57 protein-coding genes and 1 tRNA gene (2 of these 58 cut by a window edge) are annotated in these 55,707 nt (G+C 68.1%); 20 read left to right on the top strand and 38 right to left on the bottom strand.

Features of this window, described 5'->3' with window-relative positions; translation table 11 throughout:
• From ACO6D6_RS10045 to ACO6D6_RS10000, 10 genes are all read right to left on the bottom strand, one after another.
• Positions 1-561: the 5' portion of a cytochrome P450 gene (locus ACO6D6_RS10045; RefSeq protein WP_484785126.1), read on the bottom strand. The gene continues 537 nt to the left of window position 1, outside the view; only the first 561 of its 1,098 coding nucleotides appear in the window; its start codon is at positions 559-561; its stop codon lies off the left edge, out of view.
• A 19-nt stretch (positions 562-580) separates the two neighbouring features.
• Positions 581-3,082, bottom strand: a complete 2,502-nt coding sequence (gene pheT, locus ACO6D6_RS10040) for a phenylalanine--tRNA ligase subunit beta (RefSeq protein ID WP_484785125.1) — start codon at positions 3,080-3,082, stop codon at positions 581-583.
• Positions 3,079-4,188 carry a phenylalanine--tRNA ligase subunit alpha gene (gene pheS / locus ACO6D6_RS10035; RefSeq protein WP_484785124.1) on the bottom strand — a complete coding sequence of 370 codons (1,110 nt, stop codon included), beginning with the start codon at positions 4,186-4,188 and terminating at the stop codon, positions 3,079-3,081. The genes pheT and pheS overlap by 4 nt, the downstream gene beginning before the upstream one ends.
• A gap of 266 nt (positions 4,189-4,454) precedes the next feature.
• Positions 4,455-5,129, bottom strand: coding sequence for a hypothetical protein (locus ACO6D6_RS10030; protein ID WP_484785123.1), 675 nt, complete (start codon positions 5,127-5,129; stop codon positions 4,455-4,457).
• A 220-nt stretch (positions 5,130-5,349) separates the two neighbouring features.
• Entirely contained in the window at positions 5,350-6,150 is an 801-nt protein-coding gene (locus ACO6D6_RS10025) for a TrmH family RNA methyltransferase (protein ID WP_484785122.1), read from the bottom strand.
• Between the two features lie 2 nt (positions 6,151-6,152).
• Entirely contained in the window at positions 6,153-6,521 is a 369-nt protein-coding gene (gene rplT / locus ACO6D6_RS10020; protein WP_484785121.1) for a 50S ribosomal protein L20, read from the bottom strand.
• 67 nt (positions 6,522-6,588) lie between these two features.
• Positions 6,589-6,795 (bottom strand): 50S ribosomal protein L35, encoded by a 207-nt coding sequence (gene rpmI, locus ACO6D6_RS10015; RefSeq protein WP_484785120.1) that lies wholly within the window; start codon positions 6,793-6,795, stop codon positions 6,589-6,591.
• A gap of 34 nt (positions 6,796-6,829) precedes the next feature.
• Positions 6,830-7,480: a translation initiation factor IF-3 gene (gene infC, locus ACO6D6_RS10010; protein ID WP_484785139.1), complete on the bottom strand. Its 651-nt coding sequence runs from the start codon at positions 7,478-7,480 to the stop codon at positions 6,830-6,832.
• 241 nt (positions 7,481-7,721) lie between these two features.
• A complete protein-coding gene (locus ACO6D6_RS10005; protein WP_484785119.1) occupies positions 7,722-8,828 on the bottom strand; it encodes a suppressor of fused domain protein in 1,107 nt (368 codons plus the stop codon).
• Positions 8,829-9,062: 234 nt separating this feature from the next.
• Entirely contained in the window at positions 9,063-10,436 is a 1,374-nt protein-coding gene (locus tag ACO6D6_RS10000; RefSeq protein WP_484785118.1) for an MFS transporter, read from the bottom strand.
• A gap of 245 nt (positions 10,437-10,681) precedes the next feature.
• Between ACO6D6_RS10000 and ACO6D6_RS09995 the strand changes: the two genes are divergently transcribed.
• The gene (locus ACO6D6_RS09995; RefSeq protein ID WP_484785117.1) at positions 10,682-11,191 is read left to right on the top strand and encodes a hypothetical protein; all 510 of its coding nucleotides are present in this window, start codon (positions 10,682-10,684) and stop codon (positions 11,189-11,191) included.
• Between the two features lie 24 nt (positions 11,192-11,215).
• On the opposite strand, the gene hisG is transcribed toward ACO6D6_RS09995, so the two are convergent.
• From hisG to ACO6D6_RS09975, 4 genes are all read right to left on the bottom strand, one after another.
• Entirely contained in the window at positions 11,216-12,061 is an 846-nt protein-coding gene (gene hisG / locus ACO6D6_RS09990; protein WP_484785116.1) for an ATP phosphoribosyltransferase, read from the bottom strand.
• 15 nt (positions 12,062-12,076) lie between these two features.
• Positions 12,077-12,340, bottom strand: a complete 264-nt coding sequence (locus tag ACO6D6_RS09985; RefSeq protein WP_484785115.1) for a phosphoribosyl-ATP diphosphatase — start codon at positions 12,338-12,340, stop codon at positions 12,077-12,079.
• Positions 12,341-12,359: 19 nt separating this feature from the next.
• The gene (gene mshC, locus ACO6D6_RS09980; protein ID WP_484785114.1) at positions 12,360-13,607 is read right to left on the bottom strand and encodes a cysteine--1-D-myo-inosityl 2-amino-2-deoxy-alpha-D-glucopyranoside ligase; all 1,248 of its coding nucleotides are present in this window, start codon (positions 13,605-13,607) and stop codon (positions 12,360-12,362) included.
• A gap of 67 nt (positions 13,608-13,674) precedes the next feature.
• Positions 13,675-14,187: a DUF3090 domain-containing protein gene (locus tag ACO6D6_RS09975; RefSeq protein WP_484785113.1), complete on the bottom strand. Its 513-nt coding sequence runs from the start codon at positions 14,185-14,187 to the stop codon at positions 13,675-13,677.
• A gap of 156 nt (positions 14,188-14,343) precedes the next feature.
• On the opposite strand from ACO6D6_RS09975, the gene ACO6D6_RS09970 reads away from it, so the two are divergent.
• Positions 14,344-15,312, top strand: a complete 969-nt coding sequence (locus ACO6D6_RS09970; protein ID WP_484785112.1) for an aldo/keto reductase — start codon at positions 14,344-14,346, stop codon at positions 15,310-15,312.
• A gap of 95 nt (positions 15,313-15,407) precedes the next feature.
• Positions 15,408-15,493: transfer RNA gene (locus ACO6D6_RS09965), tRNA-Leu, on the top strand.
• Positions 15,494-15,538: 45 nt separating this feature from the next.
• Here the strand turns inward: ACO6D6_RS09965 and ACO6D6_RS09960 are convergent.
• Positions 15,539-15,745, bottom strand: coding sequence for a hypothetical protein (locus tag ACO6D6_RS09960; RefSeq protein WP_484785111.1), 207 nt, complete (start codon positions 15,743-15,745; stop codon positions 15,539-15,541).
• Between the two features lie 156 nt (positions 15,746-15,901).
• On the opposite strand from ACO6D6_RS09960, the gene ACO6D6_RS09955 reads away from it, so the two are divergent.
• Positions 15,902-16,195: a hypothetical protein gene (locus ACO6D6_RS09955; protein WP_484785110.1), complete on the top strand. Its 294-nt coding sequence runs from the start codon at positions 15,902-15,904 to the stop codon at positions 16,193-16,195.
• A 9-nt stretch (positions 16,196-16,204) separates the two neighbouring features.
• Here the strand turns inward: ACO6D6_RS09955 and ACO6D6_RS09950 are convergent, their stop codons facing one another.
• The 3 genes from ACO6D6_RS09950 to ACO6D6_RS09940 all read right to left on the bottom strand — a co-directional run bounded on the left by ACO6D6_RS09950 (position 16,205) and on the right by ACO6D6_RS09940 (position 18,201).
• Entirely contained in the window at positions 16,205-16,483 is a 279-nt protein-coding gene (locus tag ACO6D6_RS09950) for a DsbA family protein (RefSeq protein ID WP_484785109.1), read from the bottom strand.
• A 129-nt stretch (positions 16,484-16,612) separates the two neighbouring features.
• Positions 16,613-17,413 carry a cytochrome c biogenesis CcdA family protein gene (locus tag ACO6D6_RS09945; RefSeq protein ID WP_484785108.1) on the bottom strand — a complete coding sequence of 267 codons (801 nt, stop codon included), beginning with the start codon at positions 17,411-17,413 and terminating at the stop codon, positions 16,613-16,615.
• Positions 17,413-18,201, bottom strand: coding sequence for a DsbA family protein (locus ACO6D6_RS09940; RefSeq protein WP_484785107.1), 789 nt, complete (start codon positions 18,199-18,201; stop codon positions 17,413-17,415). The genes ACO6D6_RS09945 and ACO6D6_RS09940 overlap by 1 nt, the downstream gene beginning before the upstream one ends.
• A 134-nt stretch (positions 18,202-18,335) precedes the next feature.
• On the opposite strand from ACO6D6_RS09940, the gene ACO6D6_RS09935 reads away from it, so the two are divergent.
• Positions 18,336-20,516: a HelD family protein gene (locus ACO6D6_RS09935; RefSeq protein ID WP_484785106.1), complete on the top strand. Its 2,181-nt coding sequence runs from the start codon at positions 18,336-18,338 to the stop codon at positions 20,514-20,516.
• Here ACO6D6_RS09935 and ACO6D6_RS09930 read toward each other — a convergent pair.
• Positions 20,509-21,396: a methylenetetrahydrofolate reductase gene (locus ACO6D6_RS09930; RefSeq protein WP_484785105.1), complete on the bottom strand. Its 888-nt coding sequence runs from the start codon at positions 21,394-21,396 to the stop codon at positions 20,509-20,511. The two genes, ACO6D6_RS09935 and ACO6D6_RS09930, sit on opposite strands and share 8 nt — an antisense overlap.
• 344 nt (positions 21,397-21,740) lie before the next feature.
• On the opposite strand from ACO6D6_RS09930, the gene ACO6D6_RS09925 reads away from it, so the two are divergent.
• Both ACO6D6_RS09925 and ACO6D6_RS09920 read left to right on the top strand, forming a co-directional pair.
• Complete coding sequence (locus ACO6D6_RS09925) at positions 21,741-22,823, top strand: polyprenyl synthetase family protein (protein ID WP_484785104.1); 1,083 nt, start codon at positions 21,741-21,743, stop codon at positions 22,821-22,823.
• Positions 22,762-25,182, top strand: a complete 2,421-nt coding sequence (locus ACO6D6_RS09920; RefSeq protein WP_484785103.1) for an HAD-IC family P-type ATPase — start codon at positions 22,762-22,764, stop codon at positions 25,180-25,182. The genes ACO6D6_RS09925 and ACO6D6_RS09920 overlap by 62 nt, the downstream gene beginning before the upstream one ends.
• On the opposite strand, the gene ACO6D6_RS09915 is transcribed toward ACO6D6_RS09920, so the two are convergent.
• From ACO6D6_RS09915 to ACO6D6_RS09890, 6 genes are all read right to left on the bottom strand, one after another.
• Positions 25,168-26,280 (bottom strand): enterochelin esterase domain-containing protein, encoded by a 1,113-nt coding sequence (locus ACO6D6_RS09915; protein ID WP_484785102.1) that lies wholly within the window; start codon positions 26,278-26,280, stop codon positions 25,168-25,170. The two genes, ACO6D6_RS09920 and ACO6D6_RS09915, sit on opposite strands and share 15 nt — an antisense overlap.
• Entirely contained in the window at positions 26,277-27,065 is a 789-nt protein-coding gene (locus tag ACO6D6_RS09910; RefSeq protein ID WP_484785101.1) for an ABC transporter ATP-binding protein, read from the bottom strand. Before ACO6D6_RS09910 ends, ACO6D6_RS09915 begins: the two co-directional genes overlap by 4 nt.
• A complete protein-coding gene (locus tag ACO6D6_RS09905) occupies positions 27,062-28,093 on the bottom strand; it encodes a FecCD family ABC transporter permease (protein ID WP_484785100.1) in 1,032 nt (343 codons plus the stop codon). The genes ACO6D6_RS09910 and ACO6D6_RS09905 overlap by 4 nt, the downstream gene beginning before the upstream one ends.
• Entirely contained in the window at positions 28,090-29,082 is a 993-nt protein-coding gene (locus ACO6D6_RS09900; RefSeq protein ID WP_484785099.1) for a FecCD family ABC transporter permease, read from the bottom strand. Before ACO6D6_RS09900 ends, ACO6D6_RS09905 begins: the two co-directional genes overlap by 4 nt.
• Entirely contained in the window at positions 29,079-30,086 is a 1,008-nt protein-coding gene (gene fepB, locus ACO6D6_RS09895) for a Fe2+-enterobactin ABC transporter substrate-binding protein (protein WP_484785098.1), read from the bottom strand. The genes ACO6D6_RS09900 and fepB overlap by 4 nt, the downstream gene beginning before the upstream one ends.
• A 76-nt stretch (positions 30,087-30,162) precedes the next feature.
• On the bottom strand, positions 30,163-30,792 hold the full coding sequence (locus ACO6D6_RS09890; protein ID WP_484785097.1) for a hypothetical protein: 630 nt from the start codon (positions 30,790-30,792) through the stop codon (positions 30,163-30,165).
• On the opposite strand from ACO6D6_RS09890, the gene ACO6D6_RS09885 reads away from it, so the two are divergent.
• The 4 genes from ACO6D6_RS09885 to ACO6D6_RS09870 all read left to right on the top strand — a co-directional run bounded on the left by ACO6D6_RS09885 (position 30,791) and on the right by ACO6D6_RS09870 (position 36,639).
• Positions 30,791-33,052 (top strand): PASTA domain-containing protein, encoded by a 2,262-nt coding sequence (locus tag ACO6D6_RS09885; protein WP_484785096.1) that lies wholly within the window; start codon positions 30,791-30,793, stop codon positions 33,050-33,052. The genes ACO6D6_RS09890 and ACO6D6_RS09885 overlap by 2 nt on opposite strands.
• A 134-nt stretch (positions 33,053-33,186) precedes the next feature.
• Positions 33,187-34,116 carry a DMT family transporter gene (locus ACO6D6_RS09880; protein ID WP_484785095.1) on the top strand — a complete coding sequence of 310 codons (930 nt, stop codon included), beginning with the start codon at positions 33,187-33,189 and terminating at the stop codon, positions 34,114-34,116.
• A gap of 27 nt (positions 34,117-34,143) precedes the next feature.
• Complete coding sequence (locus ACO6D6_RS09875) at positions 34,144-35,322, top strand: hypothetical protein (protein ID WP_484785094.1); 1,179 nt, start codon at positions 34,144-34,146, stop codon at positions 35,320-35,322.
• A 117-nt stretch (positions 35,323-35,439) separates the two neighbouring features.
• Positions 35,440-36,639: a hypothetical protein gene (locus tag ACO6D6_RS09870; protein ID WP_484785093.1), complete on the top strand. Its 1,200-nt coding sequence runs from the start codon at positions 35,440-35,442 to the stop codon at positions 36,637-36,639.
• 19 nt (positions 36,640-36,658) lie between these two features.
• Here ACO6D6_RS09870 and ACO6D6_RS09865 read toward each other — a convergent pair whose 3' ends face one another.
• The 5 genes from ACO6D6_RS09865 to ACO6D6_RS09845 are packed head-to-tail and all read right to left on the bottom strand — an operon-like array spanning position 36,659 to position 41,668.
• A complete protein-coding gene (locus tag ACO6D6_RS09865; protein WP_484785092.1) occupies positions 36,659-38,044 on the bottom strand; it encodes a class II 3-deoxy-7-phosphoheptulonate synthase in 1,386 nt (461 codons plus the stop codon).
• 20 nt (positions 38,045-38,064) lie between these two features.
• Positions 38,065-38,733, bottom strand: a complete 669-nt coding sequence (locus tag ACO6D6_RS09860) for a response regulator (protein WP_484785091.1) — start codon at positions 38,731-38,733, stop codon at positions 38,065-38,067.
• Positions 38,730-39,920, bottom strand: coding sequence for a sensor histidine kinase (locus ACO6D6_RS09855; protein ID WP_484785090.1), 1,191 nt, complete (start codon positions 39,918-39,920; stop codon positions 38,730-38,732). The genes ACO6D6_RS09860 and ACO6D6_RS09855 overlap by 4 nt, the downstream gene beginning before the upstream one ends.
• Positions 39,920-40,669, bottom strand: coding sequence for a lysophospholipid acyltransferase family protein (locus ACO6D6_RS09850; protein WP_484785089.1), 750 nt, complete (start codon positions 40,667-40,669; stop codon positions 39,920-39,922). The genes ACO6D6_RS09855 and ACO6D6_RS09850 overlap by 1 nt, the downstream gene beginning before the upstream one ends.
• Positions 40,670-40,678: 9 nt before the next feature.
• Positions 40,679-41,668, bottom strand: a complete 990-nt coding sequence (locus ACO6D6_RS09845; protein ID WP_484785088.1) for a C40 family peptidase — start codon at positions 41,666-41,668, stop codon at positions 40,679-40,681.
• Between the two features lie 200 nt (positions 41,669-41,868).
• Between ACO6D6_RS09845 and ACO6D6_RS09840 the strand changes: the two genes are divergently transcribed.
• Positions 41,869-43,554 (top strand): DEDD exonuclease domain-containing protein, encoded by a 1,686-nt coding sequence (locus tag ACO6D6_RS09840; RefSeq protein WP_484785087.1) that lies wholly within the window; start codon positions 41,869-41,871, stop codon positions 43,552-43,554.
• On the opposite strand, the gene ACO6D6_RS09835 is transcribed toward ACO6D6_RS09840, so the two are convergent.
• Positions 43,500-44,009 carry a peptidylprolyl isomerase gene (locus tag ACO6D6_RS09835; RefSeq protein ID WP_484785086.1) on the bottom strand — a complete coding sequence of 170 codons (510 nt, stop codon included), beginning with the start codon at positions 44,007-44,009 and terminating at the stop codon, positions 43,500-43,502. The two genes, ACO6D6_RS09840 and ACO6D6_RS09835, sit on opposite strands and share 55 nt — an antisense overlap.
• Positions 44,010-44,168: 159 nt before the next feature.
• Here ACO6D6_RS09835 and ACO6D6_RS09830 point away from each other — a divergent pair, with 159 nt between their 5' ends.
• On the top strand, positions 44,169-44,930 hold the full coding sequence (locus tag ACO6D6_RS09830; RefSeq protein ID WP_484785085.1) for a sunset domain-containing protein: 762 nt from the start codon (positions 44,169-44,171) through the stop codon (positions 44,928-44,930).
• A gap of 65 nt (positions 44,931-44,995) precedes the next feature.
• Complete coding sequence (locus ACO6D6_RS09825; protein ID WP_484785084.1) at positions 44,996-45,580, top strand: A24 family peptidase; 585 nt, start codon at positions 44,996-44,998, stop codon at positions 45,578-45,580.
• Positions 45,581-45,584: 4 nt separating this feature from the next.
• On the opposite strand, the gene trpD is transcribed toward ACO6D6_RS09825, so the two are convergent.
• Both trpD and ACO6D6_RS09815 read right to left on the bottom strand, forming a co-directional pair.
• Complete coding sequence (gene trpD / locus ACO6D6_RS09820; protein ID WP_484785083.1) at positions 45,585-46,619, bottom strand: anthranilate phosphoribosyltransferase; 1,035 nt, start codon at positions 46,617-46,619, stop codon at positions 45,585-45,587.
• Positions 46,616-47,014 carry a response regulator transcription factor gene (locus tag ACO6D6_RS09815; protein ID WP_484785082.1) on the bottom strand — a complete coding sequence of 133 codons (399 nt, stop codon included), beginning with the start codon at positions 47,012-47,014 and terminating at the stop codon, positions 46,616-46,618. The genes trpD and ACO6D6_RS09815 overlap by 4 nt, the downstream gene beginning before the upstream one ends.
• Positions 47,015-47,108: 94 nt before the next feature.
• On the opposite strand from ACO6D6_RS09815, the gene ACO6D6_RS09810 reads away from it, so the two are divergent.
• Complete coding sequence (locus tag ACO6D6_RS09810) at positions 47,109-48,566, top strand: GuaB1 family IMP dehydrogenase-related protein (RefSeq protein ID WP_484785081.1); 1,458 nt, start codon at positions 47,109-47,111, stop codon at positions 48,564-48,566.
• 13 nt (positions 48,567-48,579) lie between these two features.
• On the opposite strand, the gene ACO6D6_RS09805 is transcribed toward ACO6D6_RS09810, so the two are convergent.
• From ACO6D6_RS09805 to ACO6D6_RS09790, 4 genes are all read right to left on the bottom strand, one after another.
• Entirely contained in the window at positions 48,580-48,927 is a 348-nt protein-coding gene (locus ACO6D6_RS09805; protein WP_484785080.1) for a HesB/IscA family protein, read from the bottom strand.
• A 28-nt stretch (positions 48,928-48,955) separates the two neighbouring features.
• Positions 48,956-49,711 carry a glycerate kinase gene (locus ACO6D6_RS09800; RefSeq protein WP_484785079.1) on the bottom strand — a complete coding sequence of 252 codons (756 nt, stop codon included), beginning with the start codon at positions 49,709-49,711 and terminating at the stop codon, positions 48,956-48,958.
• 92 nt (positions 49,712-49,803) lie between these two features.
• Positions 49,804-50,127, bottom strand: coding sequence for a PspA-associated protein PspAA (pspAA, locus tag ACO6D6_RS09795; protein ID WP_484785078.1), 324 nt, complete (start codon positions 50,125-50,127; stop codon positions 49,804-49,806).
• The gene (locus ACO6D6_RS09790) at positions 50,124-50,927 is read right to left on the bottom strand and encodes a PspA/IM30 family protein (RefSeq protein ID WP_484785077.1); all 804 of its coding nucleotides are present in this window, start codon (positions 50,925-50,927) and stop codon (positions 50,124-50,126) included. The genes pspAA and ACO6D6_RS09790 overlap by 4 nt, the downstream gene beginning before the upstream one ends.
• A 149-nt stretch (positions 50,928-51,076) precedes the next feature.
• On the opposite strand from ACO6D6_RS09790, the gene ACO6D6_RS09785 reads away from it, so the two are divergent.
• Positions 51,077-51,814, top strand: coding sequence for a DUF3043 domain-containing protein (locus ACO6D6_RS09785; RefSeq protein WP_484785076.1), 738 nt, complete (start codon positions 51,077-51,079; stop codon positions 51,812-51,814).
• Positions 51,811-52,017 carry a hypothetical protein gene (locus tag ACO6D6_RS09780; RefSeq protein WP_484785075.1) on the top strand — a complete coding sequence of 69 codons (207 nt, stop codon included), beginning with the start codon at positions 51,811-51,813 and terminating at the stop codon, positions 52,015-52,017. The genes ACO6D6_RS09785 and ACO6D6_RS09780 overlap by 4 nt, the downstream gene beginning before the upstream one ends.
• Before the next feature lie 153 nt (positions 52,018-52,170).
• On the opposite strand, the gene rocF is transcribed toward ACO6D6_RS09780, so the two are convergent.
• A complete protein-coding gene (rocF, locus tag ACO6D6_RS09775) occupies positions 52,171-53,088 on the bottom strand; it encodes an arginase (RefSeq protein WP_484785074.1) in 918 nt (305 codons plus the stop codon).
• 127 nt (positions 53,089-53,215) lie between these two features.
• Here rocF and ACO6D6_RS09770 point away from each other — a divergent pair, with 127 nt between their 5' ends.
• The 3 genes from ACO6D6_RS09770 to ACO6D6_RS09760 all read left to right on the top strand — a co-directional run.
• A complete protein-coding gene (locus tag ACO6D6_RS09770; protein ID WP_484785073.1) occupies positions 53,216-54,709 on the top strand; it encodes a leucyl aminopeptidase in 1,494 nt (497 codons plus the stop codon).
• A 194-nt stretch (positions 54,710-54,903) separates the two neighbouring features.
• Positions 54,904-55,506: a TetR/AcrR family transcriptional regulator gene (locus ACO6D6_RS09765; protein WP_484785072.1), complete on the top strand. Its 603-nt coding sequence runs from the start codon at positions 54,904-54,906 to the stop codon at positions 55,504-55,506.
• Positions 55,503-55,707: the start of an SDR family oxidoreductase gene (locus ACO6D6_RS09760; protein WP_484785071.1), read on the top strand. 692 nt of this gene lie beyond the right edge of the window; only the first 205 of its 897 coding nucleotides appear in the window; its start codon is at positions 55,503-55,505; its stop codon lies off the right edge, out of view. The genes ACO6D6_RS09765 and ACO6D6_RS09760 overlap by 4 nt, the downstream gene beginning before the upstream one ends.

The following is a 55,707-nucleotide window of genomic DNA, read 5'->3' as shown; positions in this document are numbered from 1 at the left end:
AAGAGCGCGACCCCGCACCTGTTGGCGCAGCAGCTGGTCGGTGACATCCCGGGCGGGTTCGTCGAGACGTTCCAGGCGGGGCCGGAGCACACGAACGATGATGTCGTCGAAGTGTTCCGCGACGGCGCGGGTGCGTTCGATCTCACCGGAGCGGGTCGCGGCGGCGTTGTCGGCAACCCACCCGACGAGTTCCTCCTCCAGGTCCGGGTCCCAGCCGAGCCAGGCGAGCATCGCCTGGACCGCGTAGCGGGTGCCGATACCGCCGACGACGTCGATCACCTCCCCACGGGGAAGCTCCGCCACGAGCCGGCTGGCCACTTCCCTCAGGCGCGGTTCCAGCTCCGCCAGCGCCTCGGCGGTGAAGAACCGGTCGGTCACGGCACGGAAGGCGGCGTGCTCCTCACCGTCGAGGCCGTTCGGAACCTGCAGGAACCGGGAAACCCCGCTCGAGAAGGTCCCGGGGTCGGTCACGACCGCGACCACCTCAGGGTGCCCCACCACCCTCAGGTGTCCCGTCTCGCGCCGGACCGGGCATTCCCCCGTGGATTGCGAGGTGGTCATCTTTTCTCCTTCTGCCGGTTCAGGCCCGCTGCGTGGCGCCGAACCGTTCTGCCGCCACCGCGACCGCCGCGTCACGGGCCGCCGCGGCCTCGGCGTCGGTCAGCGTGCGGTCGGCCCGGAAACGCAGCCCGAAGGCCAGGGACTTCCTGCCCTCGGGCACCTGGTCCCCATGGTAGACGTCGAACAGGTTGACACTCTCCAGCAGCTCACCCGCCCCCTCGATGAGGGCTTTCCGCACTTCCTCCGCGGGCGTGTCCTCGTCGACGATCAGGGCGACGTCCTCCTTGGCGAGGGGGAAACCCGAGAGCAGCCCGATGCGGGGGATTCCCGTCTCGGCTCCCAGCAGGGCCCCGAGGTCGAGTTCCATCGCGCAGGTCCGGGCGGGCAGCCCGAAGGCCCGGATGACATCGGGGTGCAGCTCGCCGGCGTAGCCGACCGTTCGTTCCGCGACCAGGAGTTCGGCGCAGCGGCCGGGATGCCAGGGCGCGATCTCCGCGTTGCGGCGTTCGAGCCTGTGCCCGGTGGCGTGGGCCACGGACTCCGCGAGCGCAACGACGTGCCGCCAGTCGGCGGGCACCGCCGGGGAGTCCCAGCCGGCCGGTCGCCACGCCCCGGTCACCACGCCGGCCAGCAGCTCGGGCTGCTCCGGGAGGGCGGCCTGCAGGGCGGCGATCTCCTCCTCACCGGGACGCTCCTCCACCCCGGGGCGCGGCGCCACGGAATCGGTGGTGCCGAAGTCCAGGTAGGCCAGGCCGCGTTCGAAGAGCGCCAGGTCCGTGAGGGAACGGGAGGTGTTCCTGGTAACCGCGGCGAACAGGCCCGGGAGCAGCGTGGTGCGCAGGTAGGGGCTGGTCTCGGCGAGCGGGTTGGCCAACCGCACCATGGCCCGCCGCGGATCCTGGGCCACCAGACCCATCCTGTCCAGGTCCGATTCGGAGATGAACGGCAGGCTGAGAACCTCGGTGAAACCGGATGCGGCCGCGGCACGCATGGCAGCGCGTCGGGCTTGCTGGGCCCTGGTCAGGCCCCTGCCCGCGGGGGCGGTCGGGAGGCGGCTCCCGATGCGGTGGTAGCCGATCTTGCGTCCGACCTCCTCGACGATGTCGTAAGGGTCGCGCAGATCGGGACGCCAGGTCGGGGCCTCAATGGTCAGGGAGTCGCCGAGGGCCGTCACCCGGCAGCCACCGGCCTCCAGCACACGAAGGATCTCATCAAGCTCCACGTCGGCGCCCAGGATCGCGGAGATCAGACCGGCTCGCAGGTCGATCCGGGCCGGTGCCGGGGCCTGCCCGACGACCGTGACGTCGCCACGGACCTGACCGCCGCCATGTTCCACGAGCAGATCGGCGGCGCGACGGGCAGCGGCGTAGGAGAGACCCGGGTCGACGGTGCGCTCGAAACGTTTGGACGCCTCCGAGGGCAACCCGTGCCGCCGGAAGGTGTGGGAGACGCTGGCCGGGGCGAAGGCCGCGGCCTCCAGCACGATGGACGTGGTCCCGGCGGAGACCTCGGTGGTCTCCCCACCCATGACGCCGGCGATCCCGATCGGCCCGGAGTCGTCGGTGATCAGCAGGTCATCGGCCGTGAGAGTGCGGCGAACCCCGTCGAGGGTGGTGATCTCCTCCCCCTCGGTGGCGAGCCTCACCCGGATCGGTCCCTGCAGCTTGGCCGCGTCGTAGGCGTGCAGCGGCTGCCCGGACTCGATCATCACGTAGTTGGTGACGTCCACGGGAAGGGAGATGGAACGCACCCCGCAGGCGCGCAGCCGGTCCGCCATGACCTTCGGTGTCGGGGCGGCCGGGTCGAAACCCTCGATGGTGAAGGCGACGAACGTGGAGCAGCGGTCCGATTCCAGGATCACGGGGTAGCCGTCGGCGACCGGGGCGGGCAGCGGCAGGTCGTAGGGGTCGCTGAACGGGACCCCGGTCACCACGGCCAGTTCGCGTCCCAGTCCCCGCAGCGACAGGCCGTGGGACAGGTCCGGGGTCACGTCGATGTCCAGCACCTCGTCGCGAGTCCACAACGCGGCCAGGGCGTCGTCACCGGGGTGCAGCCCCGAGGACTCGGGGATCACGATGATCCCGGTGTGGTCCTCGCCCAGCCCGATCTCGTCCTCGGCGCAGATCATGCCGTCCGAGACGTGCCCGTAGGTCTTGCGGGCGGAGATCCGGAAGTCGCCGGGCAGCACCGCACCGGGAAGCGCAACGACCACGAGGTCGTCGACGACGAAGTTCGAGGCGCCACACACTATGCCCCGGGATGCGGGGTACTGCTCGTCGGCCGGATCATTGTGGGAACCCACGTCAACGCGGCAGTACCGGATGGTCTTGCCGTTCTTCTGCGGCTCCTCGTCGATGCTGAGGACACGACCGATCACGAGCGGTCCCGTCACCTCCGGGCCGGTCGACTTGATGTGTTCGACGGTCAGACCGAGGCGGGTGAAGGCGTCTGCGATCTCCTTGGTCCCGATTCCCTCGGGCAGGTTGACCAGTTCACGCAGCCACGAGACAGGGGCTTTCATCTGATACCTCCATTTGCCGAGAGGGAGAAACGGACATCGCCCTCGACGAAGTCACGCAGGTCCGGGGCCCCGGTGCGGAACATGACGGTGCGGTCGATCCCCATGCCGAAGGCGAAGCCCGAGTAGGTCTCGGAATCGATTCCGCAGGCCCGCAGCACCCGTGGGTTGACCACCCCGCAGCCGCACCATTCGATCCACCCCTCGGATCGGCAGGTCCGGCAGGGGCGATCGGGGTTGCCGACGGATTCGCCGTGGCAGACGAAGCACCGGAGGTCGACCTCGGCCGAAGGCTCCGTGAACGGGAAGTAATGGGGGCGCATCCGCGTGGTGACATCGCCGAACATGGCCCGGGCGAAGTGGTCGAGGACACCGCGCAGGTCGGCCATGGAGATTCCCTTGTCAACCACGAGCCCCTCGAGCTGGTGGAAGACCGGCAGGTGGGTGGCGTCGTATTCGTCGGCACGGAACACCTTGCCGGGGCTGACGATGTAGAGGGGCAGGTCGCGTTCCAGCATGGCGCGGACCTGCACCGGTGAGGTCTGGGTGCGCAGCAGCTTGCCTGCGGTCGCGGGTTCCACCCATAGGGTGTCCTGCTCACCGCGGGCGGGATGGTCCACACCCAGGTTGAGGGCGTCGAAGTTGTACCACTCGGCCTCCAGTTCGGGACCCTCGGCCACCTCCCAGCCCATGGCGACGAACACATCGCACATTTCGTCGACCAGGGTCGTGATGGGGTGCAGGGCCCCCCGGGGGGTCAGTTCCACGGGCAGGGTCATGTCGACGCGCTCGGCGACGAGAGCCTGTGCCAGCTCCTCGGCGGCCAGCTCCTCCTGCCGCGCCGCCACGGCTTGATTCACCTGACCGCGCGCCTTGCCGACACGGGAGCCGGCCTCCTTGCGCTCCGCGGGCGGCAGCGCGCCGATCCCCCGGTTCGCCAGCGCCAGCGGCGAGCGATCGCCCGCGTGGTCGATGCGCACCTGCTTCAGTTCGGCCGTCGAGGCGGCTGCGGCGATGGCGGCCAAGGCGTCGGCCACATAGCCTTCCACGGAGGCGGCGTCGAGAGCCGCCGACTGTTTTGAATCAACGTTGTCGTTCGGGCCGGGCATGGCTCCCCCTTTCGTACAGCGCCTCAGTTTATGAGCAGAGCGGGCCTGGGGACCAACTGTCCCCGGCCCAGGGTCCGGCCGAAAGGCTCCTCACCGTCCAATCACACGGTTTAAGCTTCAACCAGCGGCCGGGTGGATGACGAGAACCTCAACCCTCCCCTCAGCCTTTCCGCGCCTTCAACTCCAGTTCACGGGCCACGGCAACCCCGTGGATGAAGCGGAAACCGATTCCCGGTCGGGCGCGGCGATGAGCTGTTCGAGCCGATTCACAACCGGGCCTTCAGTTCCTTGAGATCACTCACCACGTCGTCCCGCCAGGCCGGGGGTAGGTCGTCGGGCAGCTGCCCCAGACGTGCGACGATCACCGGAGCCACGTTCTCGTCCTTCGCGATGATGACCCAGGGGATGGCGGCCCGCAGCACCGCCCGGGTGATGCCGTGGGCCTGGTCGGTGGACAGCGACTCCAAAGTCTTCACCACGGTGGGGGCCAGCTCGAGCAGACAGACGGCAGCGTTGCTGAGCACCTGCTCCAGGTCCTCGGCCTGTTCCTCCCAGTCCAGCTCATCCGCGTCGAGGGCCGCCGCGATCCGGTCCTGCGCGCCGTGGTCGAAGCTGCGGGAACGGACATCATCGAGGTACGGGTACAGCGACCACCCGACCTCCTCGATCCAGACCAGCAGGTCCGGTGCCACGGAATGTTCCTGCGCCGCTGTTGCCCACTCCGAGAGCACGGCCAGGACGAAGGCCACAGCTGGCGGGGTGGCGGGGAACATGGTGCTCTGGTGCAGGTAGGCGCTGTCGAGCACCTCGGCGACTCGCATCATGGCCTCCTCGTCCGAGCCCAGCAGCGTCTCCAGGGCCGCCACGTCGTCGGCTCCGGTGCCGTAGGCGTGGACGAGGTGGCTCCAGTCAGTGGTCTCAAGAATCTCACGAGCAGTCATGGGGATCATTCTCGACCATGCCCCTGACAAAACCGTCCGACCGTGGACGGCCGTTACCAGAACCCGGGAAGAGACGTGCACGAACTGGCGGGTTGCTTGACCCCGAGACGTTTCGCTGAGGGTCTCGGGCGAGCAGAACGGCGATTCCTGCCCAGGTGGGCCGCCCGGAGAGGTTGCTGTGAGTTGTGCGGTGAAAACTGGTGGCAGGGCCCGGCGCGGATCAGTGCCGGCGACGCTGGGCCGAGGCGGTCTGGTAGAGGCAGATGGCGGCCGCCGAGGACAGGTTGAGGCTCTCGGCCGCGCCCCACATCGGGATGGCGACCACCCGGTCGGCCAAAGCGGCGTCCCCGGCAGGCAGACCCCACGCCTCGTTGCCCATCAACCAGGCCGACGGTTTCGCCAAACCACCGGAGGTGGCTAGCAGGTCCAGCGGTTCGCCGTCGCCATCGGCCGCGAGCACCTGCATGCCCCGGGAGCGCACGCGGGAGACGGCCTCGGCGAGGTCGATTCCGGTCAGGATCGGAAGGTGGAACAGCGACCCCACCGATGAACGCACCGTCTTGGGGTTCCACACCTCCACCGATCCCGAGGTGAGGATGACGCCGTCCGCCCCGAAGGCGTCGGCGCAGCGGATCACGGTTCCCGCGTTCCCGGGGTCGCGGACCTGGGCGCAGATCACCAGCAGGCGCGCATCCGCGATGTCATCCCAGCTGAACCGGGGTTGCCGGCACACCGCGACGATGCCCTGCGGGGTGACGGTGTCGGACAGCTGCCGCATCGCGGCCTCGGAGCCCAGCCACACGGGGATGTCGAGTCCCTCGAGGAGGTCGGCGTGACGGCCGGGGTCGGCCACGACCACCCCGGTCACGAAACCCTCGGCGGAGAGCGCTTCCCGCACCGCCTGGCGTCCCTCGGCCAGGAACTCCCCCGCCAGTTCGCGACCACGCCTGTTCCTGAGCCTACGAACCGAACGCAGCACGGAGCCGGGAAGCTCACGTGCTGCGTTGCTGGATCCGGTCACGCTCAGGCGGCAGCCGGGGTCTGGTTCTCGCGGGCGACGGCGACCAGGGCGTTGAAAGCCTCGACGTCGGTGACGGCCAGGTCGGCGAGGATCTTGCGGTCCACCTGCACCCCGGCGTTCTTCAGGCCGTTGATGAAGCGGTTGTAGGTCATGCCCTCCGCACGGGCGGCGGCATTGATGCGCTGGATCCACAGGGCGCGGAAGTCGCCCTTCTTGGCGCGGCGGTCACGGTAGGCGTAGGTGGCGGAGTGGAGGATCTGCTCCTTCGCCTTGCGGTACAGGCGCGAACGCTGCCCACGATAGCCGGAGGCCAGCTCCAGCACCTCGCGACGCTTCTTCTTCGCATTCACAGAACGCTTGACGCGTGCCATGGTTACTCCTTGTTCTTCGGCCGGTCACTCCCGGCCCACGGGTGTGTACTGGGGTTTCGGATGGGGCTCAGCGGCCGGGGTGGCCGCCGAGAAGCGCCTTGGCCTGCTTGAGGTCGGCACCGGCCATCTCGGTGTTGCCCTTGAGGCGACGCAGCCGCTTTGAGGACTTGTGGGCATTGAGGTGTCCCAGGTTCGCCTGACGGTGCATCAGTTTGCCCGATCCGGTTACCTTGACACGCTTCTTGGTTCCCGAATGCGATTTCATCTTGGGCATGGTTGGCTCGCTTTCTGTTGGTGACCGGCCCGCGTCACAGGTCGATGTCGGGGTCCATGTTGTCGGCGGGGCCGCGCTTCTTCTTGGACGGCCGGGCCGCGGCCCTGAGCCGGGCCTCCTCGGCCTTCTCCGCCTCGGCGTTCGCCCTGCGCTGCTCCATGCGACGGTCCCGCTCCTCGGCCTGTTCGGCCCTGGCCTCGGTCTTCTTCTTGGTGGGCCCGAGGACCATCAGCATGTTCCGGCCGTCCTGCCTGGGCGCGGACTCGACAAAACCGTGCTCGGCGACGTCGTCGGCGAGCCGTTTCAGCAGTTCGATGCCCAGTTCCGGGCGGGACTGTTCGCGCCCGCGGAACATGATGGTGATCTTCACCTTGTCGCCGGCCTTCAGGAACCGGACGACGTGACCCTTCTTGGTCTCGTAATCGTGGTTGTCGATCTTGAGACGAAGCTTCATTTCCTTGGTGATGGTGTTCGACTGGTTCCGACGGGCGTCCCGCGCCTTCTGCGCGGCCTCGTACTTGAACTTGCCGTAGTCCATCAGCTTTGCAACCGGGGGGCGCGCCTGGGGCGCCACCTCGACGAGGTCGAGGTCGCTCTCAACTGCGAGGCGAAGGGCGTCCTCGAGACGCACGATGCCGACCTGTTCGCCCTTGGGGCCAACGAGCCGGACTTCGGGTACTCGGATGCGTTCGTTGATCCGCGGTTCAGTGCTGATGAGTTCCTCCAGGGTTGTCGTGATCTGGCCTCAACGAAGAGAAAGGCCTTCGCGCATGCGCGAAGGCCTGACGACACGCCGTGACGTGTTCCGACCCGGCCGCCACTGCAACCTGGGTGGGAGGTCAGGCCTCCACTTCATGGGCGAACGCTTCCGCGTCGCTGTCAACGGCCAGAAAGAATACCCTGCCGGCCCTCAGGAGACAAATACTTCACCCGATGGTCTCGATCACGTTGCCGTTGCTGTCGGTGATCTCGGTGCGTTCCACGTTCCAGATCACCCCGTCGGGCGCCATGTACTGGCCCGCCCGCGCCTTGAGGGTGGCGGCCAGCCGGGAGAGGTCAGCCGGGTCGAGGGTCAGAGTGGCTTCCTTCGCCCCCAGCTGGATCCCGGTGCGACCTCCGGGCAGGAAGAGCAGTTCCGCGTCGGGGCTGTGGAGGAGGAACTCGCGACCGTGGGGCAGGCGGCTGTTGAGCCTCTCCCCGAGGACCCCGGCGACGCGGGCCCCGATGGTCAGCATCGGCATGCCGCCCTCGGATGTGATCCGGAGCACGTCGATGAAGACCTGCCCCATCTGTGACCCGTCCTTCTTCCGGCCCTCCGCTATCTGTGTCGCGATCTCCGGGTCGGCCCGCAGCGAGACACCCCTCAATTCGGTCACGCCCTTCGGCCGGGAACCGGTCAGGAGGGAGAAGAACTTCTCCGCGTCCCAGTTGTTGACGTCATCGAGGTCTTCAGCGGTCAACCCGACCAGCTGCACGAACTGCACGGAGCCGCTGGGGGTCTCAATGCTTCCCAGGTCCGGGTCCTCGATGAAACCGAGGGCGGTCTGGGAGGTCTCCTCGCCCGGGACTATCGGGCCGTTGGCGTCGATGTGCTGGTTGGGCGCGAACCCGTTGCCGGTGCGGAAGACGTAGCGCGCCAGGTTCTGAAGCAGGCTCAACGGCCAGGTGGGCGGCTCCTTGGCCTTCCTCGCCCCGTCATCGGCGAGCCGGAGGGTGAGTTCGAAGCCGTGTCCGGAAACCCCGGACTCGCCGGGCCCGCCCTGCTTTCCGTAGATGTCCGTCAACCCGTAGGTGACGTAGTGCCAGTGCGGACGTGGCTCGTCCGCACGGTAGACGGAGATGCCTTCCAGCGGATCGACACCCCCCAGGAAGCTGGATACCAAGGTGCCGACGTGGAACGGTTCGGTCTGATCCGGGTAGAGCTGCTCGCAGGCCACCGTGATGGCGTCCCAGCCCGGGCGTTCCCTCGTCTCCATCCCGGCCTTCCGGCCAGCTCCCGGCTCCCGGCCGAACAGTCCGTTCAAGATTCCCACCCCGCCACCATAGCGAGCAGGGGAGGCAAAATTCTCGGCGATCCCGAACGAGCCCGGATCACGCCGGGCTCGGAATCCGCCGCGAGATCACGGCCAGGGCACGGGACTGCTGGTCGGTGCCTAGCATGTGATGGCCCGGAACCCGCGGATGATCTTCAGGCTCTCCCAGGAATCGAAGAACACCATCCTGACCGATCGCACCAGGGCTGTGATGTGGCGGGTGGTCCCGCGGCATCACCGCCCGGGTGTTCCGGTGACCGGGTGCCGGCGGCAGAAGGCGACCACTGCGATGCAGGAGACGGCAGGAAGGCCGGCCAGAACCACCCAGGGCACGGGCGCGAGCGGTTGCGGGGTCGCCGCCAGGGGCAGAAGCAGACCGATCCCGGTGCTGCCCAACAGCACGGCCAGCCCACCGACGGATGCGAGCATCCCGAGGTGGCTGCCCAGCTGCTGCCCCCCGGACAGGTCCGCGACGAGGCCGCGTGCCGCGGGCATGACGAGGACCTGCCCGACATGGAGCCCGATCACGAACAGCACCGAGGGCAGGAAGGCCAGCACCCCGGGCAGGGGCGGCAGGGCCGCGAACGCGGCCACCCCCAGGAGGCCTGCGGCCATCAGGGCGTATCCCCACCCCAGGACGCGGGCGGTGGACCAGTGGGCGACCATGCGCGTTACGGGCAGCTGCAGCGCCACGGTGAGCACGGCGGCCATCCCGAACAACCAGGTGATGTCGGCGCCCGGAACGCCGATCCGGTCCAGTTCGACGGGGATGGCCAGGTAGAACTGGTTGTAGGCGATCAGGCAGGTGCAGTGGATCAGCGCGAAGACCAGGAACCGGCGATTGGCCAGCACATGGCCCACGGATTCCCGGACCGGGGTGGACTGTCCGATGCGACTTCCCCGGGGCAGCCAGATGACCTGGGCCAGCATGATCAGGGTGAAAACTCCCGCGGCCAGCAGACAGGTCAGCCGGAACGGGATGAGCAGGAGAACACCTCCCAGCACGGGACCGACGACGGAACCCAGCTGGGAGGCCATCATCTCGAGCCCGATGATCTCCTCCCGGCTCGTCGTCCCGCCGGCCTCGGCCTCACCGGCCCAGGCGACGATCGCGGATTCCACCGCGGGCGAGAACAGCGCCGCCGCGAACCCGATCAGGATCACACCCACCATCACCCCGAAGACCTCGTCGGCGATGGTGAGGGCGAGGAACCCGCAGATGCGGATGGCGCATCCGACGAGGATGGCGCTCTTGATCCCGAAACGGTCGGCGAGCGCTCCCCCCAGGAAGAACATGCCCTGCTGCGAGAACGTCCGCAGTCCGAGCAGCAGCCCGATGATCCACTCGGCGAGCAGGAGGTCCTTGGCCAGGTGCGCCGCTATGAACGGCACCACGAGGTAGAAGCCGACGTTGAAGGCGAACTGGGTGATGATGACCAGCCGCAGCGACGCCGGCAGGGCCACCAGCATCGCGAGCGACCCGCGACGCAGGCCCGGTGCCCGGGAGGTTTTCCGTTTCCCCGTCCTGCGTTCCCGTGAGGAATCGGGGGCGGATTCCACCCCGTCGGCTTCGCTGGAGCCCTGAGCATGGGCGACGATTGTTGACACGGCACTCCCCTGTGGAACCTGGGCGCGAGGCTCTTTGCGGGGGCTGACCAGGTTCTCGGACTCGTGGCGTATCTCCTCGGAGGCATCCACCCACCGTTGCGCGTCAGTCCCGGGATTCGACCGGGTTCCCCTGTGCATCGTTGAATGCCGCCAGCCCGGTGGGGCGGGCCCGTCCCACCGGGAAAACCTTAAACTTTGCGAAACAGTTTTTACAAGTCCCCCGCCGCCGTATCCGGGAATGTGGAATGCTTGAACACATGGGTACGTCGCTGTTTGTCACCATCGCCGTCATGACCGTCGTAGTGGCCATCACTGCGGGATTGTTCGCCCACGGCCGCAGCCCACGGACCCTGCTCGTCGGAATCGGTCTCGCACTGCTGCCGCTGGGGCTTTTCCTGACGGGGTTGTCGGATCTGCTGGTCAGCGGCATCGAGAGCCTGATCGCCTGGGTGAACCGCACCGAGTGGACGAACACGATGACCTGGGGTTCCGGCATCGGCGGCCTGGGGATCCTGTTGATCGTCGCGGCTCGTTTCCTGCCGGGCGCGAAGCCGCGTCAGGAACGGGAGGACGGCGCTTCTCGCGAGCGGCCCGCCGCCAAGAGGTCCGGGACCAAACCCGCGGTCACGAAGGGTGACCAGCAGGCCGCACGCCCCACCCCTCGGCCCGGCGGGACCGCCTCCCGGAAGGACGCGGCCGGGGACGATGATCTCGATGAGATCGAGGACATCCTGAAGAAACGCGGAATAGTCTGAACGATCCTTCCCGGCGCCGGTGGCTCAGAGCCTGACCGCACTCAGTTCGGTCAGGATGATGCCGCGGGCCCCCGCCTCGAACAGCCGGTCCATCAGCAGATGGGCGCCGCGCCTCGGCACGAGGACCCGCACCGCCAGCCAACCCGGTTCGGCCAGGCGGGAAACGGTCGGACCGTTGACGCCGGAGGCCAGGGCCGTGGTTTCCGCGAGATCCTGTTCCGCGACGTTGTAGTCCATCATCAGGTAGTTCTGCGCCACCAGCACCGATTCGAGCCGGGTGCGCAGCGAAACCAGCCCTTCCGGTTCGGTGTCCTCGTCGCGCCGGATGAGGATCGCCTCGGAGGTGCAGATGGGTTCGCCGAAAACCTCGAGCCCGGCGCGCTGGAGGGTGGTCCCGGTGTCGACGACGTCGGCCACCACGTCTGCCACCCCCAGCCGGATGGCTGATTCCACGGCCCCGTCGAGCTTCACGAGGTTGGCTTCGATGCCGTGTTCGACCAGCCAGCGACCCAGCAGCCCGGGATAGGAGGTCGCGATGCGTTTGCCCGCCAGGGCCGCGATATCGCAGGACCGGTCCGCCGGGGCGGCGAAGCGGAACCGGCTGCCGCCGAAACCGAGGGGCATGATCTCCGTGGCGCGGGCACCCGAGTCGAGGAGCATGTCCCGGCCGGTGATCCCGACATCCAGGTGCCCCTCCCCCACGTACACGGCTATGTCACGGGGACGCAGGTAGTAGAACTCGACGTCATGGACGGAATCCACCAGGGTCAGGTCCTTGGGGTCGGTGCGCTGCCGGTACCCGGCGGCTCGGAGCATGTTGGTGGCCGCCTCGGCCAGGGAACCCTTGTTGGGCACTGCGATCTTCAGCATCTTCACTCCTCCGGCTCACAGGTGCCGGTAAACGTCCTCGAGGTCCAGGTCCAGCGCGATCATCATCACCTGGAGGTGGTACAGCAACTGGCTGATCTCCAGCGCGGCGTCATCGGTGCTCTCGTGTTCGGCGGCCATCCAGACCTCGGCGGCCTCCTCCACCACCTTCTTGCCGATGTGATGCACCCCCGCGTCCAGGCGGGCCACCGTCGACGACCCCTCCGGGCGGGTCCGGGCCGTCTCGCGGAGTTGCTCGAAGAGCTGTTCAAAGGATTTCACGAACCGTCACCCTAGTGGGTCACAACTTGATCCCGAGCAGCGCATCCACCGCCGCGGCGATCCTGTCGTACCCACCGGGTTCCTCACCGCCGGAGGCCAGGCTCGCGGAGGCCCATTCGTCGACGATGTCGAGCGCCAGTGGGGCGTCGAGGTCGTTGCGCAGGGCCCGCCGCATCTCGGCGATGGTCTCCCCAGTGGGACGGGTGGCATCCAGGTCGCGGAGGGAACGCCAGGTGGCGAGGCGCCCGGTGGCGCGTTCCAGCAGCTGTGGGCTCCATTCCCAGTCGCTGCGGTAGTGCTGACCGAGCAGCGCCAGCCGGATCGCCATCGGGTCGGCCCCGCGCTGCCGCAGCCTGCTGACCAGTTCCAGGTTTCCCCTCGACTTGCTCATCTTCTCGCCACCCAGGGCGACCATTCCGGAGTGGACGTAGGCCCCGGCCATCGGCACCCCCGTCACGGCCCGCGCCTCGGCGGCGCACATCTCGTGGTGCGGGAAGACCAGGTCGGTTCCGCCACCCTGCAGGTCGAAGCAGGGACCGAGATGGTGCAGGCAGATGGCGGTGCACTCGATGTGCCAGCCGGGTCGGCCAGCGCCGAGCACCGAGGTCCAGTTCGGCTCCCCGGGGCGGGCGAACCGCCACAGCAGACAGTCCAGCGGGTGGCGTTTCCCGGGCCGTTCGGGATCCCCGCCGCGTTCGGCGAAGATCTTGAGCATGCGTTCCTCGTCGTAGTGACTGACCTCCCCGAAACCGGGCGCGTTCGCGGTGTTGAAGTACCAGTCGGGGTGCTCGGGGTCCTCCACCTGATAGACCAGCCCGGTGGGCAGCAGCTTCTCGATCAGTTCCACCACGCACGGGATGGATTCGACCGCCCCGACGTAACGGTCGGGCGGGATGACGCGCAGCGCGGTCATGTCGGAGCGGAACAGTTCGGTCTGGTCCTCGGCCAGTTCCTCCCAGTCCTGTCCCGTTGCCGCGGCGCGTTCCAGCAGTGGATCGTCCACGTCCGTGACGTTCTGGACATAGTTGACTTCAAGGCCGAGGTCCCGCCAGGCCCGGTTGACCAGGTCGAAGGTGAGGTAGGTGTTGGCGTGCCCCAGGTGCGTGGCGTCATAGGGGGTGATGCCGCACACGTACATCCGGGCCTCGCCCTCCGCGGGGCCGACGGGAATGGTGCGGGCGGAGGAGGAGTCGTGCAGTCTGAGCCGCTCGGGCACGTCCTGCGACGGTGGGATGCTGGGAATCTCAACTGGGGCCCACGAATACATGGCCACAAAACTACTGCCTCCGGACCTCCCTTCCGGAATCAACACCGGGATCAGCGAAGGTGCCGGATCAGAACAGCGGCGCGCGGTAACCGTTGCTGCGGGGGCAGATGTGCCCGGTGGCGTGCACCGGCTGGGCGCAGAACGGGCAGCTGGGGTCGGCGGTCGCGACGATGATCCGGGCGCGCGCGGCGAACTGCCTGGCCACCCCGGGGTACAGCCACACCTGGACCATGTCCGCCATTTCCTGCACGTTCTGCTCGTCGGGATAGAACTCGAGCTGGATGGCGCCCCTCCTGGTGTCGAGGGCCCAGCCGATGGCCCCGACGTTGAACAGCACTTCGACGGGGGCATCCAGCGGGCCGAGTTCGGGATCGGTCTCCGGGGGTTCCCCCAGCCACCCGAGGGCCACCGCCTCCCGCAGCAGGGAATCGATGCGGCGGGCGATGGACAGCGCCGCCTCCCGCTGGACACCGACGGCGACCAGGTGTTCGCCCTGACGGATCTGGATGACGAAGCTCCGCTCCCCGACAGGACCGAGGGCACCGACGACCACGCGGTCGGGGCGAGGAAATTCGTACATCACTCACCCCACATTACGGGGATGCGAACCTGCTCGCACCGGGGGCTCGGGGTGGTCCGGGATTCCCGGGCCGAGGTCCCGCCGCGGTCACCACAGCTCCATCGTTCACCGGCGTGCTTCAAGCATCCCGGGGAAACCGCGACCTAGACTGCCCGAATGGAATATCGGGCACTCGGCGGATCTGGGCTGCACGTCTCCAGGATCGGCCTGGGAACGATGGCCTGGGGCAGGGACGTCGAGTGGCCGGTGGTTCGCGAACTTGTCCGCGACTTCGTCGAGGGCGGCGGGAATCTGATCGACACGGCCCCCGCCTACGGCGGCGGGGTCGCCGAACAGATGATCGGGAAGCTGCTGGCGACGGGGATCCCACGCGAATCCCTGGCCATCGCCACCAAGGCCGGTTTCGTCATCCGGGGTGGGCGAAGGATCATCGACACCTCCCGCGCTGCGCTGCTGAACGACCTCGAGGGGTCGCTGCGCAGGCTCCGCACCGATCACGTCGACCTGTGGCAGGTGCACGCCTGGGGAGACGCACCCATCGAGGAGACCCTGTCGGCGCTGGACTCCGCGGTCTCGCGCGGACTGGCCCGCTACGTCGGGGTGAGCAACTTCGTCGGTTGGCAAACCGCCACGGCCGCCACCTGGCAGGAGGCGATGGCGGGGCGCACGAAACTGGCCTCGGTGCAGGTGGAGTACTCGCTGCTGGCCCGCCGCGCCGAGGTCGAGGTGATCGGCGCCGCGCAGTACCACAACCTGGGGCTGTTGGCCTGGTCGGCGATGGGCCGGGGTGCGTTGACGGGCCGCTACCGCCGGGGCGTCCCGAAGGATTCGCGGGCCGCATCCGAACACTTCGGTTGGTTCCTGGAGCCGTACCTCCAACCCCGGAGCCGGGCCGTGATCGACGCCGTCGCCAAGGCCGCCGACGGATTGGCGCTCACGCCGGCGCAGGTGGCGTTGATGTGGGTTCGTGACGCCCCACAGGTGGCGAGCGCCCTGGTCGGCCCCAGAACCCCGGATCACCTGGCCGAACTCCTCGAGGCCGAGACCAAGCAGCTGGTGCCACCCATCGTCGCAGCCCTCGACGACATCTCCGGCGGCCCGAACCAGTTCCGGATCACCGACTGACATCCACAGGAGCGTCCCCGGCGGCCTCGGTTGCGATCCCCTCCGGCCGCCTGCTATCGTTTCTCGTCGCGCCCACTGATGTGGGGGTGACCCGGGTCCGGGTGGCGGAATAGGTAGACGCGCTAGCTTGAGGTGCTAGTGCCCGTTTCAGGGCGTGGAGGTTCAAGTCCTCTCTCGGACACTTTTTTCACGAGTCTGTTGGCGGAGGCCAACAGGCTTTTGTTTTTCATGAGTCCCTTCGGATCCTCGGCATGGCCCTCGCGGCCAGCACCCCCTCCGACGTCTCACCATCGGCGTTGATCGGGGTCCAGCGTTCGGCCGGGGTCCACTCCGAACGACACCCGTTGCACCGGAACAACGGCAACCCGTCGTGGAGCTCCCCGGCGTCGCGCCAGTCGCACAAACCCCGGCAGTCGTTGCGAACCAGACCCATGTTCATCTCCTCACACTCACCAGCAGCGTAACCAGTCTGAGCGGTTCGGTCCTCTCGTCCTTGATATCGCGGGCGCGCTCACCGATTTCGGGGGCATCGCCAGGCCACCCATGCGAGCGATCCTTTAATGCGGGGGAACAAACCTAGTCTTGGCGCATGTGCGACACGACAATCCCCTACGAGCCCCCGTCCGTTCCCCCGGGGCAGACCTTCGAGACCTATCCCGAGTTCTTGGCGGCCATCGCCCCCGGAATGCGCCTGTGCACCTCCGACTTCACCGGCTGGGGCGAGGTGACGGGCACCACCGATCACTCGGTGTTGGGCACCAGGGACTCCGACGGCACCGGGGTGGAGGTGCCCCAGGAGGCCCTCCTGGACATCCGGGGAGGGCACTGCATCCGGCTGGACCGGGCCCGGGCCACCATCGATCGGCAGGGCTGGGAGATCTGAGGCCGCACCTCAGCCGGCCTTCGCCTTATCCTGCGCGATGATCTGCTGGAAGGTCTCCAGGGGCTGGGCTCCGGAAACCACCCGGGTGCCCATGAAGAAGAAGGGGGTCCCATTGATCCCCATCCAGCGGTCCTCGGCGGTTTCGTTCCTGCCCACGGTTCCGATCTCCTGGGTTTTGTCGTTCATGGCGGAGATCGGTCCGGACAGGGCGGCGATGGAGAAGGGCGCGCTCTCGGGCCCCTTGGAACGGGTGGCGCTGTCGCTGTGGTCGACCGTGCACGGGTACACAACCCTTGAGCTCGCGGGCCTGACAGCCGGCTCCGACGGTGACTTCGGCACCATCCCCCGGGCCGCTCGTCGCGCCTGTGGGCCAACAGGTCCATAACCTGTGAAAAGTCGCGACGCGACCATTCGCGTTCACTCCGGCCGACGACGCCCGGCCCACCAGATCAACACGCCGACGACAGCTGCGACCACAACCATCACCACCAGGTCCGGGACACCCGCCCCCCACACGCGCAGCAGACCCTCGAGTTCAGACTGTTGCCGGGCATCAAGCAGCCCGCCAATGGCCGACGTGGCGTCGGTGACCAGGAAGAGAACCCCGATCCCGGCTATCAACAATCCGCTCAACAGGGCCCACCACGTGGTGTGCAGTGACCCGATCCGGAGTTCGCGCGGCCGCAGCAAGCGCGCGATATCGAACCCTTCCCACAACCAGGCCAACACGAGCAGCGGGACAACCATGCCTGCTGCGAAACAGGCCAGCAGCAGAGCACCATAGAGCGGTGACCCACCAACCGCCGCCATGGTGAGGACGGCACCCAGCAGCGGGCCGGTGCAGGCCCCGGCCAAACCGTAGACCGCTCCCATCGCAATGACCGCCAAAAGGCTGGTGCCACCGGACCTGCGCAACCCGGGCATGGGAATCCGGATGCCGAGAGCAGTCACCAGCCCGAGCAGGATCAACACCACTCCACCTCCAGGGGCCAGGCTCTGACGGTGCGTGATCAACAGCGCCCCCAGCGCCCCGGCTCCCAGACCCATGGGTACGAGGGTCAGCAGCATCCCCAGGTAAAAAGCTCCGGTGCGGGCCACGAGCCGGCCCTTCACGTCGCCGAAGGCATAGGCGAAGAACGACGGCAGCAGCATCGCCGCACACGGGCTGAGCAGGGCCGCGAGCCCACCGAGAAAGGAACCTGCGAAACCGATCCCCATCAGCCGAGCTTCTCCTTCTCCTGGGCGATGACCTGCTGGAAGATCTCCAGGGGTTGGGCGCCGGAGACCGGACGGGTTCCGACGAAGAAGAAGGGCGTCCCGTTGACACCCATCCGGCGGCCCTCGGCGGTTTCGTTCCTGACCGCGTTCCGGGTCTCCTCGGAGCGGTAGTCGGCCTCGAAGGCCGCCATGTCCGGCACCCCGACCTGCGTGGCGATCTCCATGACGAGGTCATCCTTGACATCGGGATGCCCCTGGTTGGGAAGTCTTCTGTAGAGGGCGTCCTGGAACTCCCAGAAAAGACCCTGCTTCCCCGCGGCCCGGGCGGCCGCCGCGGCTGCGACGGAGTCATCACCGAAAACCGCGAGGTCACGGAACTCAACCCGCAGGGTTCCGTCGTCGATCAGCGGCTGCAGTTTCGGGAGCGTGTCCTCGGCGAACACGGAGCAGAACGGGCACCGGTAGTCGGAATACTCGATCATCACCACGGGGGCGTCGACCCGTCCCTTGGCCATCGGATCGTTCTCCTGACGCCTGGCCAGTTTCGCGATCTCGGCCTCCTGCTCGGACTTCTGCGACGGGTTCAGCGTCTGCCGGGTGGCCTCGGGTGCGGTCGCCGCCGCACCCGGGGATGTCGCGGAGGTGTCGGCCTGGGACCTCCCGTTCTGCGTGGCCTGGCTCAACACCCCCAAACAGAACACGAGCGCCACGGTCAGGATCCCCGTCGCGATCTTCCACGGGCGGGCGGGATCGCCTCTTCCCGGTTCCGTCTGCTGTTTCCCACTCATGCTTTCCCCCTCACTTCCTCAGGTTTTGCCGGGACAAGAGACTACGGTGCGTTCGCCATTGACCCAAGTGATCCTTGGTGGGTTCCGGACGGAGTAGAGTAGAGCGTCCATCCCAGAAGTGAGGATTACCGCCCTTGAGCACTTCCCGAGGCGATCTTCAGCGCGAAATCGCGCTGGAACAGACACATGTTGACCGGGTCTACGAAAACCTGGCGGCCTCCACGGCCAGCGCCCGGACACTCGCCCGCAGCGGCGCAGAGATCTACAAAACCGACCGGGACGACTACCTGCGGGAGGAGTCGGGAACCGCCCTGTTCGAACGCGACGCCTTCGCCTACCAGGCGGCAAAACGTCTCGCGATCCTCGACGCGGAACACGAGGGACTGGTCTTCGGCCGGCTCGACCTGAACTTTCCCGAGACCCGTTACATCGGTCGGCTCGGTGTCCGCGACGCCGAGTACGAACCCCTGGTGATCGACTGGCGGGCCCCCGCCGCCGAACCGTTCTACCGCGCCACCCAGGCCACCCCCATGAACGTGATCCGGCGCCGCGTGCTGCGTTGCCGCGACGACAACGTCATCGGCCTGGAGGACGACCTGCTGGACACCAGCGTCGAAACCGACCTGCCGATCCTCGGGGAGGGCGCGCTGATGGCGGCCCTGACCCGGGCCCGGGGCCGCACCATGCGCGACATCGTCGCCACCATCCAGGCGGAGCAGGACGAGGCGATCCGCGCCCCCTACCAGGGGGTGACGATCATCGGCGGCGGCCCCGGCACCGGAAAGACCGTCGTGGCCCTGCACCGCGCCGCCTACCTGCTGTACACCAACCGGTCCCGCCTCGAGAAGGGCGGGGTGCTCGTCGTGGGCCCCAGCTCGGTGTTCATGAACTACATCGAGCGGGTGCTGCCGAGCCTCGGTGAGGACTCCGTGACGCTGCGCGCGGTGGGGGCCGTGGCCGGTGACGTGCTGGGTATGGTCTCGGAGCGGGTCGACGCGGCGTCCACGGCCACCCTGAAGGGGTCGCTGCGGATGCTGAAGGTGCTTCGCCGGTTGGTTCGCCGCCCCCCGAACCCCGCCGCCGAGGAACTGCGGGTGAGCGTCAGGGGTGAGGTCCTGAAGCTGGACGCGGTGGAGCTGGCCGGAATCCGGGAGTCGGTGCTGTCCAACTACAAGATGAACCGCGGCCGCGACGCGGCCACGACATCGGTGGCCCGGGCGCTCGCCGGGAAACTGACGGTCGATGTGGAGCTCGGACCCGAGGAGATCGACGAGCGGATCCGCGACCACCAGCGGTTCAGGGAGTTCATGGATTCCTGGTGGCCGATGCTCGACGCCCCCACCGTGCTGGCCCGTCTGGCGGATCGGGAGTTGCTCGAAGAGCTGGCGCCGAACCTCACGCCCCGGGAACGCGACGATCTGGCCGAGTCGTACCAGTGGCTGCAGACCGGCGACATCGAGATCACCGGCTGGTCGGTGGCGGACATGGCTCTGCTGGACGAGCTGCTGGAGATGCTGGGTACCGTGCCCGTGGAGTCGCACGAGGAACCGGTTTTCATCGATTTCGGCGGCATCTCGGAACTGGTCACCACCTCCGACCTGCTGCGCCGCGAGCACGTCGTCGATCCCGACGAGGACCCGCAGACCACCTACGCCCACATCCTCGTGGACGAGGCCCAGGACATCACGCCCATGCAGTGGAGGATGCTGCGGCGCCGGGGCCCGCAGGCGTCGTGGACGCTCGTCGGCGACCCTGCGCAGAGCTCCTACCCGGACACCGCCGAGTCGGAGCGGGCCGTCAACGACCTCGTGGGCCGCGCCCCGCTGCGCCGTTTCACGCTGTCCACCAACTACCGTTCCCCCTCCGAGGTATTCGACCTGGCGGCGAAGGTCATCACCCGGGTGTTCCCCGAGGCCAGCCTGCCGCGCGCGGTGCGCAACACCGGTTTGGTCCCGAGGATCGAGGAAACCGATGAGGCCGGCCTGGCGGATGCGATCATCACCCTGAGTCTCGGCCTGGCCGGGCATGTCAGCGGAACGGTCGGAGTCATCGTGCCGCCCTCGCGGTTCGGGGCCACGACGCGCCTGGCGATGTCAGATCCGCGCCTGGCGGCCCTGGAGGAACGTCTCATCGTGGTCACGGCGCTGCAGGCCAAGGGCCTGGAATACGACGGTGTGCTGGTGGTCTGCCCCGACGAGATCGTCGCCGAGGCTCCCGGCGCGGAACGGGTGCTCTACGTCGCCCTGACCCGAGCCACCCAGCGCATGACAATCCTCGACGTCGGAACCTCGGCCTGGCGGGCGGCCCTCAGCTGACCCGGTCCCCCCAGCCGATGGCGTCGAGGACCTCGGAGGTGGCCTTCCAGCGGTTCTGGGTGAAGAACTGAAGCCCCGGGGCCCCCGCCGCCAGGAGTTCCCGGCACAGGTTGATGGCACGGGACAACCCGATGCTGCGCACCTCGGCGGGGTTCCTGGCGGCCCGGAGCGCGGCTACGAAGTCGTCGGGGAGGGGGCAGTCCGCCAGCGAGGCGAACCTTTCGATCTGGGTGATCACCGTCAGCGGCGCGATGCCGGGGATGATGGGGATCTGGCTGCCGCGTTCACGGACCCGGTTCACCAGTTCCACGTAGCGATGCGACTCGAAGAACAGCTGCGTGATGGCGTAGTCCGCGCCAGCCGCGGCCTTCTCCACGACGATCCGGGCGTCCAGTTCGGGGTCGTTGTCGGGTTGGTGGATGTTCGGGAAGGCGGCCACGCCGACGCAGAAGTCGCCGTGTGCCTTGATCAACCGAACCAGTTCCGTGGCGTTGCCGAGCCCATCAGGGTGCCGCTCCCAGGGTTGCTGCGGCCCACCGGGCATGTCCCCGCGAATGGCCAGGATGTCGCGGACCCCGGCCTCCGCGAAGGCGTCGAGGGTTCGCAGCAGGTCGTCGGTGGACTGCGACACGCAGGTCAGGTGACCTACGACGGTGGCGTGCTGGGCGGCGCCCAGGGCGGCGGTCGCGGCCACCGTGCGGTCGCGGGTGGAACCGGAGGCCCCGTAGGTCACCGAGAGGAAGGCCGGGTGGAACCGGCTCAGTTTCGCGACGGTTGCGTCGAAGCGCGGCTGTTCCTCGGGGCTGCGGGGGGGAAAGAACTCGAAGCTCAGCGTCGGGGACTTGGCATCGCGAAGCAGCTCGGCAACGGTCGGAGACATGGGGACAAGGATACGAGAACCCGAGAAATTTGGGCCGAGCCACGACGCCGCTCTCCCCCCAGGCCGGCCCAACCGACCTCCACCTCCCTTCCTATACACGAATCGCGGAGGTTCAACGGTTCAACGTCGCCACACGACGTCGAACCGTTTTTCTCCCGCGATTCGTGAACAGGAGGCGGGGTTAACTGGTCCGGCCGCGGCTCGGCCTCCCGGGCTCTGCGATTCGTGAACAGGAGGAGGGGTTATGGTTTCGACACGGGCAGCTCCTTCGTCGCAGCCCGGCTCAACCAGCTTTGATCAAGTCGTACCGGGCCCTGACTGCCCCAACCCCTAAGCTGGGGCGCATGCTGATTCCCCCCGCCCACGACCCGATGAGTTCGCTTTTCATCTCGGAGGTGGGGAGGACACTCGCGGAGTTCCTCGACGGGCAGGCCGGTCTCGCGGAACGAACTGGCGCGACGGCGGTACTGGATGCCGCCCGCGTCTGCGTCGCGGGTGGGAAACGGCTGCGTCCCGCCTTCTGCTACTGGGGATACGTCGCGGCCGCCGGACGGCCCACCGACCCGGGCCCGCTGCTGCGCGCTGCCGCTTCCCTCGACCTGCTGCACGCCTCCCTGCTGGTTCACGACGACCTGCTGGACGGCTCCGACACCCGGCGCGGCGCGCCGTCGGCCCACCGCCGTTTCGAGGCTCTCCTGCCGGGGCCCCGGGCCGCCCGTTTCGGGGAGGCCGCCGCGATCCTGCTGGGTGATGCCCTGTTCTCCTGGAGCGCGGAGATGTTCGAGGGCGCCGGCCTTTCCCCGGAGGCCGTTCGCCGCGCCGCCCCGGTGCTCGCGACGATGCGCAGCGAGGTGCTGCTCGGCCAGTACCTCGATGTCGCGGCCGCGTTCGGGATCACCGACCGCTCCACCCCGCAGGCCCAGGCGGACACCGCCGACAAGGTGCTGGAGTTCAAGTCCGCCCGCTACTCGGTGCGGCGCCCAGCCGAACTCGGCGCGACGCTCGGTGAGGCCCCGCCGGGGCTGCTGGCGGCTCTCGGCACCTACGGTTCCCTGCTGGGAAGGGCCTTCCAGCTGCGCGACGACATCCTAGGTGTCTTCGGGGATCCCGGGATCACGGGCAAACCCGCGGGCGATGACATCCGGGAGGGCAAACGCACGGTGCTGGTGCTGACGGCCCTGGAGAACGGCGACGCCCGCCAGCACGACACCCTGGATTCCCTCCTCGGCGCCCCCGGGCTCACCGAGGAGGGTCTTGCGACCGCCCGGGAGATCATCGAGGCCACCGGGGCTCGGAACTCCTGCGAGGAACTCATCGCCCGTTCCACCACGGATGCCCTGACCGCTCTGGAAGGAGCCGACATTGATGCAGAGGGACGCTCGGCCCTCATCACACTCGCCGGACTGGCCACCGATCGTGACCGGTGAGCTGCGGGGCCTGACCGCCGACCAGGTGGCGGAGCGGGTCAGGGAGGGAAAGGTCAACACGCTGCCGGAACGTTCGGGGCGCACCACCTGGCAGATCGTCCGCGACAACGTTTTCACGCGCGTCAACGCGATGCTGGCGGTGCTGTTCGTGATCGTCGCCACGACCCTGCAGTTCGCCCAGGGGGCGTTCGCGATCCTGATCGTCGCCAACTCGATCATCGGCATGATCCAGGAGCTGCGAGCCAAACGCACCCTCGACAACCTGGCCGTGATCGGGGAGGCCCATCCCGTCGTGCTGCGCGACGGGCAGCGGGTCTCCCTGCCACGCGACGAGGTGGTGGCCGACGACCTCATCGCGCTGTCTCCGGGCGACCAGGTGGTCGTAGACGGCGAGGTGGTTTCCGCCGACTACCTGGAGGTCGACGAGTCGATGCTGACCGGTGAGGCCGATCCGGTGGCCAAATCCGTGGGCGACGAACTCATGTCGGGCGCCTTCGTCATCTCCGGTTCCGGCGTGTACCGGGCCACGAAGGTCGGCGCCGAGGCCTACGCGGCGCAGCTGACCGCGCAGGCCGCCAAGTTCACGCTGGTCAATTCCGAGCTGCGGGCGGGCATCGACCGCATCCTGAAATTCGTGACCTGGTTGCTGATCCCTGCGGGGTTGCTCACCATCTGGGTGCAGTTCCGCCAGCCGGGCACCACCTGGCAGGAGTCGGCGCTGCGGATGGTGGGTGCCCTGGTGCCGATGATCCCCGAGGGTTTGGTGCTGCTCACGTCGATGGCCTTCGCGCTGGGTGTGATCCGGCTGGGGCGCCGCAAGTGCCTGGTGCAGGAGCTGCCGGCCATCGAGGGGCTGGCCCGGGTGAGCGTGGTGTGCGCGGACAAGACCGGCACCCTGACCCAGAACGCCATGACCCTCGGCGAGGTGATCCCCCTGGCCGGGGGCACGGACGAGGTCACCGAGGTGCTGGCGCAGCTCGTCGCCGCCGATCCGGCGCCCAACGCATCGATGGCGGCCATCGCCGAGGCCACCCCCGCGGCCTCCTCACCGTGGCAGGTCACGGCCCGGGCGCCGTTCACCTCGGCCAAGAAGTGGTCGGGGGTTTCCTTCGGCGCACACGGCGACTGGGTGCTGGGCGCACCCGACGTGCTGGCCCCGGCCGATGTGGCCGCCCGCGCTGAGGAGATCGGCTCCACGGGCCGCCGGGTGCTGCTGCTGGGCCGCGCCTCCGAGCCCGTCGACTCCCCCGGCGCGCCGGGTGTGGTCACACCGGTTGCGTTGCTGGTGCTGGACCAGCTGGTCCGTCCCGACGCCGCCGACACCCTCGCCTATTTCAACGATCAGCACGTGGCCGTGAAGGTGATCTCCGGTGACAACGCGGCCTCCGTGGGTGCGGTCACCCGTTCCCTGGGGGTGTCCGTGGCCGAGGCCGTGGACGCCCGAACCCTGCCCACCGAGGGCGAGGAGTTCACGGAGAGGATCGCCGGGGCCGACGTGTTCGGGCGCGTCACCCCGCAGCAGAAACGCGCCATGGTCAAGGCCCTGCAGTCCCGGGGCCACACCGTCGCCATGACCGGTGACGGCGTCAACGACGTGCTAGCCCTGAAGGACGCCGACCTGGGGGTCGCGATGGGGTCGGGTTCCCCCGCCACCCGGGCGGTCGCGCAGATCGTGCTGCTCGACGACCGGTTCGCCACCCTCCCGCACGTGGTGGCGGAGGGCCGCCGGGTGATCGGCAACATCGAGCGGGTCGCGAAACTGTTCCTCAGCAAAACGGTCTACGCGGTCTTCCTGGCCCTGGTGATCGGGTTGATGGGGCTGCCCAACCCATTCATCCCGCTCCAGATGACCGTGGTCGGCTGGTTCACCATCGGCATTCCCGCCTTCCTGCTGTCGCTGCCCCCCAACAAGGAACGGGCCAGGCCGGGTTTCGTGCGCCGCGTGTTGTCGCTGGCGGTTCCCTCGGGCGTGATCATCGGGACGGTTTCCACCGTCACCTACGTTGTCACCCGCGGTTTCGGGGCGGTGTCGGCCGTCGCTCAGGCACAGGCCTCGACGGCAACCCTGGCGGCCCTGATCATCACGTCCGTCTGGGTGCTGGCCGTGGTGGCGCGCCCGTGGGTGTGGTGGCGGCTCGGCCTGGTGGTCGTCTCCTACGCCTTCTACCTGGCCATGTTCCTGATTCCGTGGGCGTGGCTGCGGGACCAGCTGCTGCTGAACCTCGACAACCCGTCGACGATCCTGTTCGGGGTCGGAGCCGGGCTGATCGGGGCCGGACTGGTGGAACTCGTGTGGTGGTTGACCGCCAGGCACCGGGGCGAACCGGCGCGGATCTGGCGCGGCTCAGACGAGGGCTGACAGGCCCGACAGCAGGCCGTGCCGCCACCAGGAGAGGTCATGGCCGCCGCGGAACTCCTCCGCTGAGACCAACCGGCCGGTTCTCTCCGCGATCCCGGCCAGCCGCCGGGCGCCGCGGATCAGGCCGCGTTCGTCGGTGCCTGCCTGGATGACCAGTGGCACTCGCAGCGTCCTCGTGCCCGCGGCGAGACGGCGCAGCAGGGTGCCCTCCGCCTCCGGGGCCGGGACGGGATCGCCCGCGAACCACAGCGACGCCGACTGGGCGATCACGGCGGTGACCAGGTCCGGCCGGTGGGTCGCGAGTTCCACGCACGCCAGGCCCCCGAAAGACTGCCCGGCGGCGATCACTTCGCGGCCCGCCCCGGCAAGTTCCCGGGCGCGTTCCACCAGCGGGGCGCAGCCCCGAGCCGTGGTCAGCCACGCGGCCCGCTGCCGGCCCTCCCCGGTGTCGACCGCGACGACGGTGTGGCCGAAACCGGCGGCCCGCAGCGCGGAGGCCACCCCCGCCAGGCGCCAGCGAAGCCCGTCGAACAGCACCAGGGTCCGGTCATCCCCCGGCAGCACCGCGAATCTTCCGTCATCGTGCAGCCGCCACCGCTGCTCGGCCTCGCCTGCCGGGGCCCACGAAACGGGGCAGAAGTCGGGGCCACACCACACCGACTGTTCCCGCAGGTCGAAGGCGGGCAGGGTTTCGGGGTTGAGCGGATCCGGTTCACCCTCCTGGTGCACCCTCATCCAGCCCTCGCGGGTCGCGCCGATGTCGCGGGGCACCTCGTCGCTGCGCCAGTAGCGGTAGGAGTAGCAACCGTCGGCGGGCAGCCACCAGGACAATGTCTGGATCCCGGTGTCCCCGAACGGGGTCATGACGGCGGGATCCAGCCGGGTGCGGATCGCATCGGTCAGGCTGTTGACGTGCACCAACACCTCACGGCCCCGGGGTTCGTGGGCCACGAAGGTCACCTCCACCATCTCCACGCCATCAATCACGCACCGCTTCCCCATGACCGGGGAGTGGTCCGGCAGCTCCGGCAGCTCCGGGGTCGCGGGGTGCGGGGCACCCGTGGCGGACAGGGGTGTGGGTGGCAGGTGTGTGGTCATCGCGGCACCACCATCGGGGTTCCGGTGACCGGGTCCGGGACGACGAGCACCGGGAGTCCGAAGACGTTCTCGATCAGCTCCGCGGTCAACACCTCCGTGGGTGGGCCCGAGGCCACGATCGCCCCGTCCTTCATCACCACCAGGTTGGTGGCGAACCGGGTGGCCTGGTTCAGGTCGTGCACCACCACGACGACGGTACGTCCGGCGTCGCGGAGCCCGCGCACCAGTTTCAGGACCTCGTACTGGTGGGCGATGTCCAGGAAGGTGGTGGGTTCGTCGAGCAGCAGCAGCGGTGTGTCCTGGGCGAGCACCGTCGCCAGCCACACCCGCTGCACCTGCCCGCCGGACAGCTCGTCCACGTCGGCCCGCTGCAGATCGGTCAGCCCGGTGACCTCAAGGGCCGAGGCCACGGCCCTCTCGTCCTCCTGGGACCACCTGGACCAGAACCTCTGATGGGCGAACCTTCCCCGGCTCACCATGTCCAGCACCTTGATGCCCGGCGGCACCGACTGGCGTTGCGGCAGGAACCCGAGTCTGCGGGCGACGGCGGTGGTTCGCAGCTGGTGGATGTCGGTTCCTCCCAGGTACACGTATCCGGCCTTGGGGGCGAGCACCCGGGCCAGGGCCTTCAGCAGCGTCGACTTGCCGCACCCATTGGGTCCGATGAGCATCGTCAGTTCCCCCTCGGGCACCTCGAGCGTGATGTCCTCGATCACGACCTTCCGGTCGTAGCCGAGCCGCACCGACGAGGCGACCAGCGGGAACTCCTGGGCGGTTCCGGTCATTTCTTCCTTTCCTGTCCGTTCAGGAGCAGCAGCAGATAGGCGCCACCCAGCAGACCGGCCGTCACCCCCACCGGGAGCTGCAGGCCACCCGGCAGGTTCGCCCCCACCAGGTCCGCCGCCACCAGCAGCGCCGCCCCCGTGCCCGCTGCGACACCCGCGGGAGCGGTCGGTCCCTTCAGGAGCCGGCGGGCCACGTGCGGACCCGCGAGCGCGATGAACGAGATGGGCCCGGCCACCGCGACCGCGGCCGCGGTCAGCGCGACCCCGACGCCGGTCGCCGTCCACTGCGTGAAACGACGGGAGACCCCCAGCCCGGCGGCGAAGTCCTCTCCCGGGGCGGCGGCGTCAAGGTGCCGCGAGATCAGCAGGGCGAACGGCAGGATCACCGCGAACAGCACGGCGCCGACCGCGGCGTGGCTCCAGTTGCGGGCGTTGAGGGTGCCGGTCAGCCACAACCGGGCCGAGGTCGCGGAGTCGCTGTCGGCCCGGGTGAGCAGCAGCACCGTCACCGGTTGAATCAGGGACGCCACCCCGAGACCGATGAGGATCAGGCGGTTGCCGCCGCCGAATCCCCTGGGCGAGAGCACCCAGGTGAGCAGGGCGGCCCCCAGGCAGCCGATGATCGCCCCGACGGCCGTGCCCCACCCGAAGGATCTGAAAACTATGACGGAGGCCACGGCCCCCAGCGCGGCGCCGCCGGTCAGACCGATGATCTCCGGGGAACCCAGGGCGTTGCGCGACAGCGCCTGGAACAGGCAGCCGGCCGTGCCCAGACATGCCCCGACCACCAGGCCGGTGACGGCCCTGGGCATCCGGAACTCCCACAGCAGGAGCATGTCGGCGCGTTCCCCCACCCCGGCCAGGGCCGCCCAGAACTGCTCCGGGGTCATGTTCACGGACCCGGAGAACAGCACGGCGACGGCCCCGAGCAGGGCAACACCCCAGACCAGGGCCGCGACCAGCCAGGTTCGTGGGCGGGCCCGGAAGCTGACGGGCCCGAGCCGCACGGACCGCACCTGCGGACTCACAGCTGCACCCCCCGTCGCGCCCGGGCCAGCCCGATGAACAACGGCGCCCCGAGCAGGGCACACATCAGGGCGGCCTGTACCTCGGCGGGCGGGTTCACCACCCGGCCCAGCACATCGGCGGCCAGCAACGTCACCCCACCCAGCAGGGCCGAGAACCAGACCAGCGCGCGATGCCTCGGCCCGAAGACCAGCCGGGCCGCGAAGGGCGCGATCAACCCGAGGAAGGAAACCGGCCCCACGAGGGCCGTCGCCGCCGCGCAGAGCACCAGGCAGGTGAGGGCCACCAGCATCCGGGCCCGGCCGGCAGCGAGGCCGAGCCCCTTGGCGAACTCCTCCCCCAGGGCCAGGGCGTCCATGGACCTCGCCAGCAGAAGTGCGGCCAGAAACCCGAACCCGAACGTTCCCGCCGCGGCGATCACCAGGTCCAGTGGCCGCGGTGCCACGGCCCCTGCATCCCAGAAACGGAACTCGGTGTAGATCCTGGGGTCACTGAGCAGCATGAACGTGGTGATTGCCGAGACGACCGCACTCCAGGCGGCCCCCACCAGCACGATGCGAACCGGGTCGTGGCGTCCCCGCCAGGCCCCGGAGGCCCCGGTCACCACCAAGCCGCTGAGGAGCGCACCCGCCAAGGAGACCAGCATCAGAATCGCGATCGGCAGGGAACGGGCGAGGCCGAGACCGATGGCGACGGCACAGGCCGCGCCCGCGTTGACCCCCAGCAGGCCGGGTTCCGCCAACGGGTTGCGGGTCAGCGCCTGCACCAGCACCCCGGCGACCCCGAGGGCGGCTCCCGCGATCAGCGCTATCAGGGTCCGGGAACCGCGCATCCCGAGCACTATGAGACGCTGCTGCCCGGTGCCGCCGCCGGAGAGCACCGCCATCACCTGCTCGGCGGGCACCTCGCCGGACCCGAAAAGGAACGACGCCAGGACCAGGCAGGGCAGGAGCACCACCAACCCGAGCAGCACCCAGGCGGGCCTGCTCACTTCTGGTAGGCGGCCGCCAGGGTCTCGGCCATGGCGAGCGCACTGTAGTAGTCCAGTTTGAAACTGGAGATCCCGAGCGGAATCAACCTGCCACTGCTGACGGTTTTGGAGGTGTTGTAGTTGGAGTCGCCCTTCATCTGCTCGACGGTTTTGTCGTCGCCGGAGACGAGCAGAAGGGTCTCGGAGGTGAGCGCCTGCACGCTCTGCTCCACCGTCGCGAACACGAAGTCCTTGCGGTTGGCTCCCTCCTCGCCGCTGCTGGCGGGCGCCTCGGCGAGCTTGAAACCGAGCGCCGAGAAGATCTCGTCGTGGGGACCGCCCGGTTTCGCGAAGGACAGGCCGTTGGACGGGGTGTAGACGATGGCCTGCACCGCCTCGGTGGGCACCCCGCTCATTCCGGCCTTGAGTTCCGTGAGCCTCGAGTTGAAGGTGCTGGTGAGTTCCTCGGCTCTGGCCTGCGTGCCGGTGACATCGGCCACCTGCCGGGTGACGGCCTGCCAGCTCTCGGAGTTGTAGTTGATGGCGACGGTCGGCGCGATCCTGGACAGCGAGTCGTAATCGTCCTTGGTGCTGTCCCCACCCGTGGATGCGATGATGATCAGGTCCGGTTTCTCCGCGGTCACGGCCTCGATGTCGAGTTTGCTGTTCGCGTACAGGGCTTTCACACCGCGTTCCTTGGCGGTGGCCGACCAGTGGGAGAAGAAACCGACGTCGTCGAATCCCTCGGCTCCCGGTTTCGACGCCCCGGAACCGATCACGGGCGCGCCCAGCGCCAGGAGGGTGCCGGTCAGCACCACGGATGTGGACACGATCCGTTTCGGGGTGCCGTTGATGACGGTTTCCCCGAGGTCGTGGGTGATGGTGCGGGCGCTCGCGGGCGACGAGGCGTCCCCTCCCCCGGAGGTTCCCCCGGATCCGCAGCCCGTGAGCCCCAGCGCCAGCAGGGCCGGAACCAGACCGGAGAAGGTGCGCCTGGGTATCGGGTTGAACAGTGGATTGGTCATGTGATGAAACCTCATTCGCTAGCGAGGATAGGCAAACCTCACAGTAGCAATTCGAGGCTGGTCGACCCCGGGGGTTTCACGCCCGGACCGCGAAGTCCAGGTAGTCGTCGTAGGCCGGGTCCTCTCCCCACGCCCGCCGCAGGATCTCGTCGATCTGTTCCAGCTCCTCCACGGTTCCGCCCTCGGTGAGCCAGACGCGCCGGACCCCTGCTTCCGCCAGGGCCTGAACCGATCCGGCGTCGAGCCCGCCCGCGGCGAACCAGGGAACCGAATCCCGTCGCAGCGGGGGCTGGTTCTCAACCGCGGCCTGCAGCAGCGGCGAACCGGGAAGCGTCCCGGGAACCGCCAGGAACTGGAAGGCCCCGTCCGGTTCGGTGATCTGCCCCCGCTCCTGGACAACCTGTCCGAGCAGCGCCCACTGGTGCGGACGCGACCTGTCCTGCTCGCCCGGGAAGAGGACCCGCACGTCCGCCTCGATCTCCGGGGTGTCGACGGCCAGCAGCACCCGCTGGCCGAGGTAGCGTTGCAGGTCCCGCAGGATCTTCAGGTCCCTCCTCCGGTCGACTACGCCACCGGTGGTCAGCACCGCCACGTCGACCCCTCCTATGACCAGCCCCGGCAACCGGTCCCCGGCCTCGGCCAGGGGAAGTTGCACCGCCACGCGTGCCAATAGGATTCGTGAACGCAGGCTGTGCAATACCGTCATGCGAGAAGCCTACGCGGCGCGCCCAGAACTTCCCCATCCCGGTATCGGCCTACACTCAATACTGGTCGAGCCCATCGCCCAGACCCAGATCCCCTACCTTCCCCAGGAGACCGCGGTGAACAAGAGCAGTACCTACGACCCGATGGTCGGAAGCGTGCTGGATGGTCGCTACGAAATTCTCGCGAAACTCGCACGGGGTGGCATGGCGACGGTCTACCGGGCTCGCGACGCCCGCCTCCAGCGGACCGTCGCGGTCAAGATCATGCGCACCGACCTCGGTGAGGATGACGAGTTCGCCGCGAAGTTCGACCGGGAGGCGCGTTCCGCGGCCCTGATCAACCATCCCGCGGTGGTCAGCATCTTCGACCAGGGCATCTCCCAGGGACAGCCGTACATCGTCATGGAGTTCATCGACGGCGAGACCCTGCGCAGGCTCATCGCCCGCGACGCCCCCCTGGAGCCGGTGCTGGCGCTCGACTACCTGGAACCCATCGCCTCGGCCCTGGCGGCCGCTCATGACGCGGGGATCGTTCACCGCGACATCAAACCCGAGAACGTCATGATCTCGACCCGCGGCCACGTGAAGGTCGCGGACTTCGGCCTGGCCCGCCAGACCGAGTCCCCGCAGATGACCGCCACCGGGGTCCTGGTCGGCACCGCCTCGTACCTGCCCCCCGAGCTGGTCACCCACGCCCGCCCGGATTCGCGCAGCGACATCTACTCGACCGGTATCGTCCTGTTCGAGTTGCTGACGGGCAAGAAACCGCACATCGGCGAGAACAACTACCAGATCGCCTACGCGCATGTGAACGTCGACGTGCCCGCCCCTTCCACAAAGCTGCGCGAGCTGGGGTTCCCGGGTTTCATCCCCGACTACCTCGACGCCCTGGTGGCCGCCTGCACCGCTCGCGACCCGCAGGCCCGCATCGCGGACGGCCGCGAACTCATGGACAAGCTGCGTCGGGTACGCACCGAGCTGGGGAGCAACCCGGGACAGCACAACCCGGCGCTGGCGGCCCAGTTGCGTCCCCTGCCCGGTGACGGCAACGCCGTCACCCAGCAGATCTCGCCGCGTCCCGAACCGCGTCCGCGTCCGCTCAAGGAGCTGCCGTCGGTTCCCGTCCGTCCCCGGTCCGCCGGGACACCCGATCCGGTCGTGGAGGAGGTCTCCCCGGATGCGGTGACGGCCATCGTGCAGCCGCAGTCCCTCCGGTCACCGGCCTCTGCACCCTCGCCGCGGTCCGCGACCTCGGCCAGGTCGGCGTCCTCCGCGGGGGAACCGCCCCGGGCCACGCTTCCCGGTCCCGGCAGGAACGGTTCCCCAAGTTCCCACCGCACGCCGATCTTCCCCCAGTTCTCCCAGGACCCGATCTACCGGCGCCGCCGGGGCATCATGCTGTTCGTCCTGGTGCTGGTCGTCACGGCGATAATCGTCTCCGTCTCCTGGTGGTGGGCCGAGGGACGGTTCACCACCACCCCCGAGGTGACCAACATCCCCCAGGAGCAGGCGCTCCAGGCCCTCAAGGCCAACGGTCTCGAATACACCACCCAGGAGGCGTTCTCCGAGGACGTCGCGGTGGGTTCGGTGATCAGCACCGACCCGGCCGGAAACGCCAGGACCCTCCGGGGCACGAAGGTCGCGGTGACCGTTTCCAAAGGTCCCGAGCGCTACGCGATGCCTGAAGTGGTGGGGCAGGAACTCTCCCGGGCCCGCTCCGCCATCGAATCGACGAACCTGGCAGTCGGGCAGGTGAAGGAGGACTGGTCGGAGTCCGTCGAGGCCGGCCTGGTGATCTCCGCCAGCGCATCGGCGGGGGATCTTCTGCCCCCCGGCGCCAAAATCGACCTGGTTGTCAGCAAGGGCCGCCAACCCATCACCATAAAGGACTACAAGGGAACCGACGCCGACCAGGCCAGCAGGGAACTCAAGAAACAGGGCTTCACGGTCGAGGTTTCCGAGGAGCACTCGGACACCGTCGCAGCCGGGCAGGTGATCTCCCAGGATCCCGCCAGCGGCACCGGGCATCGCGGCGACACCGTGAAACTGGTCAAGTCCCTGGGCCCGGAGATGGTGACCGTGCCGGACGTCGCCCGCAAACGCACCGACGAGGCCCAGAAGGAACTGGAGGGCGCCGGATTCAAGGTGGAGGTCCAGAACAACTCCATCTTCCCCGCGCCGCTCGGGTTCGCCTCGGGAACCAACCCCGCGGCCGGTTCAGCGGCCCCCAAGGGCAGCACCGTCATCCTCTACGTGACATGACCCCGAAATCCTCCCCATTCCCGAAAGGCACCTCCCCCACGAAGCCACCTCCGGGCCGGGGGATGGTTCCTCCCGGTTCCCGGGAGACGCAACCAATGCCGTCCTCGGCCGGGAATTGCCTATAGGCTGTCGGCGTGGATTCGAACCGTCGGTTTCTGCCGTCATTTGCCCTGTTGTTGGCAGCGGCCGCCTGGGGATCGACGGTCGTGGTGGCCAAAGGTGCCTACGAGTCCTCAATGACACCCGCCCACCTTCTGATCTCCCGGCTCACCCTGACCGCCCTGTGCCTGCTTCCCGTTTTCCTTCCCCATCTCAGGATGAAACGCAGAACCTGTGTGCGGGGCCTGATCCTCGGCCTGATCTTCAACACGGGCCTGGTGCTCCAGATGGTGGGGCTGGAACACACCCCGCCTTCGCTCTCCGGGTTCATCACGGCGAGTTACGTGGTCTTCACCGCGATCCTCACCCCCCTGATCATGAAACAACCCACCCCGGGACGCACCTGGATCGCGGTTTCCCTGACCTTGGCCGGGATCGGCATCCTGGCCCTCGGAAATGACGGCGGCGGGAATGCCGGGTTCGGTTTCGGCACGGCCATCACGCTGCTGGGGGCGGTGCTCTTCGCCCTTCACATCATCTTCCTGGGGCGCTGGGTGGAGCCCGAGACGGTGCAGTCGCTCACCCTGATGCAGGCCCTGACTGGGGCGGTTGGGATGCTCTGTTTCCTGCCCTTCGCCGACTACCAGCTGCCCGCGACCTGGGATCTGTGGTGGCCGGTGCTCTACCTGGGTATTTTCTGCGGGGCCGTCACGCTGTTCCTGCAGAGCTGGGCGCAGAGCTACGTGCCCGCCACCACATCGGCGGTGATCATGTGTTCGGAACCGATGTGGGCCGCCGTGTTCGCCATCGGGTTCGGCATGGAGGAACTCACCTGGCAGGTTTTCCTGGGCGGGGGTCTGGTTGTGGTGGCGCTCCTGTTGACCGCCTGGCCCGGGCGTCGCGCCAGGTTCCTGGAGACGCTCGTCGAGGAGTTGCGTTCGCGACGCGCCCGCCGTGGAAATTGAGCCGTTTCTACGGTAAGACTTTTACCCATGGATTTGCAGATCCTGTTCTGGGTGATCGTCGTGGGTGTCATCGGTTTCCTCGTGACACGAAACATTCTTCGCGGCCTCGCCCTGAAACGCCTCGGCTGGAGGTGGGTGGATCATCCCGATCTCAGGATCACCGCCGGGTTGAACCACTCGCCGTTCGGTCTCGGGTTCAACAGGACGGTCAAGGACCAGGTGGTGGGCAGGTCCCACGAGGGAGTTCCCTTCCAGGCGTTCCGGTACGGCAGCGATCACTGGAAGGACCGCAATCACATAGTCTGCGTTTCCCTCCCCCACCCGATGCCACCCTTCTACCGGTTCACCACGCGGTCCCCGCTGCCCGCGCTCGACGGCCCGCCGCCGTCCGACGACACACAGATCATGTTTTTCCTCGAACAGGACTACGGCAGGGCGGTGGCGGAGGCCATCGGCCCCTTCCTGCCGGAGCTGGGGGCCAGGCAACTCACGATCGACCACGACCAGCTGGTGATGTTCGGGGTCAGGAGCGACCTGAAATCGCTGGAGGCCGCGGTGGAGCTGCTGGTCCGGATCCAGAAGGCCATCGCATCCTCCCCCGCGGTGAGTCACGAGTACGAGAGCGCACCCCTGCAGGTCTCCTTCACCGATCACCCCGACTGGCAGTACCTGGACTGCGACAATTCGCTGCTGAGCCACCTGCCCCTGGAACGGGGCGGCTACGACCACGAGGTGGTCAATGTCGTGCAATCCCTGGAAGGGCCCATCACCTTCATCCGCGTCACCCACAACTGGAAAACCCGGAACGCGAAGAACAAGTGGATCAGCACCAGGAAACACACCGAGCACTTCTGTTGTTTCATGATCGATTTCAAGTTCATCCCGATCTCGGTGAACATGGGACACGGCAGAGTTCAGAAGTTCGAGTCCATCGATTTCAACGAACGCTTCAAGGTGCGCTGCCCGAGCGCGCGGTTCGCATCCGATGTGTTCCACCAGCGTCAGATCGAGCACCTGCTGAGGGCCTCCCCGGTGGGGTTCGCGATCACACCTGAGGGCGACATCCATGTCACCGACGACGAATGGTTGCCGGAACAGACCGGCGCGATGCTGGTTTTCTTCCAGGAGTTCTTCGGCTGGATCCCGGATTTCGTGTGGCAGGAGCTGGGGGCATGGCCCCGGCCGGTCCCGAAACAGAGTGGCTGAGGGGCCCTGCGGGAGAACCACACCCTCCGGGGAAGGGCGTGGAGCGACATTTTCCGGCGGTCGGCGGGGACGATTTCACCGGGCGCGATTGACACCACTTCCTGCCACACTGGAGGAGTGGCGTTGTTCCTTTTCTGTTGTCTGCTCATCGGTGCAGTCATCGCAGGCCTCGTCCTGGTTCCCCGGCACCTTCGTCACAGCACCCTTCAACGGCTCGGCTGGTTCTGGAACGACAAGCCCGACCTGCGCATCACGGCCGGGCTGAACCTACCCCCGTTCGGCATCGGGATGAACCGGATTGTGAAGCAGCAGGTGGTGGGAAGATCCCGGTCCGGGCTCCCCTTCCAGGCCTTCCGGTACAGCAGCGACTTCTGGGACGGGAAGCAACAGGTCGTCTGTATGCCGCTGCCGCACTCGATGCCGCCCTTCCACCTCTTCCACGAATCAGTCCCGATTCCCGGGGTTCAGGGCCTGATCATGGATGCCTGGGGACCCATAAAGGCGGTTTTCCAGGATGAAACCTACGGGCGCGCCGTGATCGGTGCCCTCGCCCCGCTGCTGCCCTCCCTCGGATACAACCGACTGACCATCGACCACGACCAGTTCGTGCTCCTGGATGTCGACCAGGAGATGAAGGCGCTCCGGCTGGCCGTGGAGTGGCTGGCCGCGGCTCACGCGGCCATCACCGGCTCCCCCGCCGTCGATCACGAATGGGAACCGCCGCTGCCGTACGTCTCCTTCGCGAATCATCCCGACTGGGAATTCGTGGGACGCGACGACTCGCTGGCCCCGCATCTCCCCCTGAGCACCCCGGACGGCCAGGTGTTCAACATAGTGCGTTGCCTCAGGGGTCCCATTTCCTTCATCCGGGTCACCCACCAGTGGCAGACCGTGGCTTACGTCAACCAAACAACCACCACTGTTGAGAACCACATCGAGAATTTCTGTGGTTTCTGGGTCAATTTCAACTTCATCCCCATCTCGGTGAATATGGCAGGCTTCGGTGACGTTCAGAGCTTCGAGTCCATCGATTTCAACGAACGCTTCAAGGTGCGCTGCCGGAGTCCCCGGTTCGCCTCCGACGTGTTCAACCCGAGGCAGCTCGAGTTCTTCCTGCGTTTCCTGAGGCTGTCCTTCGGCATCGATCAGAACGGGGTGATCACCGCCCGCGACCCCGAGTGGCCGCTGGAGCGGGTGGAGATGATGCTGTTCATCCTCCACGGTTTCTTCGGCCGGATACCGGATTTCGTCTGGCGCGAACTCGGCATCTGGCCCAGGCCGGTTCCGGAGATCGACGCCCTGCCGCCGGGGCGCTGAGGGAGGTCACACGGAGCCGTCACAGTTCCCGGGCCCGGAAATCCAGCATCGGATTGCCCCGGTTCCGGCGTCCCTTGCGGAGCCTGGTGGCGACGGTGAAGGCCAGTTCCAGGCTCTGGTTGCGGTTCAGCCTGGGATCGCACACCGTCTCGTAACGGTCGGCCAGGTCGGTTTCCTCGAGTTTCGAGGCACCACCGACGCATTCGGTGACGTCGTCGCCGGTCAGTTCGACGTGAAGGCCTCCCGGCCAGGTTCCGAGGGAGTCGTGGACGTCGAAGAAACCACGGACCTCCTCCACCACATCGTTGAAGGAACGGGTTTTGTAACCGTTGGCGGCCTCGAAGGTGTTGCCGTGCATCGGGTCGCACACCCACGCGACCTTGCGTCCGGTCTCCTCCACCCCCTCGATCACCCGCGGAAGCACCTCGCGCACCCGGTCGGCGCCCATCCGGGTGATGAAGGTGATCCGCCCCGGTTCCCGGTCGGGGTCGAGGCGGTCGGCCAGTTCGACGGCCTGCTGGGCTGTGGTGGTGGGACCCAGTTTGATTCCCAGCGGGTTCCGGACCCGCCGCAGCAGCTCCACGTGGGCGCCGTCCAGCTGGCGGGTGCGTTCCCCGATCCACAGCATGTGACCCGAGCAGCCGTAGACCTGCTGTGACCGGGAGTCGACCCGGGTCATGGCCCGTTCGTACTCCAGCAGCAAGGCCTCGTGTGAGGCGTAGAAGTCGATGGTGGACAGCGCCCTGTCATCCACCCCGCAGGCGACCATGAAGGCCAGCGCCCGGTCGATCTCCGCGGCCAGTTCCTCGTAGGCCGTCTCCACCTCGGAGTTGCCGACGAAATCACGGTTCCAGGTGTGCACCCCACGCAGATCCGCGAAACCACCTGTCACGAACGCGCGCACCAGGTTGAGGGTGGCCGCGGAGGCGTTGTAGAGGCGAATCAGGCGTTCCGGATCGTGTACCCGGGCCTGTTCGGTGAAGTCGAACCCGTTGATGGCATCACCCCGGTAACTGGGCAGGGTGGTTTCCCCCCGGGTTTCCGTCGGTTTGCTGCGGGGTTTGGCGTACTGCCCGGCGATCCGCCCGACCTTCACCACCGGAACCTGGGCGGCGTAGGTCATCACGACGGCCATGGACAGCTGCACCAGCAGTTTGTCCTTGATGTGCTGCGCCGTGACCGCTTCGAAGGATTCAGCGCAGTCTCCGCCCTGCAGCAGGAAAGCCCTGCCCTCCGCGACCTCCGCGAGCTTGGCGCGCAAACCGTCGCACTCCCCCGCGAACACCAACGGGGGCAGTTTCTCGACGATGTCGATCACGCTGTCCAGCGCAGCCTCATCCGGATAGCTGGGCTGCTGAAGCATCGGCAGGGATCTCAACTCGGCCCGGGACATGATCGACGACATGGCGGGAAGACTACTCCACTTCACTCGTTCGGATCGTGGAGTCCCTGATCAATGGCGTAGAGGGTCAGTTCCACGCGGTTGTGGAGTTGGAGTTTGCGCAGCACGTTCTGCACGTGATTCTGGACGGTGCGGTGGGAGACGAACAACTCCTCCGCGATCTCCCGGTAGGCCAGGCCCTTCGCCACCTGCCGCAGCACCTCCACCTCGCGGGTGGTCAGCACCGGGCCGTCGTCGTCATGGCTGTGGGCGACGTTGACCATCCGCCGGAACTCACCCAGCACCAACCCGGCCAGACCGGGGGTGAACACCGCATCCCCCGCCGCGGTGCGCCGCACCCCCTCGATCAGTTCGGCCTTGGAGGCCGATTTCACCAAGTACCCCCGGGCGCCGGATTTCATCGCCCGCAGCACGTCATCCCGTTCGCCGCTGGCCGATATCACCAGCACCCGGATGTCCGGGAACTCCTGCACCAGCAGTTCGGTGCAGGTCGCCCCGTCCGGGGCGGGGATCTGCAGATCCATCACCACCACGTCGGGACGGGTGGCGCGCGCCCGCTGCAGGCACTCCGTTCCGTTCTTGGCGACGGCCACGATCTCGAAGCCCTCCTCGGTGAGGTCCTCGCCCAGCGCCTCGATCCACATGGGGTGGTCGTCCACCAGCATCACACGGCTCCGAGTGATTTCGTTCACACCTCTCCCACTTTCACCGGGAATCGCAGTTCCCATTCGGTGCCCTCTCCCAGCGTGGACTTGACCACGGCGGTTCCTCCGAGCGCCGTCATCCTGCCCACTATCGAATCCCTGATCCCGAGACGTCCCCGCTCCCCGGCGGAGGCGGCCTCGGAAAGATCCATTCCGACCCCATTGTCGCGCACCCAGAGGATTACTTCCGAATCCTCCTCCTGATCCAGCAGCACCCACGCCTTCGCGGTGGGCCCCGCGTGTTTCTCCACGTTCTTCAACGCCTCGACGAGAGCGGCCTCCACCTCCTCCGCTATGAGCCTGGGAACCAGGACCTGACCGGCCATGGTCGAGACGACCACCTTGGTGCTCTGGAATCGGTCGAGAGCGGCCGCCAGGTCGACCTGCCGGGTGGCGTTCTCGTTCAGGATCTCCTTGTCACGGATGAGGTTGCGCAGTTGGGTCTCGGATTCGTGGGCCAGCTCCGCCAGCCGCAGCCCGCGCGGCCCAAGTTCGGGGCCTTCCCGTTCCACGAGGGCCAGCACCTGCAGGGCGCCGTCGTGGACGATCCTCGCCAGGCGTTCCCTTTCCCCCAGCGCCACGGAACGGATCCGAGCCCGTTCCTGTTCGGTGATGGTGTGTTTGAACTGGGTGATGAGCACCCCCACGCAGATGCTCATCAGCAGGATGGCGAGCACCAGGTCGATCCGCGAGATCGTGACCCGCGGCGGGATCATCAGCAGGGGCATCGCCGTGGCCAGGGTGGCGGTGGTCCCTGCCGCGGTTCCCCGCAGCACGGCCGCGTACAGGCAGCACCCCGCCATCCAGTACCCGGCCAGGGAGGTCTGCCCGTAGGGTTGGGCCGTCACCAGGGGGGTGGCGAAGATCAGGGAACACGTCACGGCGCCGTCGGCCAGGTGCACCCACAGGTTCCGGTCAGTGGGGCGGCGCAGCAGGAAGGTGACGAAGAACGTCCACAGCAGGATGACGGCCATGGAAACCAGCAGCCCGGCCTGGTTCTTGGCCGTCGGGTAGACGACCCAGAGGGAGACGGTCACCGTGTGAATCGCCAGCACCACGCGCACCGTCGCGGTGACGACGAAAACCCGCCCCAGCACGTCGTAGTCCTTGCGGAACCAGGAGGAAGCGGCCTGGACCCAGCCCAGGCGCGCCGACGTCGGGGGCGTCCCGGGCATCACTCCTCGCTCGCCGCCGGTCTGGGCCCGCCCCCGGGACGGGGCCGCAAGAATTCGTCGGAGCCCTTGTCCTTGAGGTCGCCGTACTTGACCCGGATGGCGTAGACGTCGGCGTATTCCTGGCCGGTGAGGCGTTGGATGGCGGCCTGAACCTCCTCGGTGACCCAGCGCAGGGTGCGGGTCTCGGATTCCCGGCCCTTCAGATCGGAGAAGTCCAGCGGCTCACCGACCACGACGACGGGGCGCCGCACCCAGGGGATGCCGAGGAAACCCCTGACGGTCTGGGTGCCGATCAAACCGACGGGCAGCACCGGGGCGCCGGAGGCCAGCACCATGCGCGCCATCCCGGTCTTGCCCTTGTACAGCCTGCCGTCCGGGGACCGGGTCCCCTCCGGGAAGATGCCTATCACCTTGCCCGCGTCGAGCACCTCGAAGATGGCCTTCAGGGAGGCAGCCGAGGCCCGGCCGCCGCCCCGGTCCATGGGAACCATTCCGATGGCCTTCAGGAACCAGGCCACGATGGCGCGGCCGAGGTTCTTGCTCCCGTCGAACAGCTCCGCCTTGGCGGGGAAGGTGACCTTCCGGGGCAGCATGGCGGGGATGATCACGGGGTCCATCGTCGCGATGTGATTGCTCACCAGGATCGCCCCGCCGCTGGTGGGCACATTCTCCGCACCGTGGATCCGGGCGCGGAACCCGAACCGGACCAGCGGGCGGAAGATGAAGATTTTGAAGAATTTGTACCACATGGGGCGGTCTCAGGATACGCGTCGCGCCCCCTGGTAGGGCATCGAGTTCACGCTGGCGGTGGTCACTTTGCTGCGCGGATTGGCGGCGTGCACGATCTGCCCGTTGCCGATGTACATGCCGACGTGCGTGATGCCGGCGTAGTAGAAGACCAGGTCACCGGGTTGCAGATCCCCCTTGGAGACGGAGGTGCCGGCCGAGAACTGGGTCTGGGAGGTGCGGGGCAGGGAGATGCCTACCTGCTTGTAGGCGGCGTACATCAGCCCGGAGCAGTCGAAGGTCGAGGGCCCTGCGGTGCCCATCACATAGTCTTTGCCGACCTGGGCGAGGGCGTAGCTGACGGCCTGCTGGGCGCGCTCGGAACCACCACCGCCCGGGGACGGGGTGGCGGGAGGATCGGACTTGTCGCCCCCCCGGCCGGGGGACGGGGAGGGGCTGGTGCTCTCACGAGCCTCCTCCTCCAGCTTCCTCAGGCGTTCCTGCTCCTCGGAGCTCAGCCGGTCGTAGACCTGCTGGGCCTCCGCCTCCTTGGCCTCGTACTCCTTGGCGAGCTTCTCCTTGGCCTCCCGATCCGCCTTCAACGACTCGGTGATGGATTCCTGCTGGCCGCGGAGCGTGTCCAACCGGCCCTGCTCCACCTGGAGGGTCTGCAGGTCGGTCATGCTCCGGTCGGTCTCGTTCTGGATGGTGGACAGCCCGGAAAGGAAGGTGGTGTCGTCGGTGCTGCCCAGCAGCTGCCCGGTGATGTCCACACCGCCACCCAGGCCACCACCGTTGAGCTGCATCATCGCAAGGTCACCGAGGTTGGTTCCGAGCTGGGAAACCTTCGCCTCTTGTGCGGACAGGTCCTGTTTGAGGGTCTCGAGTTTGCTCTCCGACTCCTCGGCGCGGGTGATCGTCTCGATGAGCTGGGCGTCCAGGGTCGCGGATTCCTCATGAATGCGGTCCAGCTTCTCCTTCGCAGCGGCGACGGCGTCGGGATCGGCGGACGCGGTGGGCATGAAGACGACGCTGGCTGCGACGAGAAGGCCAACCAATCCTCTGCGGAACAACTTCACTCGAAACTCCAGACGCTCGGGGACGAAGCTGAGAGAATCCTAAAGGACCCTCAGGACATTCCCAAACTGTATCGGCCACCGGGACGTGTGATCAACGCGAGCGGAAACCGTTTTTGTCACCTCCGCCGGGTAGGTTGCCGACCATGACCTCCAGCCACACCCCCGGGTCCTCCCAACCGAGCTTCGAGGAGCTGGGACGTCACCTGCGCGCAACCACCTTCTGCGTCGTGGATCTGGAGACCACGGGCGCCGGCCCGGACTCGGAGATCACCGAGATCGGCGCGGTCAAGGTGTGTGGTGGCGAACCGCTCGGCGAGTTCCAGACCCTGGTGCGCCCCTCGGTGCCCATTCCTGCGATGATCCAGGTGCTCACGGGGATCACGGACGCCATGGTGGCCACGGCCCCCTCCCCCGTGGAGGTCGTCCCGGAGTTCATGCGGTTCGCCGAAGGATGCCTGCTGGTGGCCCACAACGCCCCGTTCGACATCGGTTTCCTCAAACGCGCCTGCGAGCAGCTCGGTATCCGGTGGCCCAACCCCGTCGTGGTGGACACCGTGACCCTGGCCCGGCGGGTGCTGCCCAAGGGGGAGGTGCCCAACTGCAAACTGGGGACGCTCGCCGCCCACTTCCACGCCACCACCCGGCCCGACCACCGGGCCCTGAGCGACGCGCACGCCACCGTCGAGGTGCTGCACGCCCTCCTGGAGCGAACCGGGAGGCTCGGCATCGACACCGTCGAGGACCTGCAGGAACTGCTGTCGCGCGTCTCCCCGGAGCGCCGGGCCAAACGGGTCTGGGCCAAACAGCTCCCGCAGGCCCCGGGAATCTACTGGTTCGAGCACGAGGGCCGGGACGTCAACGGGCTTCCCCACACGGAGGTGCTCTACGTCGGCAGGTCACGAAACCTGCGGAAACGGGTTGCCTCCTACTTCTCCGCCTCGGAGCAGCGAACCCGGATCCACGAAATGGTGCGGGTGGCCACCGGGGTCAGGGGGATCGAGTGCGCCACGGACCTGGAGGCGCAGGTGCGGGAGCTCCGGATGATCGCCGCCCGATCCCCGCGCTACAACCGGCGTTCCAGAAACCAGCACCGCCTGTGGTGGCTGAAACTGACCGGCGGTTCCCTTCCCCGACTGGTGGCCACGAGGACCCCGGCCCCGGAGGACCTGTTCTGGGGGCCGTTTCCCGGCCTGGCCGCCGCCCGGGAGTCGGCGCGGGTGTTCCGCGACGCCTTCGGGGTGCTGGAACGCAGACACCACCGTTCCTCGCGCGAATCCTGGGTGATCCCGGAACCGGAGGGATACGAAACAGGGGTGGAACGCCTGCGCAACACCTGGCGGGGTGACGTCAGGGAGCTGCTGGCCTCGGCCTGCCCCGGGCTGGCCGAGCTGGTGGCGCAGGAACGTTTCGAGGAGGCGGGAGAACTCACCGACCGTCTCCTCGCCGCCCACCAGACCTCCAGGCGGTTCCACCGGGTGCGTTCCCTGGCGGGTTGTCCCGAGCTGGTGGCGGCCGCCCCGGAGCACGACGAGTGGGCCGTTCACGTGATCCGCTTCGGGAAACTCGCCGGGGCCGCCCGGGCCCGCACCGCGCAGGTCCCGGAGACCGCCGAGGCCACCCGGGAACTGTCCGAGACGGTACGAGAAGCTCCCGGCGGGTTGCCCGCCGGGAGCTTCGAGGAGGCCGAACGCATCGCGGACTGGCTGGAGTCACCCGGGGTCAGATTCCTGGACACCGTCGGCGACTGGGCCTGGCCCGCGCACTGCGCGCTGGATCAGGAAAGGGTCACCGAATTGATCACCACAGGGGTGGTGGGGCGGTCCCGGTGATCGGTTTCCGTGCTGGCGATGGCATCCACCACGGCCTGGCTGGCGGAATCCTTGACCTCACCGAAGATGGTGTGGCGACGGTTCAGGTGCGGGGTGGGAGCCACCGTGATGAAGAACTGGGAGCCGTTGGTTCCGGGCCCTGCGTTGGCCATGGCCAGCAGGTAAGGGCGGTTGAAGGAGACTTCCGGGTGGAACTCGTCGGCGAAACGATACCCGGGACCGCCGGTTCCGGTGCCCAGCGGGCAACCTCCCTGGATCATGAACCCGTCGATGACGCGGTGGAAACCGAGACCGTCATAGAACTTCCCGGTCTTGGTCTCACCCGTGTTGGGGTCGCGGTATTCCTTGGTGCCGCCCGCAAGACCGACGAAGTTCGCCACCGTGGTTGGGGCCTCGTCGTCGAAGAGCTCGATGACGATGTCGCCCTTGGTGGTGTGGAGAGTAGCAATGCTCATGGGACCCAACCTACAGTCGGCGGCCGAGCGGCGTCAGGGAGTTTCCCGACGTGTCGCGTCACCGGATCGGATCGCTGTTGCGGGTTTCCCCTCCCCCTTGCGCCCTTGACCGGGTAGCGTTGGGGGTGCTCGATCACGAGCCAACCATTGGAGGAAGCAGTGAAAAAGTCACGACTGACCAAGGCCGCCGCGGAATCTGCCGCCGCCGCCGCGGAAGCTGGCCGCAACATCTGGGACGACGCCACCGAGAGGGCCGCCGCGATTCTGCTGGAAGCCCAGCGCAAGGCCGCCCCCCTGGCCCGCGAGGCGGGGAAGCGCACGGCGGATTTCGCATCGAAACGCCTCGACACCTGGGAGCCGCACATCCGGAGCGCGCTCGACCGGGTTCCCACCGCCGTTGACGCGGCCCACGAGAAGGTCACATCCAAGTTGCTGCCCAACCTGCAGCAGGCCCTGCACAAGGCCGCCGGTCACAAACCCGCGCCCGTGAAGCAGAAGAAGTGCAAGGGCGGCAAGTTCAAGAAGTTCGCGAAATTCGTGTTCATCGGTTCCCTCGTCGCGGGCGCAGTCGCCGCCGTGAGGCATTTCCTGACGCCCAAGGACGACGGCTGGACCGCTCACGAACCGTCGCGCGCCTACATCAACAACAACGACACCTTCGCCACCGCCGCGAAGTTCAACGAGCCCGTCACCCCCACCCCCCAGGCCGCCGCACCCACCCCGGAAGCCCCGAAGGAAAGCTTCGGTGAGGGTTCCTATGTCGGTCCCAACCCGCCCGAGGGCTACATCTTCAAGGGCAACGAGCGCTCGAAGAAGTATCACGTTCCCGGCACCCGGGGCTACGAACTGACGATCGCCGAGGTCTGGTTCAACTCGGAGGAGGCCGCCGAGGCTGCCGGGTTCACCAAGGCCCAGCGCTGACCCCGGTTCTGTTCACACTGGCGCTTGCCAGTGCATCGGCAGCCGCGGCCCACCTGATTCTGGTGGTGCCGCGGCTGCCTCGTGTTGCCCTGGATCCGCACGATCCTCCGCCCGACTACCCCTCCCTGGCGAGGCCACGGGACGCCGTCGCGCTGGGGTTGTTGGTCCTGGGGTGCGCCTGCGCCCTCTGGCGGGTACCTGCCGTGCAGCTGCCGCTGTGGTTCGGTTATCTCGGCGCGGGAGGGGCGCTGGTGTGGGTTGATCTCAGGACCACCTGGCTTCCGAAACGCCTGCACTGGATCGCCGCCGCCCAGGTGGCGGCGGGCCTGGCGGTGGTCGCCCTCCACTCCCCGGGGGTGCTCGTTGCGGCCCTGACGGGGGCGTGTGCCACCTCGGGCGTTTTCTGGTTGGTGTGGCGGTTCTCCAGCAGTTTCGGCTTCGGTGACGTCAGGCTCGGGCTGCTGGTGGGCGCGGCGGCCGGTTCGATGGGTCTCCAGGCATGGACGACGGCGCTGCTGGCGGGAACCCTCACAGGAGCCCTCTGGGCCATCGTCCACGCGCTGCGCGGGCGCGCGTCGGATCCCTTTCCCTACGGCCCGTCACTGTGGCTGGGGCCCGTGGTGGCTGCCGCACTGGTGGGTGGCGGCTGATGCCTCAGGCCCCGGTGGCCTCGATCCAGGCGTCGAGTTTCCGCTGGACGCTGCCGTCCTCCAGGGCCCGGTTGGCGTCGGCGAGGGTGGCCGCCAGCTGCTCGGCAAGCGGCATCACGGGGCTCACCCCGCGGTAGGCCAGCAGGGCGGCCGCCGCGTTCAGGACCACGACGTCGCGGACCGGACCGGTCCTGCCCGCCACCAGGTCCCGCACCACCTGGGCGTTGTGCTGCGCGTCCCCGCCCCTCAGGTCCGAGGGGGCGGCGGGCGGCAGCCCGAGCTCCGCCGGATCCAGGGTGGTGCGGTGCACCCGCCCGTCGGCCAGCAGCCACACGTCCGAGGGGGATGTGGTGGTCAGCTCGTCGAGTCCATCGAAACCGCGGAAAACCAGGCCCCGCACCCCGCGTCTCGCCAACACCCGCGCCACGACGGGCGCGATGTCGTCGTTGGCCACGCCGAGCGCCATCGCCTGGGGACGGGCGGGGTTCGACAGGGGTCCGAGGAAGTTGAACGTGGTCTGGATCGCCAACTGTTTCCGCACCCCGGCGACGTGTTTCATCGCGGGGTGGTAGAACTGCGCGAACAGGAAGGTGATGCCCACCTTCTCCAGGACATCCGCCTGCCTGACCGGTTCCAACGCGATGTTGAGGCCCAGCTCCTCCAGGGTGTCGGCGGTGCCGGCCTGCGACGACGACGCCCGCGAACCGTGCTTGACCACCTTCGCGCCCGCCGCGGCCGCCACCAGGGCCGCCATGGTGGAGATGTTCACGGTGTTGGCCCGGTCACCCCCCGTGCCCACCACGTCCACGGCCTCCCGATCGAGGGTGACCTGGACCGCATTGTCGAGCATCGCAGAGCTGAGGCCCTCGATCTCGTCCTCCGTCTCACCCTTCGCCCGCAGGGCCACCAGCAGGGCCGCGAGCTGCACCTCGCTGGCACGACCTGAAAGGATCTCGTTGAGAGCCCACTGCGCGGCCTCGGCTTCCAGGCCCTCGCGACGCACCAGGCCCGTCAGGATGTCCGGCCAGGTGTAGGTCATGCCACCTTCTCCCGCAGCAGCTCGGCCACCTGGGTGGGCAGCCGGACCGGATCCACGGGATAGGCGGAGATCGCTTCGGCCCGCGACCACGTGCCGAGCCACGCATCGGCCACGCGGGCCAGCAGCAACAGCACCGGCGGGCAGGGGTTGTACTCCTCCTTGACCTGGTGGGCCAGGCCGATGCCCCCCTCGGGCTGGGCCTCACCATCCAGGATCAGCAGGTCGTAACCGGGTTCGGCGGCCAGCATCTTCAGCATGGCCTGCCCGGTGGCCACCTCCTCCACCTCGATGGGAGGCAGATCGGAAGCCACCTTGCGTCCGAGGGCGAGCCGCACCTGCTCCCGCACCGTGCGGTCACTGGAATACAGCAGCACCCTGAGGGTCTCCTCGCTCATAGTCTCTCCTTGGCCACGTGTGACTTCGCAACATCGTAGCTCTCCCGTGGCGGCCGCGGGCGGGCGAGTCACCGGCAGGGCATAGGCTGCACGTGTGCGTTTCCTGAATGAGAGGCCCACGACGGACCTCACCTATTCCGATGTGTTCATGGTTCCGAACCGTTCCGATGTCGCTTCCCGGTTGGATGTCGACCTGACCTCCACGGACGGACTGGCGACGCCCCTGCCCCTGGTGGCCGCGAACATGACGGCGGTCTCGGGCAGGCGCATGGCTGAGACCATGGCCCGCCGGGGCGGGCTCGCGATCTTCCCGCAGGACATCCCGGTGGATGTGGTGGCGAATTCCATCGCGAAGGTGAAACAGGCCCATCCCGTCTTCGACACCGCCGTGACGGTTTCCCCCCACACCACCGTCGGGGAGACCATCGGCTTGATGGCCAAACGCGCGCACGGGGTGGCGGTGGTGGTGGATTCCTCCCGGGTCGTGGGACTGGTGCACCCGCAGGACGCGGCGACCGCCGACCGGTTCGCCCAGGCCCGTGACGTCATGACCAGCGACGTCATCACCGTCTCGCCGGAGACCGCGCCGAAACAGGTTTTCGATTCCCTGGCGGAACGGCACCAGAAGGTGGCCCTGGCCGTCGACCCGGAGGGCCTGCTGGTCGGGATAATGACCAGCAAGGGGGCGCTGCGTTCGGCCCTCTACGCACCTGCGCTCGACGAACGGGGGCGCCTGCGTGCGGGGGTCGCGATCGGGATCAACGGCGACGTGACCGCCAAGGTGCGGGCGGCGCTGAATGCGCAGGCCGACGTGCTGGTGGTGGACACCGCCCACGGCCACCAGGAGAAGATGATCGCCGCGTTGGGGTTGGCCCGCAGGGAACGCGACCGGTTCGCCGAAAGCACCGGGAGGCGAGTGCTGATCGTCGCGGGAAACGTCGTGACCGCCGACGGGGTGCGTGACCTCACCGAGGCCGGGGCTGACATCGTCAAGGTGGGCGTCGGTCCGGGCGCCATGTGCACCACACGCATGCAGACGGGTGTCGGCCGCCCGCAGTTCTCCGCCGTCCTCGAATGCGCTGAGCAGGCCCGTCGCAGCGGCTGCGCGGTGTGGGCCGACGGGGGCGTCAGGCATCCCCGGGACGTCGCCCTGGCGCTGGCCGCCGGGGCCGGTTCCGTGATGATCGGTTCCTGGTTCGCGGGCACCCACGAGTCCACCGGCGATCAGCTGTTCGACCACGAGGGCCGGGCCTACAAGGAGAGCTACGGAATGGCCTCCGCTCGCGCGGTCAGGCAGCGTACGCGGGAGCAGTCGGCTTTCGACCGGGCCCGCGCCGCCCTGTTCGAGGAGGGCATCTCCTCGTCGCGGATGTACCTGGATCCGCAGCGCCCGGGCGTCGAGGACCTGCTCGACTGGATCACATCCGGGGTGCGAAGCTCCGCCACCTACGCGGGTGCCCGCACGCTCACGGAGTTCACCGCCCGGGCCGTGATCGGGGTGCAGTCCGGCTCCGGTTTCGAAGAGGGACGCCCGGTCAGCACGAGCTGGTGACCGGGCGCGGGGATCAGTTGAAGGAGTCGCCGCAGGCGCAGGCGCCGCTGGCGTTCGGGTTGTCGATCGTGAAGCCCTGCTTCTCGATCGTGTCGACGAAATCGATGGAGGCCCCTCCGAGGTAGGGGGCGCTCATCCTGTCGGTGACGACCTTCACGTCGCCGTACTCCGTTGCGATGTCCCCGTCCAGTTCACGGTCGTCGAAGTACAACTGGTAGCGCAGCCCGGAGCAGCCACCCGGCTGCACCGCGATACGCAGGCTCAGATCGGTGCGGCCCTCGGCCTCCAACAGGGAACGCACCTTGGAGACGGCGACGTCGGTCAGCACGACGCCCTGGGGAACAGTCTGGGTTTCACTCACGAACCCGAGTCTACTTCTCTTCCCTGCTTCACCAAGTCCATGTGCCGGCCACCCGCCGGGCCAGGGTCGTCAACTGCTCAGTGGTGATGTCAATTTCCCCGACCCCGGGCGGGGCCACGGCGTGCGCCTCCTCGATCCCGACCAGGCGCAGTTCCCGGGACGACACGAAGTTCCGGCCCGCCACCACGATCACCGGCCGCAGCGCCTCGACACCCAGTCGCGTGAGTTCGGCCACCACGTCCCCACCGCGGCGGTGAAAGTCCAGCACGTCCGTTCCCGTGACCACCAGATCTGCCTTGACGGCCAGCGCCGGCAACCGGTAACCGTCGACGCAGACCCCGATCCCCGGGGCCACCCGCGCCCCGCAACCCAGCGCCCACGCGCCGAGCCCGCAGAGCGCCCCCGCGGGCGCCTCGTCGCTCACCCCCAGCCGCTCCAGCCACGCGGTGGCGCGGGAATCCTCCGCGAGCGTCGCCGCGATGTCAGTCCCGGTTTCCCTCCCCCGCTCCGCCAGTGATCCCGTCATCCCCGTCAGGGCACGTCCGGCTTCGCGGTGCGGCACCACCACGGTGGTTCCCGGGCGAACGGGGGTCACCGGCAGCGCCAGCAGTTCCTCCAGCCCCGGGGCCGCGACGGCGGTGACGTCCAGGTAGTCGGGGCCCTCGGCCAGCATGTCGCACGCCTGCCGGAGGGTGCCGGCGGCCAGCACTCGCGCGTCCGGGGAGAATCGCGCCACGGCCTCGGCGAAACCGTTGCCTCCCCCGCTCACGGGGGCAACGGCCACCTGCGCTCCCCGCTCCGCGAAAGCCCCTGCAACGGCTTCGGACGCCTCGGCCGGGCCGAGGCGTCCGATTCGATCGCAGGAAACCAGGACCCTCACTCGCCCTGGGCCGACTCGAGACCCACCTCCTGGTCAGGAATGAGTCCGTAGTACTCGGAGGTGCTGTCGAGCAGTTCCCGCACCTCCTCGAGGGTGGCGTCCACGTCAGGCAGCACGAGATCGGATTCGACGATCAGGTCGTCGGGCACCTCCTGGCCGTTCTGGCGGATGGCGTCGACGAGCCGTCGCAGTTCCTTGCGGAGCCGTTCCTGGTCCCCGGCCGCGACGGCCTGCTCGACCGCCTCGTCGATCCCGTTGAGTTCGAGCAGCTGCTCGGGCTCCAGGGTCCACTGCCCGAGCCCCATGAGACGAACGATCATGCCTGCCCCCCGTTGTTGTTGGTGGCCCTGGTGTTCTCGATCATCGGGAAATTGGACGTGGGTGTGGAGGAGATCTGGGGGTTCGTGGTGCCGGAACCGCCGCTGAGCTGAGCCTTCATGGCGGCGAGCTCGTTCTCGACGGAGGCACCGGAGGACAGGGCGTCGAGTTCGCGGTCGAGATCGCTCCCGACCGAACCCGTGGGATCCTCAAGGGCCCCGGAGGCCAGCAGCTCGTCGACGGCGGAAGCGCGGGCCTGCAGCTGCAGGGTCTTGTCCTCGGCGCGCTGGATGGCCATGCCGACGTCGCTCATCTCCTCGGAGATACCGGTGAAGGCCTCGTTGATCCGGGTCTGCGCCTCGGCCGCCGAGTAGGTGGCCTTGATCGTCTCCTTGCGGGTCCGGAAGGCGTCCACCTTCGCCTGGAGCCGGGTGCTGGCGCGCACCAGCTTCTCCTCCTCCGCCTGGAGGGCCGCGTGCTGGGTCTGGAGGTCCTGCAGCTGGGTGGTGAGGCCGGCCTTGCGGGTCAGGGCCTCGCGGGCGAGGTCCTCGCGGTTGGATTCAAGGGCGCGCTGCGCGGTGACGGTGTAACGGTCGATCTCGGAGCTCATTTTCTGGGCCTGGAGTTCGACGCGTTTACGGCTGGTCGCCACGTCCGCCACTCCCCGGCGCACCTTGCGGAGCAGCTCGAGCTGGCGCTCGTAGGAGTAGTCCAAGGTCTCGCGCGGGTCCTCGTACTTGTCTAGCGTTTTGTGAGCCTTGCTCTTGAACATCAGGGCGATCCGCTCAAAGATGCCTGCCATTGGGGTCCTTCCACTGCTGGTCTATTCCGTCAACCGTACCGCCCCCGGGGACCGGTGTGGGGTCGGCACCACCCTGATTCGGCCCCTGAAGTTGGCAGGCGGTTAGAATGACCAACCGAATTCACCCAATCCATCCGAAGGCAGATCCCGTGGCACTGTTCCGCCCCTACGAGCGCAAGACCGATCAACCGGGACGCAAACCCTATCAACGGACCCGGTTGGTACCGGAACCCGACCAGAAAACCGGGACCACCGTCCCGGAAAGCGAGACCACCGTCCCGGAGGAGAAGAAGGAGCAGGCCGGGGGCGACCGGAAACCCCGGGAGACGGCACCCGGGACCGGGACACCGGACAAGACCCCGGCCGAGTCCGGGAAGGTGAAGGTGACCCGCCGCCAGCCGGTGCGCAAGTCGGAGCCGACCCTCACCCGCAAGCAGGCGGAGGCGGCGAGGATGCAGCGGCTGCACCCGAACCTGAGCCCGAAGGAGCAGCGCAAGGCCGACCGCGAGGCCCAGGCCAAGGCACGGGTCGAGGCCTGGGACAAGGTGGAGGCGTCACCGGAACGTGTTCTGGCCCGCGACTACGTCGACACCCGCTGGACGATCACCGAGTTCATGTTCCCCGCGATGATCCTGATCATGGCCGGGACGATGGCCACGGCACAGTGGCCGCTGATCAGCGTCTCCATCGGGCTCGGGCTGTGGGTGATGCTCATCCTGAGCTTCATCAACACGTGGTTCATCTGGCGGGGTTTCAAGAAACTCCTGCTGCAGCGCGTCCCGAAAGCGAATCTCCGGGGATTGTTGATGTACATGTTCAACCGGTCGTTGATGATCCGCCGTTTCCGGCGGCCGACGCCCCGGATCAACCGTGGGGAGAAGATATGAGCTACCAGTGGCGCCCGACCGCAGGCACCCATGACGTGGACGCTCTCAGGTCGCAGGACCTGCTACCCGAGTTCGGCAGCCAGCCGGAGGCCGAGGAGTGGCTCGGGATGTACTGGTCCGATCTGCTGGAGGCCGGAGTCAGCGAGGTCGCCCTCTGGGATGACGACCGGCAGGTCCAACCGCCCATGTCCTTGTCGTCCTGACCGCCCGCTTCCGGTCCTTCCTGTTCGGCGGGCCGCCCCGGGGGGCACGCCCCACGCAACCGGGCCCACCGCTTCGCGGCGAGGAGTTCTTCGCCGGGAATGCAGTGGGCCCGTTGTCTTTCACGTCCGGCCCCGGACCGGGGCATTGGGCTTTCAGGCCTCGGTGAAACGAAGCAGGGTGGATTTGCCGAACAGGCTCTCGACGAGGTCGACGGCGAGTTCGGCGGTGGTGTTGCGGATGTCGAGTGCCGGGTTGATCTCGACCAGGTCGATGGAGCCCAGCCTCCCGGTGTCGGCGATCATCTCCATGGCCAGTTGCGCCTCCCGGTAGGTCGGTCCCCCGACGACCGGGGTCCCGACCCCGGGTGCGACCTGCGGGTCCACGAAGTCGAGGTCGAGGCTGAGGTGGATGTGGGTGTCCTCGCCGATGTCATGGAGGGCACGTTCCATGGCGTGACGCATGCCGGCCTCGTCGAGGAAACGCATGTCGTACACCTCGAGGCCCTTGTCCACGAGCACCTGTTTCTCGCCGGGATCGACGCTGCGCAACCCGACCTGGCGGATGTTGTCCACATCAATGGCGGGTTTCCGGTCCGACATGTCGGTCAGTTCCTCCGGTCCGTCGCCGAGCAGACAGGCCACCGGCATGCCGTGGATGTTGCCGGAGGGGGTGAGTTCATTGGTGTTGATGTCGGCATGGGCATCCACCCAGATGATGCGCAGCTTCTTGCCGACCCTGCGGCAGTGCGCGGCGATGGCGCTGATGCTGCCGATGGCAAGGCTGTGATCGCCACCCATCAGCACCGGCATCCGGCCTTCCGCCAGTTCGGCGGCGACGGCGTCACGCACCGCCCGGTTCCACTCGATCACCTCCGGCAGGTGGCGGTAGCCGTCCACCGGCGGGCTCTGGGGATTCGGCGGCCCGGTGACGTCGCCCGCGTCGCGGACATCAACTCCGAAGGCCCGCAGGGCTTTCCCGATGCCGGCGACACGCAACGCCCCTGGTCCGAGGCGACAGCCCGCGACACTGGCGCCGATGTCAGTGGGGGCTCCGATAAGGGTCAGTTTCATGATGACGATGCTAGGCGACTCGGTCGCCACGGAAACGAGTCGCCACGAAGAACTTCGTTTCCCGCGGGTTCCGGGGTGGACCCCGTTCGCTTCCTGGCTCCTGCCGGAAAGCCTCTAAGCTGGCCCGGTGAGCACCAACATCCCCGCCCTGAAAACCGCAAAGAGCATTGACCGGGACGCCGACGTCGTCGTGATCGGCCTCACCAGCGTCGGCGGGACCCCGACCCTCGTCGGGGTGCCGGCGGATCTGGAGAAGGCCTGGAGCAAGCAGCTCCCGTCATCGCTGTTGGAGGCCGCCATCGCGCTGGGTGCCCGCAGCGAGCTCGGCGCACTGGTCACCCTGCCCCCCATCCCCCAGCGACTCGTCGTGGTCGGCCTGGGGGATGTCGACGTCACCCCATCCGCCCTCAGGCACGCGTGTGGGGTTGCCCTGCGGAAGATCAGTGACCCGAAGGACGCCGAGAACCTGAACGTCACCATCTCCCTCGAACTGCACGACCCCGAACTGGCGAGGGCGGCCGCCGAGGGCGCAGTGCTGGGCACCTACCGCATTCCCCGCATCACCCAGAAACCCCATAAGACCCCCGTGGCCACCATCACGCTCGTGACCGGACGCGCCCAGCTCAAGGAATCCGTCGAGGAGGCCGGGGTCGTCGCGGCCGCCGTGGTGCAGGCCCGCGACTGGATCAACACCCCGCCGAACCTGCTCTACCCCGAAACCTTCGCGGAATCGGCCAAGGCCCACGTCTCGGACCTCAAGGTCGGGGTCGAGATCCTCGATGAGAAGGCACTCGCCAAGGGCGGCTACGGCGGCATCCTGGCGGTGGGCGGGGGCTCGTCGAGGTCCCCGCGCCTGCTCCGTCTCACCTGGGCCCCGCGCGGCGCGAAATTCCACCTGGCACTGGTGGGCAAGGGCATCACCTTCGACTCCGGTGGCCTGGACATCAAACCCGCCGGGCAGATGGCCTCCATGACCTGCGACATGTCAGGAGCGGCCGCCGTGATCGCCGCCACCCGGGCCATCGCGGCGCTCGGGTTGCCGGTCAAGGTCACCACCTACGCGGCCATGGCCGAGAACCTGCCCTCCGGTACCGCCTACCGCTCCGGTGACGTGCTCACCATGTTCGACGGAACCACCGTCGAGAACGTCAACACCGACGCCGAGGGCCGGCTCGTGATGGCCGATGCGCTGGGACGGGCCGGAACCGACTCCCCGAACCTGATCGTGGATGTCGCCACCCTGACCGGGGCCTGCATGGTGGCTCTCGGAAAACGCACCGCCGGGCTCATGGCCAGCGACGACGCAACCGCCGATCGTCTGCTCGACGCCGCCGAGGTCGCCGGTGAGGGGTTCTGGCACCTGCCGATCACCGACGACCTCCGCGAGGGCCTGAAATCGGACATCGCGGACCTGCGTTCCGGCGGCAAGAACCGCTACGGCGGCGCCCTGACCGCGGCCGCCTTCCTGCAGCACTTCGTCCCGGAGGGTGTCTCCTGGGCGCACCTGGACATCGCGGGTCCGGCCTGGAACGACGAGTCCCCGTACGGCTGCACGCCGCTCGGCGGCACGGGCGCCGCGGTGCGCACGCTGGTGGCCTTGGCGACCCAGCTGGCCGGCTGAGAGCTCCAGCCACAACGGCTTCGCGGGGCACCACGGATCGGTGCCCCGCGGTCGTTTCCCGGTGCTCGTCTCCCGGCCGGGAGGCGAGCACCGGGAACACACCTCCGGATTCCGTTTGACAGAATTTCTGGACAACTCGGTCCAGAAATAGGTATCCTCGCACCATCCCGGATCAACGAGAAGGAGCAGCGAGGATGCCGCGCCCCCGGAAACCCCTGGCCCCCGAGCGCCGCGCCCGCCTGATGCGCGCCGCCCGCGCCCACTTCGCCCGCCACGGTTACCGCGGCGCTTCTCTGCAACAGATCCTCTCGGAGGCCGATTTCCCCCGCAGCTCCTTCTACCATTTCTTTCAGGAGAAGGAAGCGCTGTTCGACGCCGCGCTCGCAGACGGCCTGGCCCTGCTGGCGGCCCGCATCGAGGTGACCGATCCCGGAACCCTCACCGCCGAGAACTACTGGCCCACCGTTCTCGCCCTCGTGGATGCTCTCGGCAGGGCCTGCCGCGACGATGACCTGGCCGCCGTTCCCGTGATCTTCCACCTGCGCGACGCGCCACCGTCGGCGACGCGGGACCGGTTCGAACGGACCGCCCACCAGTGGTGCACGTTCATGGTGGAGCGCGGCCGCACCCTCGGAAAGCTCGAGCGGGATCTCCCGGCCGATCTCCATGCGGAACTCACGTGGAACATGGTGGTGGCGCTGGACCGGTGGTTCGCCGCCCATCCCGAGCACATGGACGACAGCGCCCGGATCACCGGCCTGCTCCTGACCCGGATGCTCAAGGCGGCGAATCGGTGAACGCCCCGGACGTGCTCCTGCTGGGCGCCACCGGGTATCTGGGACGCCATCTCGCCGCGGAACTGCACCGGCGCGGTCGCCGGATCCGGGCCGTGGTCCGGGACGCACGGCGCGCGGAGAACCCCGGCGCCTGGGGCGCCCCCGCGCTGTCGGGTCTGATCGACGAGCAGATCGTCGGCGATGTGCGGGATCCGGACCTCC

It is taken from the genome of Arachnia sp., from assembly GCF_057238465.1.
This window is presented reverse-complemented; position numbering and strand designations above follow the sequence as displayed.

Excerpts from the sequence above, each read along its gene's own strand:
- ACO6D6_RS09975 (WP_484785113.1), bottom strand. The coding sequence starts at position 14,187 with ATGTACGAATTTCCTCGCCCCGACCGCGTGGTCGTCGGTGCCCTCGGT.
- ACO6D6_RS09960 (WP_484785111.1), bottom strand. The coding sequence starts at position 15,745 with ATGGGTCTGGTTCGCAACGACTGCCGGGGTTTGTGCGACTGGCGCGAC.
- ACO6D6_RS09840 (WP_484785087.1), top strand. The coding sequence starts at position 41,869 with ATGACCTCCAGCCACACCCCCGGGTCCTCCCAACCGAGCTTCGAGGAG.
- ACO6D6_RS10030 (WP_484785123.1), bottom strand. The coding sequence starts at position 5,129 with ATGACTGCTCGTGAGATTCTTGAGACCACTGACTGGAGCCACCTCGTC.
- ACO6D6_RS09845 (WP_484785088.1), bottom strand. The coding sequence starts at position 41,668 with ATGCCCACCGCGTCCGCCGATCCCGACGCCGTCGCCGCTGCGAAGGAG.
- ACO6D6_RS09835 (WP_484785086.1), bottom strand. The coding sequence starts at position 44,009 with ATGAGCATTGCTACTCTCCACACCACCAAGGGCGACATCGTCATCGAG.
- pspAA (WP_484785078.1), bottom strand. The coding sequence starts at position 50,127 with ATGATCGTTCGTCTCATGGGGCTCGGGCAGTGGACCCTGGAGCCCGAG.
- rpmI (WP_484785120.1), bottom strand. The coding sequence starts at position 6,795 with ATGCCCAAGATGAAATCGCATTCGGGAACCAAGAAGCGTGTCAAGGTA.
- ACO6D6_RS09815 (WP_484785082.1), bottom strand. The coding sequence starts at position 47,014 with ATGAGCGAGGAGACCCTCAGGGTGCTGCTGTATTCCAGTGACCGCACG.
- ACO6D6_RS09915 (WP_484785102.1), bottom strand. The coding sequence starts at position 26,280 with ATGACCACACACCTGCCACCCACACCCCTGTCCGCCACGGGTGCCCCG.
- ACO6D6_RS09945 (WP_484785108.1), bottom strand. The coding sequence starts at position 17,413 with ATGGGGATCGGTTTCGCAGGTTCCTTTCTCGGTGGGCTCGCGGCCCTG.
- ACO6D6_RS09865 (WP_484785092.1), bottom strand. The coding sequence starts at position 38,044 with ATGTCGTCGATCATGTCCCGGGCCGAGTTGAGATCCCTGCCGATGCTT.
- ACO6D6_RS09955 (WP_484785110.1), top strand. The coding sequence starts at position 15,902 with ATGTGCGACACGACAATCCCCTACGAGCCCCCGTCCGTTCCCCCGGGG.
- rplT (WP_484785121.1), bottom strand. The coding sequence starts at position 6,521 with ATGGCACGCGTCAAGCGTTCTGTGAATGCGAAGAAGAAGCGTCGCGAG.
- ACO6D6_RS09875 (WP_484785094.1), top strand. The coding sequence starts at position 34,144 with ATGGATTTGCAGATCCTGTTCTGGGTGATCGTCGTGGGTGTCATCGGT.
- mshC (WP_484785114.1), bottom strand. The coding sequence starts at position 13,607 with ATGTATTCGTGGGCCCCAGTTGAGATTCCCAGCATCCCACCGTCGCAG.
- rocF (WP_484785074.1), bottom strand. The coding sequence starts at position 53,088 with ATGAAACTGACCCTTATCGGAGCCCCCACTGACATCGGCGCCAGTGTC.
- ACO6D6_RS09970 (WP_484785112.1), top strand. The coding sequence starts at position 14,344 with ATGGAATATCGGGCACTCGGCGGATCTGGGCTGCACGTCTCCAGGATC.
- ACO6D6_RS09940 (WP_484785107.1), bottom strand. The coding sequence starts at position 18,201 with ATGAGTGGGAAACAGCAGACGGAACCGGGAAGAGGCGATCCCGCCCGC.
- ACO6D6_RS09850 (WP_484785089.1), bottom strand. The coding sequence starts at position 40,669 with ATGTGGTACAAATTCTTCAAAATCTTCATCTTCCGCCCGCTGGTCCGG.
- ACO6D6_RS09885 (WP_484785096.1), top strand. The coding sequence starts at position 30,791 with ATGCGAGAAGCCTACGCGGCGCGCCCAGAACTTCCCCATCCCGGTATC.
- ACO6D6_RS09925 (WP_484785104.1), top strand. The coding sequence starts at position 21,741 with ATGCTGATTCCCCCCGCCCACGACCCGATGAGTTCGCTTTTCATCTCG.
- fepB (WP_484785098.1), bottom strand. The coding sequence starts at position 30,086 with ATGACCAATCCACTGTTCAACCCGATACCCAGGCGCACCTTCTCCGGT.
- ACO6D6_RS09790 (WP_484785077.1), bottom strand. The coding sequence starts at position 50,927 with ATGGCAGGCATCTTTGAGCGGATCGCCCTGATGTTCAAGAGCAAGGCT.
- ACO6D6_RS09930 (WP_484785105.1), bottom strand. The coding sequence starts at position 21,396 with ATGTCTCCGACCGTTGCCGAGCTGCTTCGCGATGCCAAGTCCCCGACG.
- pheT (WP_484785125.1), bottom strand. The coding sequence starts at position 3,082 with ATGAAAGCCCCTGTCTCGTGGCTGCGTGAACTGGTCAACCTGCCCGAG.
- ACO6D6_RS09910 (WP_484785101.1), bottom strand. The coding sequence starts at position 27,065 with ATGACCGGAACCGCCCAGGAGTTCCCGCTGGTCGCCTCGTCGGTGCGG.
- ACO6D6_RS09920 (WP_484785103.1), top strand. The coding sequence starts at position 22,762 with ATGCAGAGGGACGCTCGGCCCTCATCACACTCGCCGGACTGGCCACCG.
- hisG (WP_484785116.1), bottom strand. The coding sequence starts at position 12,061 with ATGCTGAAGATCGCAGTGCCCAACAAGGGTTCCCTGGCCGAGGCGGCC.
- ACO6D6_RS09890 (WP_484785097.1), bottom strand. The coding sequence starts at position 30,792 with ATGACGGTATTGCACAGCCTGCGTTCACGAATCCTATTGGCACGCGTG.
- ACO6D6_RS09765 (WP_484785072.1), top strand. The coding sequence starts at position 54,904 with ATGCCGCGCCCCCGGAAACCCCTGGCCCCCGAGCGCCGCGCCCGCCTG.
- pheS (WP_484785124.1), bottom strand. The coding sequence starts at position 4,188 with ATGCCCGGCCCGAACGACAACGTTGATTCAAAACAGTCGGCGGCTCTC.
- trpD (WP_484785083.1), bottom strand. The coding sequence starts at position 46,619 with ATGACCTACACCTGGCCGGACATCCTGACGGGCCTGGTGCGTCGCGAG.
- ACO6D6_RS09855 (WP_484785090.1), bottom strand. The coding sequence starts at position 39,920 with ATGCCCGGGACGCCCCCGACGTCGGCGCGCCTGGGCTGGGTCCAGGCC.
- ACO6D6_RS09995 (WP_484785117.1), top strand. The coding sequence starts at position 10,682 with ATGCTTGAACACATGGGTACGTCGCTGTTTGTCACCATCGCCGTCATG.
- ACO6D6_RS09780 (WP_484785075.1), top strand. The coding sequence starts at position 51,811 with ATGAGCTACCAGTGGCGCCCGACCGCAGGCACCCATGACGTGGACGCT.